Raw genomic sequence first — 57671 nt, 5'->3', positions numbered from 1 at the left:
ATACTAGAAGCTAGTACTCCACAACCTACATAAGGAATTCTTGCCATCTCAAGTAAGCCTTGAACTGTTCCATCTTCTCCATATAATCCATGCAATACTGGAAAAACCACGTCAATTGGAATAGCTTCAAATTTATTCTTATTTATTTTTATTAAACTTTTTTGGGTAGCATCAGGACTTATAAAAGCAGGGGATGCATGTTTTTCCCATTCCCTAGGCTTAATATTATCTATTGAACCATTATATAATAACCATTTCCCTTCTTTTGTAATCCCTACCATAAGAATAGAATATCTATCTGTATCAATATTACTAATAATATTTTTAGCAGATAATAAAGATATATCATGTTCTGAAGATTGTCCTCCAAATAATACTACAACTGTTTTTTTCTTATTCAATCAAACCCCTTCTTTCAAATTTATAACTATACAATATTCTATGATAAAATGTCTTTATTTTTGCTTATTAAATTTACTTACCATATCATTTTAATGTTTTGTCATAATTAATTCAAGTAATTTTAGTATATGGATAAATCATTATATAATAAAAGCCCAAAAATTTTGGGCTTTTATTGTGTTAATACGGAATTTTCATTTTGTATTACTTGTAATATTTTCTCCTCTTTACCACTTTCAACATTAATATAAACTATAAATGGATTATTTTCATATTCTCCCTTAAATTCATAACAAAACACTTCTCTTTTTGATTCTAAAGGTATAACTGCCATATTTACTTTTTTAATTTCAAAATCTGTTGTTATTTTGCTTCTTGCTTCTTCTTCACTTATTTTTATTTCTGGAAGATCTCTATCATGATGCATCATAATATAACCTAAAGATTCAAATCCTATTATTTCTCCATCATCCATGGATACTTTTACTTTTATTAAATCAGGATACATTATCACATTATTTTCCTTAGGAGCAAAATTAATGACTACAGTATTATCTACTTTTTCGTAGTAACTGGGCTGCATATTAGGATATTCTTTTTCTTCTAGGAATTCTTCGGCTTTTTTTCTTGCCTCTTCTAAACTGAGTTTTTTATCAGAAGACTCTTTTTCTGTATAATTTAACATCCAAAGAACATATCCTCCTTGTTTTGTTACATCTATAGCTATAGTTGGGTCTTCTTGATCTTTAAGAGTTACTTCATAACTATATACAGGAATTACATATTCTGCTTTTGTATCTGTTTCTCCCGTTTGTTTAATAGAACTTATTTTATCCTTTCCTATAAAATTTTCTACAATTTTTTCTCCCTCTTCTTTTGTGATGGTTTCTTTGTCTCTTGTCATTCTAGGTTCCATTCTTTCAATATGATCTGAAAAAGGTCCATCATATATTAAAGTGGGCATATCTTGAAACTGTTTACTTACTTCAGAAATTGAACCTATAATTTTTGTAGAATCATCCATTGCTAATTTTTCTCCTGCTTTTTCTATCTCTTCCCAATCTATTCTGTTCCCATCATTAATTTCACTGCTTATATTATTTAATTCGTTAGAAAGAGTTTGAGCATACATTTGAAGCCTTGATACTTTTTCCCAATCTTCTTCATCTAGCTTAAATCCATCTATAGCTTTATTAGTCATAGAAAATGAAAAATCACTAAGTTGAGATAAAAATTTTAATGCACTAGATACACTAGAATGGTGATATGGGAGTTCTCCTAAATTTTCTTGGGCTGATGAAGCTTCTTTCCAAATTTGAGCAAATATAGATGCACTTTGCTCAGGAGAATTAGTTAGTTTTGTTTTTGCCAGTAATTTATCTACATTATCCACATAAGCTATAGTTTCATAAAATGCCTGTTGAAAACGATTTTGTAAATATTGTCTATAATTTAATTTTTGTTTATACTGATATATTCCAAATCCTAAAGTAAGAGCAAAAATAATTATTATAATACTATACATATGAACACTAGATAATCTTTTTTTCCATTCATATAGTTTATTATTTTTTTCTTTCAAAATTATCACCTCTTATACTAGCTTATTTCTTACCAAAAACATGTTTTCCTATTGTTTTTGTAATTGGTACAGACCATATCCATTTACTTTTGGCAGTTGCAGGATTCCAGTAATATATAGCCCCTCCTGTTGGATCCCAGCCATTAAGGGCATCTCTTGCCGCTTTAAGTGCCGAATCTCCCGGTTGCAGATTAATTTGTCCATCTGATACTGCATCAAATGCTCCCGGCTGATATATCACTCCAGCTATTGAATTAGGAAATGAAGGATGTCTAACTCGATTTAATATAACTGCTCCTATAGCCACCTGTCCTATATAAGGCTCTCCCCTTCCTTCTCCATGAATTGCCGCTGCTATAAGATATACATCTTTACTATAAGATGAAGTATTACTTTTTTTATTTATAGAATCTTGTGGTATTTGAATCCCTATTTTACTTAAAGTTTGTTCTCCTGCTATTCCATCTGCTTTTAATCCATTTTTAGATTGAAAATCTTTAACTGCTTGCCATGTTTTATATCCATATTTCCCATCTACATTTCCTTTATAATATCCCCATTTTTTTAATTTCTCTTGTATTTCTTTAACTACATCCCCTTCTGAACCCCATGTATAGGATATAGTTTCTATATTTTTAGGAGTAACTTTATTAATCCATATTGCAAAACATAAATTTCCTATCATGATAACAGTTAGTATACCAAGAGTTATTTTTTTTAGCTTCATAAAAATATCCTCCTATTCTTTATTTTGCAAATACATGTTTTCCTATTTGTTTTATAATAGTTCTTGACCATATCCATTCACTAGTTGCTGTTGCAGGATTCCAGTAATATATAGCTCCCCCTGTTGGATCCCAGCCATTAATAGCATCTTTAGCAGCTTTATAAGCTGTTTCATCAGGTGTTAAATTAATTTGCCCATCAGATACTGCATCAAATGCTCCCGGCTGATATATCACTCCAGCTATCGAATTAGGAAATGAAGAATGTCTAACTCGATTTAATATAACTGCTCCTACTGCTACCTGCCCTATATAAGGTTCTCCTCTAGCTTCTCCGTGAATCGCCGCTGCTATAAGATATACATTTTGATCAACTGTTGTACTACTCTCTCCTGTTGGAATTCCTAAAGCATTAAGAGTGGCACTTCCTACTACTCCATCTACCTGTAATCCATTTTTACTTTGAAAACTTCTTACAGCAAGCCAAGTTTTATACCCATATATTCCATCTACATATCCATCATAATAACCCCAATTTTTTAATCTTCTTTGAATTTCTCTTACTGTTTCTCCTCTAGCTCCCCATGAATATATTTTAGATGTAGAACTTGTATTAACATTAATTCCCATTTTATTTAAAGTTACAGAACCCGCTATACCATCTACTTGTATTCCATTTTTTTCCTGAAATTCTCTTACTGCTTTCCATGTTTCATATCCATATTTTCCATCTATACTACCTTCATAATACCCCCACTGCTTTAATTTAGTTTGGATTTCTTTTACTACATCTCCTTCTGAACCCCATGTATATGTAACAGTTTCTATATTTTCAGGAATGATATATGAAGTAAAAATTGCCATAATACTACTTATCACCATCATAATAATAAGTGCACCCATTAGTATCTTTTTAATACTCATTATAAACCTCCAATACTTTTTCAAGTCTTATGCAATAGTAGTATTTGTTAAAAAATATTTTTTTATCCAAAGAAAAAATCCCTGCTTAAAAAGCAAGGATTTTTATATTAATTATAAATTTTTAAACTTTCGCCCATTTTGATTAGCTCTTTTAATTCTAATTTTCCTATTAAATTAAATCTATAATCTTTACCATACCATATTAAATCAATCCTTTGTTCATTTTTAGTAAAATAACCTTTGTTTCCCCCAACATTTACCTCGTTGATTTGTTTATCATGTTTCATAGGTTTAGGACCTAAATCATTATTTTGTATAAAATATAAATAATCATTTTCTTCATTTTTAAATTTTATTATTACAGACTTAGGGGTAGTTTCCATATTTTTTATAACATAACCAGAAGGAATATATTCCGGAATATAAAAATAGTCCCATTCTTCTGGAAGTTCATCTAGCATAATTTCATCACATTCTTGATTTTCTTTAAATATATAACTAAAAATTTTAGTTTTATAATATCGAGAATCTAACATAACAATAACAAGTATAGCAATAATACATATAATAAAATATATAGCTCTTTTAATTAATTTATAAATCTTTTTTTTCTTTTTTTTCTTTCTTTCTATATCAATCAAATTATTAATTTCTCTTTTAAAATTATCAGAAAAAAAAGGCTCTTCCATATCTTTAACTTTTTCTTTTAAACTTTTAATCTCCAGATCTATATAATCTTGAGCAGAATATTTTAATATTACTTCAACTATATCCTTATCTAGAGAATTAATATTCATTACACAGCCTTCTTTCTTTTATAAATTTATGCAAAATTTTCTTTGCCTTATGTCTTCTTATAATCACACTACTTGATGCAATTTCAAGAATTTCTGCAATTTCTTTATCAGAATATCCATAAATATAATATAATAAGAAAGGTGCCTGTAATTCATTTTTTAGATTCCCTATAGCTGAAATCAATTCTTTATATTTATATTGTGAAATAATCTTATTATTAATATCAACTGATATGTCATAATTTCCTTTTTTGTCTTTAAAAAATGAAAAGCTATCTTTTTTATTATTTAACATATCTATGCAAATATTTTTTGTTATGATTATTATAAATCCTATAGTTTTATTATAATCTTTAAAATTAATCTTGTTTAAATTATTATATATTTTTATAAAAACTTTTTTAGTTGCCTCTTCAGCTAAACTTGAATTTTTTAGTATTTCTAAAGAACATTTGTATACTAAACCTTTATATGTATTATATATATGTTCAAAACTTAGTTCCTCTTCTTCTATTTCAAAAGGAATTTCTAATGACACATCAATCCTCCTTTTAATATTTATATTATTTGTAAATGTAACTATTATTTTATAATACAACCTATTTTTTTTCAATATTTTTAAACAAAATTAGACAATAATATAAAAAAATTTAGCTTTATAACAAATGTTATAAAGCTAAATTTTTTATGTTTATTCTTTTACAAGTTGATGTTTTTTATTAATTTTTCTTTCTTGCCACCATTCTACAATTTTAAATTTAACTTTAACAGGAATATTATCTTCATAACTTACACCTGTTACTAATTTATATTCTTCTTCATTAAGAACTTTTTTTAAATCTTCCTTATTTTCTTGTGGAACTATTCCATGAGTTACATCTACAAAACACAAAGGTGGAAACATAACACACCACCAATTCTTTCCTTTAGCTTCTCCTATAGATACTTTAAGAGCTTCATATTCTCCTGTAGGAAATACTATGTCTCCATATTGTTTAGTAGGAAATACTGCAGGACCTAAACTAACTTCAACAGAATAATCTTTCCCTCTTTCTTTTATTACATTTTCGGCTATTTCTTTTATCTTGTCCATATTTTGAATAATAATATTTCTTGTAATATCTATTTTATTTGATGTTGAAAGAAGTGGAGTCATTTCTTGTAAAATAGCATCTCTGACTTCTTTTTTTATATCTTGATCCTCATCAGAATCACTATTAGCTATAACGTGAAATCGAATTACACTTTTTGATAAACTTGTTTGAATTGCATCAGAATATTGTTTAGAATAATTAATAAATATCCCTGTAATAATTATTCCTAAAATTATAGAAGATAATAATATAAACTTTTCTCTTTTAATCCAATTTAATATTTTCATTTTTATTCCCCCTTTTGATTTATTTTTATTATTTCCATCTCAGTTTTTTTTATACAAAAAAACTATTTTATTTGCCCTATACGTCTAATATTTATACTAACATTAATATCAAATTTCATTTTTTCAAATACTTCATCCCAATTATCCTTAACTAATTCCCATTGTTTAGGGTCTTGTCTTTCTAATTCTTTCCCAATATTAATTACATCTGTATTATATTGCTTCTGTAATATATGAATTGAATTTTCAATTTCTTCTTTTATGCTTTTTTCTATTGCATCTTCAACTTTTTCAATTTCTTTATTATCTAATATATTTTCATCTAATATATATTCTTCTAATCTCCCCTCTGCCTCTACTAATACCCTACAAACAATATCTTCCTCTTCTTTATAAAAAGTAATTTTTGATTTTGAATTGGATACATGATATGCTATATAAAAATGTTTATAAGGAATGCTCACTTCTAATCTTTGATTATTTTTTTTAATCCAGAGCATGCCCCTTACCTCATATTCATCTAACCATCCTTTAAGTTCATAATCTTTAACAAGTGCTGCTCCTGCAATCTTTATATCTTTTTCTCCTATACTTAATTTAGGTATAATCGCTCCTTTATCTTCTTTAAAATCTTTTAAAAGATCTCCTAAGGTTCTTTGTTCAAACCTAGTATTTACTCCTTCATTATTTTCAAATAATTCTGATATATATATTCCTATTAATGGCTGCATATCTGCATTGGCCATAAGAGCTTCTTTTGCAGTTCCATCAACAGATACTACTGGTATACTCCTACTAAATTGATTATTTCTTTGTAAAATATCTAAAGTTTCTTTTAATAAAGTCTTATCTTTTAAAAGTTCTTTCCCTAATAATATCGCTTTTGTATGCCCAAAATAAGCGTTTTTATTAATACGTCCTTCTAAATTTTTATAAGTATTAATAAATGTAGGTCCTACGCTAGTTTTTACAAATCTTGGTTCATCACTAAGCCCCTGTTCTCCTACTACTTTTTGAAGATTGGGAATAGCAAAAGTCATTTCATATCTATTAATTTGTTTATTTAAACTTGGTTCGTCCTCTAATTCATTAAATATAAATTTATCTATACCAACAGCCACTATAAAGGCTCTTCTATCAATACTCATACTATCCCAACATCCTGTAAGCATACATAAAATAAATATTATAATAAATACAAGTATTTTATTTTTTCTCAATAGTTTCACCTAACTTTCTTATCTTAGCAACTATTATAAGAATAAGTGGTATGGGGAATAAAAATGAAATTCTAAAATAATTTTTCATAATATTTATTGAATCTAAAGTTTCTGCAATATTATCAGGAATAAGAGCTATAAGATATATAATAGGTATCATAGGAAAAACTAAAAATTTATGTTCTTCTACTTCCATAATTCTTGTAATAATAAAACTTACAAAATATAATCCTGCACTTATTAAAGAAAATACAGAAGTAATCCAAAAAATCATCATTAATGCGTCTTGCCTTTCTAAAAAAGCTCCGGGAATTTCTATCACTTGCATTAATCCTATTACCGGCCATATTTGCTCTTTAGTTTCTATAGAGCCAAAAACTCCTAAAGTAACAATAACTAAAATAACATTTATAAAACCAACCATTCCAATTACTTTAAAGGCTGACTTTTTTAAACCTTTAGGATTTTTTACAAGAGGAGCAACCATTAAAAGAAATTCTATATATGAAAATGTAAATCCTAAATCATAACTTCCTTTTAATAATTTAGACAAGGGGGTTGTAAGAATCGGTTTGAGATTTCTAAAATCTGTAACTGGTAAAACAAACAATAAAATAGATATTATGGGTATAAATATAACAAAAAAAAGAATCTCTCCAAGTCTTCCTCTAGCTTCATATCCTTGTCTTACAAGATAAGCAGATACAAACAACATAGAAATCATGATAACTTCTATGGGGGTTCTTGGAAGAAGAATTTGTTTTACTAACTCTCCAAAAATCCTTAACTCCATAGCTGTATTAAAACATATTTTTATAAAAAGAAATAAACTAAGGATTATCCCTACGGGTTTTGATAAAATCTTTGAAGAAAATTCTACAAAGGTATCTTTAGGAAAACGACTAGCTAAATATGTAATAATCCAACTATAAAAAAGAGCTAAAAATGTTGATAATATTACTATTATCCACCCATCTTGATTAGCAAATTCTGCTGCTCTTCTAGGTAAAATAAGTACTGCTGTACTAAATAAATCCAAAAAGAGTAGAATTTCTAATTGTCTCATGGAAATTTTATTATTTTGAGAAAACATAATGTGATTCTACTCCCCTTTTTTATTTTTTATTTTTAATCTTATTTTTTCATTCGGTCTTGCAAAAATTGGTCTTTTATTTATCATAAATATTGGCAATCTAAATATAGAATCTTTTAAATCATAATAATTATTTATTACAGAAGATACGTAAGGAAACATATAAGGAATACCAAAACTTTTTAATGAAACAAGATGAATAAGTACAACAAGCCCTCCTAATAAAAATCCATATAACCCAAGAACTGCAGAAAAGGCAATAATAAGATATTTTATAAGTCTAAAGCCTACTGTTAAAGAATCATCTGGTATAGCAAAACTAGAAATAGCTGTAACTGATACAATAATAACCACTATAGGACTTACTATTTTAGCTTCAACTGCTGCTTGCCCTATAATAATACCTCCTACAATACCAATGGTATTACCTATAGGCCCTGGAAGCCTTATTCCAGCTTCTCTAAGAAGTTCAAAAGCTAATTCCATTAAAACTACTTCTACGACTGAGGGAAAAGGAACTGCTTCTCTTGAAGCAGCTATAGCCATAGTAAGAGGAGTAGGTATCATAGATGGGTGATAATCAGTTAAAGCTATATAAAACCCCGGTATTGCTGCTGAAAAAATTGCAGCTATATAGCGTATAAATCTTGTAAAACTCATAATACTCCATCTTTGATAATAATCTTCTGAAGATTTAAAAAAACTATTTATAGTAGTTGGTATTAAAAGTACAAAAGGACTATTATCAACAATAATAGCAATTCTTCCTTCTAATATTGCAGAAGAAGCTTTATCCGGTCTTTGAGTTCCTTGGATTTGAGGAAAAGGACTTTTCCAATTATCTTCTATTAATTGTTCTATATTTCCACTATCTAGTATTCCATCTATCTTAAAATTATTTAATCTCTTTTCCACTTCTTCTAATATATCTTTTCTAACAATATCTTCTATATACATAAGTGCAATATCTGTTCTACTTCTATTTCCTATTCGAAGTTGTTTAACTTTAAGTTTTGTATCTCTTATTCTTCTTCTAATTAAAACTGTATTCATCCTAAGTGCTTCGCTAAATGCTTCCTTAGGACCTCTTACAACAACTTCTGAATCTGGATTTTGAATTCCCCTATTAGGCCATCCTTTAGTTCCAATTACTATAACCTTTGCATATCCATCTATAAGTAATATAGTATCCCCTGATAAAACAGCAAGAACTGCTTCATCTAAGGTTTCTACTTCTTTTACATCCGCAGTTGCTATCCCTCCATCTCTAATAAATTCATATATAGATGATTTTATTTTATCCATACTAGGTGATACACTTCTAACTTGTAATATTAACTGTTCTAATAAGGATTCCTCTATAACCCTTCTATCAATCATTAAATCAATATATCCAATAAACATATTTAATTCTTTGTTAATTCCTATGGGAAATTTCCTTTTTACAAAATCTCCACAATCCTTAAAAAGTATTTCTAAATTCTTTATATTTTCGTCTAAATTCTTTGAAAGAGGAATAGTAACTTTATTATCTTCATCATGAAATTCATCTTCCCATTTTAATTTATTAAACCAATTTTTAATTTTTTTCATTTTTTGCCTCCTATTCAAAGTAATATCTTAATTAATATAAAAACTCCTATTCCTCCTATAATATATGTAATCCCAATTATTTTAGCTAATTTAGATTCTTTTAATTTTTTTTTTTGACTCTAGAACCTTTGAATCATTAAAAAAAGTAAATAATCCAATAATAATTATTAGTATCATTGTCCACAAGGAATAAATACTCATAATTTTTTTTAATATCCAATACATACTTTATCTCCTTATTTCTTTTAATTTCATTTTCTGTATTTTTTTTAATTTTATTCATAAAAAAACACCTACAGGAAAATTCCTGTAGGTGTTTAATTATTTGTTCCTGATCTTATAAACTTAATAACTGCTTGTTCTTGGTTTTTAATATGTTTTATAGCTACTTCTTCTGCTAATTTTTCATCTCTATTTTTAATAGATTTTAAAATTTCTTCATGTTCTTCTTGAATAATTCTAAAATTATCAAAACTTTTTAAATATGCTACCCTATATCTATGAATCTGTTCTCTTAAATTGTTTACTATTTGAATAAGTTTTTCATTTTTAGTAGATTTAAAAATAATATCATGGAATTCCACATCTTTTTCTATCATTCCATTAATATCTTCTTTGTCTGCTGCATCAGCAAAACCTTTCATAGCTTTTTCTAGTTCTTGTAAATTTTCTTTGCTCATCTTACTGCAAGCAAGTTTTACAGCTAAGGCTTCTAAAGCACCTCTAACTTCTAATACATCTTGTATATCCTTTTCGGTGATTTCTGCAACCTGGGCGCCTTTTCTTGGAATCATTACAACAAAACCTTCTAATTCTAGCTTTCTTATAGCTTCTCTAACAGGAGTTCTACTAACTCCCATTTTTTCTGCTAATTGCTTTTCCATAAGCCTTTCCCCAGGTTTTAAATCACCAGATAAAATAGCTTTTCTAAGTGTATTAAATACTACATCCCTAAGTGGAAGATATTCATTTAAATTAACGTTTAACATATCTTTATCCATGCTAACCTCTCCTGTTAAATATTGTTGTCACAAAAACATTTTTAAGATTATGATGAAGTTTAAATTCTTTGGCTAAATTTTGAGCTTCCTTTTTAGTCTTAAAAAGCCCAAACACTGAAGGGCCACTACCACTCATTAATGCTCCCATAGCGCCATATTCTATCATAGTTTTTTTAATATCATTAATAATAGGATATTTTTTTATAGTTACACTTTCTAATACATTCCCAAGATTATTTGATATATTATATAAATCTTTATTTTTAATTGCTTGTATCATCTTTTTAGTATCTGGATGAGAGGATAATTTTTCTAAATTTAAATTTTTGTACACATAAGCTGTTGATACACTAATAGGTGGTTTTGCAATAACTACATAGCAAAAAGGCATGGGAGGAAGTTTTGTTAATTTTTCTCCTATCCCTTCAGCTAAAACTGTACCTCTTAGAATGCAATAGGGAATATCTGCTCCTAGTTTAACTCCTAAATCCATTAATTCTTTTTTTGAAAGTTTTAAATTAAATAGTTTATTAATTCCTACAAAAACTGCAGCTGCATCCGAACTACCTCCTGCAAGGCCTGCTGCAATTGGTATCCTTTTTTTTAGTTCAATTAAAATACCTTCTTTTATACCATAGGTTTTAACCATTTCTTTAGCTGCCTTATACGCAAGATTTCTTTCATCCTCTGGAAGCCATTTAAAATCTGTTTTTAAAATAATTCCTGGAGCTTTCATTTTTCTAATAGTAACATGATCACACAAATTTACAGTTTGCATAATCATTTCTACATCATGATATCCGTCTTCTCTTTTCCCTATTACATCAAGAGTTAAATTTATTTTTGCTCTAGCTTTTAATTCTATCTTATGCATAGCATCCATTTTATCATTCCACTCTATAATTTGTATACTTAATATTATATACAATAATTTAAATATAAGTCAAATAAAAAAGCTTGCAAAGCAAGCTTTAACCTGTTACTACTTTTTTAATTATAAGAAGTTTCTGCCCTGGATATATATTATCAGGGTCTTCTATATCATTAATAGATACCAATTCTTCTATAGTAGAATTATATTTTTTTGCAATTTTCCATAAAGTATCTCCATCTTGCACCATATAAATTATTAAACTAGGCATATTAATAAATGTATTAGGGTCTATATCTTCTTCTGTCATATCTGTAATAATATCTGTTTCTTGTTCATCTATAATTTCAAAATCTATTCCTAGAATTATTTTAATTTCTACATCCTTTTTAGAAATAAGATTACATAAAATATCATCTATATCAAATTGTATTTCTACTTTTTTATCTATATTACTTTTTTCAGCCTCTAAACTTTGATTAAACGGTATAATAGTTTCATAATTACATATTGGCTCTTCATTATCTTGTGTAATATATACTAATTCTATTTCAAAAACTCCTTCTAAGAATATTTTATTTTCCATTAATTTAATTTCTTCTATATTAGGCTTTACTTTAACATTATATATATAATCAATATCTAAAGCATCTGAATCTAGACTTATATTCTCATTTAACAAAATATTTTCTCTATTTTTATTAAGTATTTTTTTATATAAAAGTTTTTTCTTTTCTAACTTAATATTTTTCCCTGGACAATAAGCATCATCTATAATTTGAACTTCTTCCATAGAAATTGCCTTAGCATTAACAAGTAACACTACTTCTACATCTAGTATTCTTTCTTCTCCATCTAAATCTGGTCGTACTTGAATATATTCATTTATCATTTTTATATCAATATTACAAAACATTCCTTCTTTTGCTCCTGGACATTCTATAGTTCCATTAAAAGGTATTTGATGTTCCATATAATCCATTTGATTTTCCGTCATGGACCCTGCGTAAAGAGTTTTTATATTTAAGTCTCCTTTTAAACTAATTACTCCATTGCCTACTTTAAATTCCTTATTGCAAAGTTTTATATCTGTATTTAATATTTCATGTATATTAGGTTTACCTGTTGGAACCGATAATTCATCTTTTATTATCATTTTATCTTGATTCGCTGCTATTGTTCTATAAAAATCAAAAGATTTTTTTTGTATTTGAATAGGAAGTGAACTATTAACTCCTACTATAATTTCATTTTCTATTTTTTCTGCTACCTTAGCTTCAATTTCAACTAATGCCTTTATAGTTAATTTTCTGGAATTTATTAACATAAAATCTAAATGTTCTAGATTATGCTCTAGAGTATAAGTCATTTCTTTTTTTATCCCATCCATGTTAATAAAATCATCTAAGGGTAAACTTACCACCATACTATGTACTAATCTATCAGAGCCTTCTGCAGCATAAAGTATGCATACTTTAACTTCTCCTCTGTAATTTAGTCTATCTGTAAAAATTTCCACCTGTTCTAGATTTACCTTACCATCCAGTTGTAAAACTTTTACTATATCTGGCTTTACATCAGGAACTATAATATCTTCTTCCACAATCACCTGAACCTTTTCCTTGCATACTTGTTGGTCAAATTCTATACTGTCTTTTATAAATTCTAATGCCATAAATTTCCCTCCTTAAATTCCCTCCTCAGGACCTTTGTCTATATAAAATGTATGATAAATACTAAGTAATTTATGACAAAAAAATAAAAAAAAAGAACAAATCAAATTAATTGATTTGCCCTTAATCATTATCTTTATAAAACGAAAGCTCTACTGTTTTAGTAAGTATATCTGTATAGCTATAAGAAATCGTCCTAAAAGTGTCTTCAAAAGCATTTTTTACTTTAACCACAAATACACTAGGATAAGCGTCTTCTAGTATTCCTTCATTGATAATAATTTTTCGTCTTCCTTTATTAGTCTTAAGTTTTACCCTAGTACCTACGTACTCTTGAATATTTTTTCTAATTTTAGAAAGATCTTGACTTACCATCACTAATATCACCTCATCCTACGTCACTTTGCTCAGTATAACATAAATAAGATGAAATGTCAATAAATTTTAGATTATATCAAATTCTTTTAATGGATGTCAATATATATTTAAAAAAATTATAAACTTAAAACTTTCAAAAAACTACAAAAAATCTGGAGCTCCTTCTCTATATTTCCCCCTAGTTTGAAAACCTCCTATTCCTTTTATTCCTGTTATTGTATTTTCTATTGCTTCGTTTATAGAAAGAACATTTTCTACAGATGTATACGCTATTTTTTCACATATAAATACAGGATCTAAGGCATGAATCATTATTCTATTAGGAGAACTTGCAAAATTAGCTCCTGCTTCAATCAATGCTTCATAATTTGATTGGCAAGCTCCTGCAAAAATTACTAACTCATCCATATTCGATTTGTATTCCCTTGCTTTTTTCACAGCTTCCACAAAATATTTAGAATTCTTATAATTATCCATATTATTATAGTCTTTTGTTCCTTTAGATATAGCATCATGTCCTGTTATTACCAATATATCCGGTTTATATTTTTTAAGTAGAGATAAGACTTCTTTAGGATGTTCTTTTTCTTCTATGTTTTTACCAATAACATCAATCTCTAGTTTGCGATAATATTTTAAGCAAATTTTTAAATACTCTAAATCTCCATCTAAATGAAGAACCTTTCCAGGCCTTTTTAATACAGATTCTGCCATAGCACTCCTTTGTCTTTCTCCTTGTAATCTTTTTTTTAATATATTTTTTGTAGTTTTTTCCACTTTCATTAAATTTAATTTATCATAATAAAAAAATCCACCATAATCTATCTTTTGTAAATCTTCTAAAGGAGCATCAGCTAATACCCTATAATTTATTCCTACTAGTTTTGCCATACCATAAGGATTTATTTCAATTATACGAAAATATAAATCTCCTCTATAAGATTTTCGAACTACAATATCTCCTACATTTAACATATGGATTCTCCTTCCAAAACCTTCTAATCCATATTATGTAATAAATCCTTATTGTGATAAAAAAACAGGCAAATTAATATGCCTGTTTTTAATTATTGTATGCAGTTTTTAACCATATAGGAGTAATTAAAGTTGTTATAATAACCATAAGAATTACTGGAGCAAAAAAAGCCTTTGGCATAAGCCCTACCATAGAACCTTTATTAGCAACAATAAGGGCGACTTCTCCCCTTGATATCATTCCAACGCCTATTCTATAAGATTCTTTAGTTGTATATCCACATATCTTAGCTCCTATCCCACATCCGATAATCTTACTAATTATAGCAATTATAACTAGTAAAACTGTAAATAAAATAATTTCCCCATTCATACCCATAACAGAAGTCTTAATTCCTATGCTTGCAAAGAATATAGGGGATAAAAGCATATAAGACATTATCTCTACTCTTCTTTCTATATAATGAGCTTGAACAGTATTACAAAGAATTAATCCTGCTATGTATGCTCCCGTAATATCTGCTACTCCAAATTCTTCTGCTACAAAAGATAAAATTAAGCAAAATGCAAAACTAAATATAGGAATTCTTCTTTTCTTACCTTCTTGCTTACTAAGCCATTGAAAAAAGTAATAAAATAATATTCCTGCTATTACAGCTAAAGCAAAAAATGCGGCAATTTTAAGAAGTACAAAACCAATACTAGGAGCATTAGGACTTGCTGAACTAGTAACTAATGTTAAAATAATAACACCTAAAATATCATCTATAACCGCAGCTCCTAATATAGCTGTCCCTGACTTAGTTTTTAGTTTTCCCATCTCTTGTAATGTTTCAACAGTAATACTAACTGATGTAGCTGTTAAAACTACACCTATAAAAATATTTTCTAATAAATTTTTATTAAAAAACTCAGATACTAACATCCCACCAAGTAAAGGTACAAAAACCCCTATAACAGCAATAACTAAAGAAGCTTTTCCGCATTTTTTTAATTCTTTTAAATCAGTTTCAAGACCAGCTGAAAACATAAGAACTATAACCCCTAATTCAGCAACCAACTCTAAAAACTCTGTTTCTTGAATAATATTAATTCCTGCAGGTCCTAATAATAATCCGGCTATAAGAGCACCTAAAACTTGTGGCATACTAAATCTTTTTGTAATTAATCCAAATACTTTTGTAAAAATTAAAATAATGGCTATATCTAACATAAAATGAGTAGACATGATGTCACCTCGCAAATCAATAAAATATCTATTTTTACTACATATTATATGTAGTTATTTTTATATAAATTTCTTAACTTAATTAGTTTAACACACTATTTAATTTTTTCAAGATACTTAAATAAAATAGAGGAACGATATTTATAAATCGTTCCACTTATTTTATATATTATTTATTTTTTCCATTACTTCTTTGGTTAAATTTGATAATTTTTCATTAGCATCTACTTCATCTTTTCCTTTAACTCCAAAATAAAATTTAACTTTAGGTTCTGTCCCTGAAGGTCTTACACAAACCCAAGAATTATTTTCTAAAACAAAATATAATACATTTGATTTTGGGAATCCACTTAATCCTTTTTCATAATCTCTTACTTCTAATACTTTATTTCCTGCAAATTCTTTTGGAGGATTATTTCTTAAATATGACATTATTTCTTTAATTTTTTCTAATCCCTCTATTCCTTTTAAAGTAATAAATTCTAAGGTTTCTTTATAATAACCATATTTTTTATATAATTCTTGTAAACCTTCATATAAGGTCATTCCCTTATTTTTATAAACAGCGGCTAATTCACATATTAACATTGAAGCAACTACTCCGTCTTTATCTCTAGTATACGTTCCTGCTAAATATCCATAACTTTCTTCAAATCCAAAAAGATACTCATATTTCCCATTTTGTTTAAATTGTTTAATTTTTTCTCCTATAAATTTAAATCCTGTTAAAACTTCTATTAATTCTATATTGTATTCCTTAGTAATGGCTCTTGCCATTTCAGTAGTAACTATTGTTTTTACTAAAGCACCATTTTTAGGTAAAACTCCCTTTTCTTTTTTAGCTGATAATATGTATTCTGATAGAAGTACCCCTGTCATATTTCCTGTTAAAACAACATATTCTCCTTTTTCATTTTTTACTAATACTCCTACTCTATCTGCATCGGGATCTGTTCCTATTATTATATCTGCATTCTTTTCTTTTGCTAATTTAATTGCTAATTCAAAAGCTTTAGGGTCTTCTGGGTTGGGATAAGATACGGTACTAAAATTGGGGTCTGGATTTTCTTGTTCTGGAACAACTATTACATTTTTAAATCCTATTTCTTTTAAAACTCTTCTAACCGGTTTATTTCCTGTACCATGTAAGGGAGTATATACAATAGTAAAATTATCAGCTACTTTTTTAATTATATCTCCATTTATACTTTGTTTTTTTACTTCTTGTATATATGCATCATTGACCTCTTTTCCTATTATATTAAAAAGACCTTCTTTTATTGCCTTATCTTTATTAGCTATTTTCACTTGTTTAAAATCTTCTATTTTATTAACTTCAGTAATAATTTCTTTATCTAGTGGTGGTGAAACTTGAGCACCATCAGACCAGTATACCTTATATCCATTATACTCTGGTGGATTATGACTTGCTGTAATAACAATTCCTGCTATGCAATTTAAATATCTAACTGCAAAAGAAAGTTCTGGAGTAGGTGTTAACTCTTCAAATACATAAGCTTTTATGCCATTACCATTTAAAACTAAAGCAGCTTCATGGGCAAATTCTTTAGAACGATTTCTTGAATCATACGCTATAACCACACTTTTTTCTCTTTCTTCACTTTTATTTTTTAAAATATAATTTGCAAGCCCTTGAGTTGCTTTTCTAACAGTATATTTATTTATGCGATTTGTCCCAGCACCTATTATTCCTCTTAATCCTCCAGTTCCAAATTCTAAGTCTTTATAAAATCTTTCTTGTATTTCTTTTTCTTCTATACCTTTTAATTCTTCTTTAGTTTCTTCATCAAAATAATCATCTTCTAACCACTGATTGTATCTTTTTATAAAATCCATTATACTCCCTCCTATAATACTTTTTAATAATATAATTTAATTTATTAAGACATTTTTGTCAATTTTAATTTTTTTAAAATTATTCTAAATTTTGCATCTCTGATATTTTCTGTAATGTAAATATAAAGTTTCTTTTTTTCTGATTTTCTTCTATATTAATTGATATACTTAAGGGATTATATTCTTCTTTTTTTATGGTAATTTTATGTTCTCCATAAGATAAATCTATTTCTATAGGAGAAATACCCATAAACATGTCATCTATATAAACATCTGCCCCTTCTGGATTAGTATTAATTGATACCTCAGCTGTCTTAGGGATATCCTCTTTTTCAAGTTCCACATTAATTACTATGCTATCTTGATCTAATGTTATATCTTTATTCCAATCCTTATATCCTTCTTTTTGCACTACAACATGATATTGCCCATATTCTAATAAAATTGACTGTTCTCCAGGATATTCTACATCATCAATAAATACCTTATAATCTGATACATTATTTGCTTTTACTATAAGATTTCCAACTTTCTTTTTCATATTGTCTAAACTAATTTCTAAAGTTTGCATATAATCTAATTGTATATTTTCTACTAAAGGCTCATAATTATCTTTTTTTATAACTATTTTATGGGAACCTTCAGTAATAGGAATATCTTTTACTTCTTTTATAGCCATATAAATATTATTATCTATTTCTACTGTCCCTTCATCTGTATCAGAAGAAATAACACTAATATATCCATGAGATTTATCAACATTTAAAAACCATACTTTATCTTTATATCCCCTTAAAGTAATTTCATCTACAGGTAATATTTTATCTAATGAAATATTTTCACCTCTATATATTGAAATTAAATTATCAGTATATTCATATAAGTCATTTCCTATTTGTATAGTATTATTTTCTAAATTTATTTTTACATCTGTAACTGTTTTTTTCTCCCAAGCTTCTCCACTAATTCTGAGAAACTCTGCTTCCATATTTGTCTTGTTATATTTAGTTTTTATAATATCGCCTACTTGAAATTCTTTTAAACTCATGGCATTTCCATAGACATCTTTCATTTCTGTTCCTATTTCTATTTTAAGAATTATTTCTTGTTCATCTTCTACATTAAGAACTGTAATAGAATTATCTTCTGGCGGCTTTATCACTAACCCTATTATTTCTTCTTTTTCTTCTTTTAATTCTTCTAATTCTTCCTTTGTCTCATCTTCTAAAGAAGTTTTATCTTCTAAAATAGTATCTTCATTTTTAACATTATTATCTTCTTTTGTAATAGCAGAAAAAAGTATAACGAACATAAGAATTAATATTAATATTCCTCCTAAACCTGTCAAAAAGATGAATCGAACAAAATTTGACTGGCTTTTTGCACTATTTCTTTTACTCATTTTACCCCTCTTCCCAATATATTTTTAAGAAACATATTTATTATACACTAATAAATATATAAAAAAAAGAAACCTTTATTATAGGCTTCCTTCTTATAAGTTCTCTATATAATCTACAAAATTTAATACATTTCTTTTTTGTTTTATAATAAGCTCTAATTTTTTAATAAAAATTTGAGGTACCCAACTTTTTTTAAAATTATAATATCCACTACATATTTTAAAAAAATCATGGGGAAAAATCAAAAGACTAATTAAAAGATTTTTTTCTTCTTCTATGTCTATTTTTTTATTATATAATAAAAGTAATTCATGAGCTAATTTTATATCCCATTCATGCCTTTTCATAATTTTTTTTAAAATATAAACTAAATCATAAATAGGAAATCCATATTTGCAATTTTCAAAATGAGTTACATATAAATTTTCATCAGAAGATATAATTAAATTATGGTATGTATAATGATTATGATAAAAATACTTACCCTTATCTATCTTTTTTACTAAATTATTATAATTAGATTTATTAAACCATTCTAATGCTCTATATGAAAGTTCTTCATACTCTTTATAATTTTTTAAAAATAATATATCAAAATCGCTTAAATGACTTTGTCTATTAATCTTTTTTTTAATTTTAGAAATTTCTCCTATTCTTTTTTCAAAAACTGATCTTAAATTTTTATTATAATATTTAATGCTACTACCTTCTATAGGCTCTAAACCTTTTGATACTTTATGCATTTCTCCTAAAGTTAAAAAAGCTTTTTTTATATCATACAAGTTATTAAAATCACATTCTCTACCATCTATCCATTCCGTCATAGTATATACTATTCCTTTATAAATATAATATGGAGTATTTTTATCAGAAACATGATATCTATCAATATATTTAAACCCATTTTTATATAAATGCTCTTTTATACTGTATTCAAAAAGAAGCTTAGAAATTTCTTTATCTATTGGTTTAATAAGTTTTACTCCTTTATCTGTTTCGCATATAAAAGAGCTGCGAAAAGGTACATATTTTTTTAACTTACATCCAAATCCTTTTAAAATTTCTGGATTTAATTCTTTCAAATTATCACCTCCACTTCATTTTGAATTTAACTTTTAAGAAATTCTATATATATATTTATGAAAACATCAAAAGAAATATGAGGACATGAATTTAAGATTTTTATCTTATTTACAATTTGTTCATAAATTATTCATAACTACAAATTATACTAAATATAATTATGAATCCCTAAAGGAGTGTGCTTATGATAGAGGTTTTAAACCTTTCAAAATCCTATGGGCCCATAGATGCCGTTAAAGATATTAGTTTTTCCCTTAAAAAAGGAGAAATTTTGGGCTTTTTAGGACCTAATGGAGCGGGAAAATCAACTACAATGAATATGTTATGTGGTCTTTTAGTTCCTGATAAAGGTAAAATAAAAATTAATGACATAGATTTACTAGAGTATCCTAAAAAAGCAAAAAGACATATAGGTTATCTTCCAGAAATTCCACCTTTATATCCTGAAATGACTGTAATAGAATATCTTTTATTTTGTTGTGAATTAAAAAAGATATCTAAGAATAAACAAGATGAAGTTATAAGGGTTATGAAATTATCTGGAACTTATGATGTAAAAAATAGACTTATTAAAAATCTTTCAAAAGGATATAAACAAAGATTAGGAATTGCTAGTGCCTTAATAGGAGATCCTGACGTTCTTATATTTGATGAACCAACGGTAGGTCTTGACCCTAACCAAATAAGAGAAATTAGAAATATGATAAAATCTTTATCTAAAAATCATTCAATTATATTAAGCTCTCATATTTTGCCAGAAGTTAATGCCCTTTGTGATAGAATTATTATTATGAATAAAGGAGAAATTTCTGCTATAGACACTCCTAAAAATTTATCCCTATCCCTTCAAAATGTTTCTCAACTTTTAGTTGAAATTGAAGGACCTAAAGAAGATGTACTATATACTCTTTCTTCTATTAAGGGAGTTTTATCAGTAGAAATAGTCGAAACTATAAATGATAAATTATATACATATAAAATTGAAGGAAAAAAAGATATTGATGTTCGTCGTCCTATTTTTTATGCCTTAGCTGATGCAAAAATGCCTATTTTAAAAATGGAAGTTAAAAATATGAGTTTAGAAGATGTATTTCTTAAAATTACTTTAAATGAAAATAATAAAGGAGGGCATACTTTTGTGGATAATATGTAAACGAGAATTAAAAGGATATTTTTATTCTCCTCAAGCTTATATATTAATGGGATTTTTCCTTGTTTTAACTGGTTTTTTATTTAGTGATTTTATTATAAGATCCAATGACCCTAGTATTCAATATGCCATGTCTAGTTGGCCTATTATTCTTTTATTTATAGCCCCTATTTTAACTATGAAACTTTTTACAGAAGAAAGAAAATATGGAACTGAAAAATTAATATTTTCATCCCCCATTTCTGTTTATGAAATAGTTTTAGGAAAATTTCTAAGTGTATGTTTAGTTTATTTATCTACATTAATTTTTACCTTTGTTAATGTAATAATTGTTTTTATAATAGGAAAACCAGACATGGGAATAATCTTTTCTTCTTATGTAGGAAATATTCTGCTTGGTTTTAGTTTTCTATCCGTTGGGGTATTTGCTTCTTCTCTAACAGAAAATCAAATTATTGCTGGAGTTATAAGTTTTGGATTACTGCTGTTTTTTTGGCTTTCTGATCTTTTACAAGGAATGTTTAGTGGTATTTCCCAAAACCTTATTAAAATTCTTAGCCTTTTTACTCCTTATTCTGCTTTTCAAAAGGGAATTATTTCTTTATCAGGAGTTATTTATTATCTAAGTTTTACAGGAATATTTTTATTTTTAACTATTAGAGTAATTAAAAGCCGTTGGCTTCAATAGGAGGCTGTTATGAATAAAAATAAATTAAAGAAAAATATAAAATATGGAACTAATTCCATTATATTTACTTCAGCTGTAATAGGAGTTGTAATTCTTATTAATTTAATGCTTAGTTCTCTTCCTTTTAAATTGGACTTAACTCATGGGAAATTGTATACTCTTTCAGATGAAGGAAAAGATGCTCTTAAACATATAGATGAAGAAATTGAAATATTATTTTTTGCTGACCCTTCTGATAATATTTCTTTAGATATACAAGAACTTTACAAAAATATGAAAGAAATAAATAATAAAATTTCCCTGGAAATAATCAATCCTATGAAAAATCCAAGCCTTGTAAATGAATATCAAATAAATTCTATGTATACTTCTGTAGTATCTTCTAGTAAAAGATCTATACAAGTTCCTTCTTATGACCTTATAAGAATTAATTATGAAACTGGTGAACAATATTTTGATGGCGAAGCTGCTCTTATACAAGCTATATTAGATGTAAGTGATGAAGATCAAAATAAAATTTATATTATAGAAGGACATGGAGAATTTCAAAAAGATGTTGAGTTATCCCTTCTTAGTTCTTTTTTAGAACAAAAAGGAGTTTTAGTAGATACTTATTCTTTACCTAGTCAAAATGAAATTCCTGAAGATGCTGATATTATTTATATTTTAGGTCCTCAATTTGACTATACTAAAGAAGAAATAAATACAATAAAAAATTATCTTGATAATGGTGGTAAAGTATTTCTAGCTTTTGATAGTTTCGGAGAAAATAATCTTCCTAACCTTAAAGAACTATCTAGCAGCTATGGTATTAATGTAAAAGATAATATTTTAACAGATGATAAAAGTAACTATTCTGGAGATGAACAAACCTTAATTCCTCTATATTCTTCTCACAGTATTGTAGAAAGGCTAAATGAAGATAATATTGCAACAATTATCCCTAGGGCTTTAGAACTTTCTATAGAAGAAAAAGAGGGTATAACCAATGAAGTGGTTCTTAAAACCTCTGATGATCTGCCAATAGCTGTTACTGCTGAAAAAGATTTAGATAATAATAAAAAAATGCAACTTTTAGTAATTGGTAATGTATTTTTTGCTCATAACGAAGTTATTAGCTTAGCTGGAAACAGTGAAATATTTTTAGGAAGTCTTAAATGGTTTGATAATGATGCTTATATACTAAATATTCCTCCAAAAACTTATACACCAGAACCGATTGTTTTAGTAGGCAATCAAGGTATTTTAATATTTATAGTATCAGTTATATTAATTCCTCTTTCTGTATTTTTATTAGGTGGACTAATATACTTTAGGAGGAGAACTTTATGAAAAAGATTCTGCCGACTATTTTAGCTATTATTATGTTTATAGGAGTTTTTATTTATTATAAAAATTTTCAACAAAAAATGGCTTCTAATAATACCGATATTTTACTTTGGGAAGAAGACCAAAATAAAATAGTTTCTATTGATATACTAAATGAAGATGAAAAAATAAGTATAAAAAGAAATGGAGCTAACTGGGATATAGTATATCCTATTAATTATCCTGCCAATGATTTTTTAATAACTAATATAATATCTACATTTTCTTTCCCTACAGCTAATGAATTAGTAGAAGAAAATCCTAAGGATCTATCTATTTATGGATTAGACTCTCCAATTAAAAGTATTACTTTAACTAATGATGAAAATATATCTAATACTTTAAGTTTTGGTAATATTGCCCCTTTTTCTAAAGGATATTATATACTTTATGATAATAAAGTTTATACGGCTTCTTCTTCCCTTTTAGATAATATTCCTTTTGATGTTAATTCATTAAGAGATAAAAAACTGTTTTCTTTTAATGAAGAATATGTAAAAAAAGTTGTAATACAATCTAAAGATTCTACTTTAACCTTAAGTGAAGAAGAAAATCTAACTCCTTTTATATCTTCTTTAAGTAGTAAAATCATAAAAGAATTTATAAGTGATAATGCCAATGATGAAATTTTAGAACAATATGGATTAAAAGAACCAAATGAAATTATAACTATATATTTAGATGATCAAGATGATTCTATATTAACTCTTTATGTTGGAAATGTAGAAGAAGATATAGCTTATGTTACTAAAGATAAAAAATTTATTTATAAAATAGATTCAACCTCCCTTTTTATTGAAGATAAATCTGAATAAAATATTAAAGTCGAAACTTAAAGTTTCGACTTTAATATTGATAAAAGAATGTCTTTTTTATTCAATTTAGGATTTTCTATAACTAATTTCAAAAGGTAATCTAAGGTTTTACCTATTTTCTTACCCTCTTTTATTCCTATTTTAATTAAGTCTCCTCCATTTACTGCTAAGTCCTTTAAATTAAAACACTCATTATTTTCTTTTATCTCTTTATATATCCTTTGTATATTTTTTATCCTTTCTTCTTTTTCTTTATAAAACTTCGGATTTTGGGCTTTAGCATCTGCTAATTGTACTTTTAATAAATCTAAAAATACTTCTTCCCCTATCTTATATAAAAATTCTTTTACAGATTTTTTATCTTCTTCTATTTTTTCATCATGATATTCTACTAACTTTAATATATGATTCATACTTTTTTTATCAAATCTTAATCTTCTCATAATTTCTCTAGATATTTTCACACTTTTATCTACATGTCCATAAAAATGATCTATACCATTTTCATCTGTAGTTTTACTTTCAGGTTTTCCTATATCATGAAAAAACATAGCCCATTTAAGTTTTAGATCTTTATCCACAGCTTTTATAGCTTTTAAAGTATGAATTCCCACATTATCCACATGATGAGGATGATTTTGCTCTGTTTTAAAACATTGATCCATTTCTTTAAGTATATAATTTGAAATTTTTGTATTATATAGCATAATAAATTTTTCAACATAATCAGATAAAAGTATTTTATCTAATTCCTCTTTTATTCTTTCAGCACTAATATAAGATATAAGATGGGCATTTTTCTTTATAGCTTCTAGGGTCTTATCTTCTATCTTAAAGTTAAGTTGAGATGAAAATCTAATTCCTCTAAGCATCCTTAAAGCATCTTCTTCAAATCTTTTATCAGGATTTCCTACACATCTAATTATTCCTCTTTTAATATCCTCTATCCCTCCCATAGGGTCTATAAATCCATCTTTAGGATGATAGACTATGGCATTCATAGTGAAATCTCTTCTAGATAAATCTGCTTCTAAATGATTAGTAAATATAACTTCTTTAGGTCTTCTATAATCTTCATATATTCCTTCTATGCGATAAGTTGTTATTTCAAAATGTTTTTTATTTAAAATAACTGTCACTGTTCCATGAGCAATGCCTGTATCATAAGTTCTATTAAATATATTTTTAACTTCATCAGGTTTTGCTGATGTAGTTATATCCCAATCATGTGGCGTCCTTCCCATTAAAATATCCCTAACGCAGCCACCCACTATATATCCTTCATAGCCATTCTCATTTAATTTTTCTATTATTTCTTCAACTTCCTTTGGAATACTTATTTTTTCTAACATTTTTTCCCTCCATAAATCTTGTTTAAGATTATATTATCTTAGTTTGTCACATTTTAAAAGAACCATGAATAAATTTATAAAATTAATTTAAACTATTAAAGAAAGGAGGTTTTTATATGGATAAAACTGTAGTAGCTCTATTTAATAATCGACTTGATGCAGAAAATGCGGCTTACGAATTAAGAAATCAAAATCTTCGTATGGATGATATATCTATAGCTGCTAAACAAGATTTTAAAGAAGAATCTGACGAATTAGTAAATGATAATATATCTGATGGAATTACTACGGGAAGTGTACTTGGTGGACTGGCTGGACTTTTAATTGGAGCTGGAACTTTTGCTATTCCTGGCCTTGGAGTTTTAGTAGCTGCAGGACCCCTAGCAGGGCTTTTATCTGGAGCTATAACTGGTGGAATTGTAGGAGGACTTATTGATCTTGGTATTCCTGAAAGCTCTAGTACAAAATATGAAGAAAAAATAAAGGAAGGTAAAGTTTTACTTACTACTAAAGCTAGGGAAGAAACTGTTGATGCAGTAGTTGATACCCTTAAAAATTTTGGTGGTGAGGATATAGAAGTACATTAAAACAACCACCTTTTGGTGGTTGTTTACTACTTACTTTAATATGCCCTGCCCCAATAAAGCATTTTCTTAGCAGGTTTACCACAACATACACAGGTATCTGATATTTCTTCTTGTTCAAATGGAATACATCTTGATGTTGCTCCTGTTTCTTCTTTTATTTTATTTTCGCATTCTTCATCTCCACACCACATAGCTTTAATAAAGCCTGGAGTAGTAGATATTATTTGTTTAAATTCATCTAAATTTTTAGCTGTATAAGTTTTTTCATCTCGCATTTTTCTTGCTTTTTCTAATAAATCCCTTTGAAGTGTATCCATAAGTTCTGGTATTTTAGTTTCTAACTCATCTATAGAAACTATTATTTTTTCTCTAGTATCCCTTCTAACTAATACTACTTGATTTTTTTCTATATCCTTAGGTCCTATTTCTAATCTATAAGGAATTCCTTTCATTTCATATTCACTGAATTTCCAACCTGGCATTTTATCACTATCATCTAATTCTACCCTAACTATAGAAGAAAGTTTTTCTTTTATTTCTCTGGCCTTTTCTAAAACTCCTTCTTTATGAGCAGCAATAGGAATAATTACCAACTGAACAGGAGCTACTTTAGGTGGAAGTACTAATCCACTATTATCTCCATGAACCATAATAATTGCTCCTATTAATCTTGTGGTAACTCCCCAAGAAGTTTGATGAACGTATTTTAACTGATTATCTTTATCTGTATATTGAATTCCAAAAGCCCTAGCAAAACCATCTCCAAAATTATGACTTGTTCCTGATTGAAGAGCTTTTCCATCATGCATTAAACTCTCTATAGTATAAGTAGCCTTAGCTCCTGCAAATTTTTCTTTATCAGTTTTTTGTCCCTTTATAACCGGAATAGCAAGAACATTCTCACAAAAATCAGCATATACATTTAACATTTTTATAGTTTCTTCTTCTGCTTCCTTAGCTGTTGCATGAGCTGTATGTCCTTCTTGCCATAAAAATTCTAAAGTCCTTAAGAAAGGTCTTGTAGTTTTTTCCCATCTAACAACGGAACACCATTGATTATACAGCTTTGGTAGATCCCTATATGATTGAATTACATTAGCATAATGTTCACAAAATAAAGTTTCAGAAGTTGGTCTAACACAAAGTCGCTCTGTTAATTTTTCATTACCTCCATGAGTAACCCAAGCAACCTCTGGTGCAAAACCTTCTACATGGTCTTTTTCTTTTTGAAGCAAACTTTCTGGAATAAACATTGGCATATATACATTTTTATGCCCTGTTTCTTTAAAACGTTTATCTAACTGTTTTTGAATAAGCTCCCATATGGCATATCCATAAGGTTGTAATATCATACATCCTCTTACACTAGAATAGTCTATAAGTTCTGCTTTTTTTACTACATCCGTATACCACTGTGCAAAATCTTTTTCCATATCGGTTATTTCTTGTACAAACTTTTTATTTTTCCCCATATTACCTTTCCTTTCTTTCCAAAATAAAAAACCTCTATCCCAAAAAGGGACCGAGGTCATCGGCGGTACCACCCTAATAATGCATAAGCATCTCTCTTTATTGGTAACGATGAGTTTCTCACCGCTGCATTCATCATGCAGAACTCCAAGGCGGGACATAAATAGACTTTTTAGAAATCTTCCACCAATGATTCCCTCTCTATGAAAAAGCCTTATTTATGATTCCTTTTCATTGTTTTTAACATTATTGAGTTTATGATAAACAAGATACGCTTATATGTCAAGGGATATCTTTTTATATATTTTATAATTTGTACAAAATAGTAAATTATAAATTAAATTGATTGACTATAAAAGAAAGATTTTTTGATAAATCATTTAATTTTTCTATTGATTTTTCTATAATCCGAATACTTTCTAATTGCTCTTGTGTTAATGCTGATACTTCTTCTGATCTAGCACAAGTTTCTTCAGAATTATTAGATATATCTTCTACTATTTTTACTGTGCTTTTTGTATTTTTTGTTATTTCAAGAATTTGTTCCAAAATTATTGTTATATGATTTTCCATATCTTTTATTTTAATTTTTATTTCAGATAAAGCTCTATTTGTTTTCTTTACAGTTTCATCCTGTTCTTTTACTGTATTTTTCCCATTTTCCATATATTTTACTATATCTTCAATTTGCACAAATATATTATTTATCACATTATTAATGATCTTTGTTTGCTCTTCTGATTGCATAGATAATTTTCTAATTTCATCTGCTACTACTGCAAAACCTTTTCCTAATTTCCCTACTTTTGCAGATTCTATAGTTGCATTTAGTGATAGTAAATTAGTTTGTTCTGAAATAGAATTAATAATTTTTGTAATAGTATAAATTTCTTTCGATTTATTTTTAAGAAAGTTTATTTGCTTATCAATATAATAAAAAGTTTCCATAGTTTTATCAGATTTTATTGTTAAATCTTTAATTGCAATATTCCCTTTTTCTACTGCTATTTTAACTTCATCTATAATTTTATTTATATTACTTGTTGCTTTATTGGTATGAGTTATTGATTTAAATATATCTTGTATTGCAATATTACCTTTTTCAATATTTTCTGCAAGATTTTGATTAGACAAAGCTATTTCATTAATAGCTTTTGTCACTTCCTGTGAACTTTGTATCGTTTGGTCCATCCCTTCTTTTGTATCACAGATAGTATTATAAAGTATTTTAGTACTATTTTTTATATTAATTATTAATTTCTTTAAAGTATTAGTCATTTCATTAAAGCCTTTAGAAAGTATCCCTATTTCATCTCTGTTTTTAACAGTAATTGGAGTTATATTTATATTCCCTTTCTCTATTTCTTTCATTGCCATAGATAACAATCCTATAGGCTTAATCATCTTAGTCATAACAATGTATATTATAGAAATTGATATAAATAATACTAATACCCCAACTATACATAAATTCCTTAAAGCTGTTTTCTGAGCCGCAAGAAATTCATCATAAACACCGGATAAGGCAATAAATACATCCCAATCATAATGATAAGTATAATAAGCAAATCTTTCTTTCCCTTCCCAATTATAAGATACCTTTAAAACTCTAGCACGACCATATCCATTATTATTTACATCTTCTTTATGGGATAAAATCTCTTGAACAAAATCATATTTTGTTCCATCTTTTCCTAATAAATTATTATCAGGATGCATCATAAATTCTCCGTTTCCTGTAAGCATAAAACCATATCCAGTTTTTCCTATAACTCTATTTGAAAGATATTCTATGAATCTTTCTTGAGCTTGTTCTTCTGTCTGTGATAAATCTCTATACCCTTCAATTACCCCTATAAGACTTGCTGTACGTTGATCCATTTGAGTAGATAATATCATATTACTTTGCATAACAGTAGTATAATATCCTGGAATACCAATACTTATTACAGTAATTATAATTATAATTACTGTAATAAGAACCATTTTATTTCTAATTTTCCCCATAACTATCCCCCTATCTGTTTTAATAACAGATACAGGTTATTGTAGAAGCATAAAACATATTGATTACTTCTTCTTATTTCTAGTAGCAACATCAAATATTACCGCTGATACAAGTACAATTCCTTTTATCATATATTGATAAGAAATCCCTACTCCCATAAGATTCATTCCACTAGTTAAAGCACTCATAACTAATGCTCCAACAATAGAACCTGTTACTTTACCTACTCCTCCTGCTGCAGATACTCCTCCTACATAAGCTGCAGCAATAGCATCAAGTTCAAATGCTGTTCCTGCTGTTGTTGTCGCAGACTGCAATCTAGAAGTATAGAGAATACCAGATAAAGCTGCAAGCATACTCATTGACCCAAATACCATATAAGTTATTTTATTTACATCTATGCCACTTAATTTAGCTGCCTCTGGATTTCCACCTACAGCATAAATATGTCTTCCTATTACAGTCTTGGTAGTAATAAAATGATATATACCTACAATTAAAATTACTACTATAACAGTCCAAGATAATCCATTATAATTTGCAAGCGTCCATGTAATATATCCAATAACAGCTGATACCAGAATAATCTTAATTAAAAGCATGCTTGAAGGAATTACACTAAAATTATATTTTAATTTATTTTTTCTTACTTTTAATTCATTCCAAATAAAAAATCCAATAGCCACTAACCCCAATATTATTGTAAGAATATGAACATCTTCAAAATTTACAATATCAGGGATAAAACCATTTCCTATAGCATTAAAAGCTTCATTATCTACAATAATTGTCCCTGTACCTTCTGTAACTTGAAGCAGAGCTCCTCTAAATAAAAGCATTCCTGCAAGGGATACAACAAAAGAAGGAATAGTAAATTTAGCAACTAAAAGTCCGTTAAATAATCCAATCATTAATCCTAATAAAAGAATAACAGGAATAGTAATAATTACAGGTAAACCCAATTTAGTAAGCATAATAGCTGCAATAGCTCCTAAAAACCCTGCTACAAATCCTACTGATAAATCAATATGTCTAATTACAATGACCAAAGTCATACCAACTGCTAATACGGCTATATAACCCGTTTGATTAATTAAATTACTAATATTTCTTGAAGACATAAATAATCCATCGGTAGTAATAGAGAATATAATCATAATAATTACTAAAGAGATGTACATACCATATTCACGAATATTTTCTTTAAATAATAAATAAGCATCCTTAAAAAATTGCACTGCTACTCCCTCCTGATGATTGACTGTATTAGTTTGTGACTTATTTATATCAATTGACTTCATAATCAATCCTCCTTGGTTGCCATCTCCATAATTCTTTCTTGAGTGGCTTCTTCTATTTTTAATTCCCCTTTAATACTCCCTTCCGACATTACATATACTCTATCACTCATTCCTAATACTTCTGGTAACTCAGAAGATATCATAATTATACTCATTCCTTTTTTTACAAGTTCATTCATAAAAGTATATATTTCATATTTAGCTCCTACATCAATACCTCTTGTCGGTTCATCTAAAATAAGAATATTAGGTTTTGCAAATAACCACTTAGCCAAAGAAACTTTTTGCTGGTTACCTCCACTTAAATTACCTACAATTTGCTCAATATTAGGAGCTTTGATATTTAAAGTTCTCTTATAATCATTAGCACTTTTTATTTCTTCATTTTCATTTATTACTCCTCTAGCAGATATAGAATTTAAATTGGAAATAGAAATATTTTGTTTAATATTTTGAATAAGTATTAATCCATCTCCTTTTCTGTCCTCTGTTACATATGCAATACCTGTTTTAATAGCATCTCTAGGCTGCTTTAAAACTTTTTCTTTCCCATTAACAATTAATGTCCCTTTTATAATATAATTTTTTGCATTTCCAAAAATACTTTGAGCTAATTCTGTACGACCGGCTCCCATTAATCCTGCTATACCCACAATTTCTCCTTTTTTAAGTTTTATATTTATATCCTTTAAAATTTGTCTTCCTAATTTTGGGTCATAGGCACTCCAATTCTTAACTTCTAACACAACTTCTTCCCCATGATTAAAATCTCGTTTAGGGTAGATATTATTTATTTCACGCCCTACCATATTTTTTATAATTATATTTTCAGATATTTCATCTTTTCCTTTTTCCATAGAACAAATAGTTTTGCCATCTCTAAGAACAGTAATAGTATCTGCTATAGCTAAAACTTCTTTTAATTTATGTGAAATCATAATAGAAGTAATTCCTTGTTTTTGTAATTGCTTTAATAACAAAAGAAGATTTTCACTATCATCTTCATTTAATGCTGCTGTAGGTTCATCTAAAATTAATAACTTAACATTTTTACTTAATGCTTTTGCTATTTCTACTAATTGTTGCTTTCCTACTCCTAAATCTTTTATTTTTGTTTCTGGATTAATATCTAATCCAACCTTTTTTAACATTTTATTTGCACTTGCTATTGTTGCATTCCAATCAATCACAGACCCATTTTTTATTTCATGACCTATATATATATTTTCATAAACACTTAGTTCCGGGATAAGAGCAAGTTCTTGATATATAATAGCAATACCTACTTTTTCACTATCTTTAACACTATTAAATTTTTGTATATTGCCATTAAATACAATATCTCCACTATATTCTCCATATTTATATACACCACTTAAAATTTTCATTAATGTTGATTTCCCTGCTCCATTTTCTCCTACAAGACAATGTATTTCTCCTTTTTTTACCTTAAAATTAACATTATCCAAAGCTTTAACTCCTGGAAATTCTTTTGTAATATTGTTCATTTCTAGAATATAAGAAGTTTCCACCATAATACTTATCCCTCCTTTATTGCAATTTTATAATAGTCAGGACTAAGTCCTGACTATTTTTATTATTTTCTTATTCTATTCCTGTGAATTCTGATGCATCATAGTATCCTGAATCAATTAATACAGATTTTACATTTTCTTTATCCACTACTATAACTTCGGTTTGTTTTGCTTTTACATCGATTTCACCATTGTTATAACTACCAGTTGTTTCTGGTGTCTTATCTTGTAATACATTAATTGCCATATCAATTGCATCTTTAACAAGAGTACGTACATCTTTAAATACTGTCATAGATTGTTTTCCATCAATAATGTATTGTATAGAAGCCTTTTCAGCGTCTTGCCCTGTTATTACATAACTTGTTACATCTTTATCCATTGCAAATACATCGGCAATTGAACGAGCAGTTCCATCATTTGGAGCAAGAATAAATACATCACCTTTATCTTCTTTTTTAGCAGCTGTTAAATGAGCTTCTGCTTTACTTTTAGCTTCATTGAAATCCCAATTTGTTGTTACTTGAGAAATAATTTTACTCATTTCTTCACGAGTTAATTCTTCTTTATCTTGTAAAGCCACTGCTTCAGAAGAATTTTTTATAACAAATGTTCCATCTGCAATCTTAGGTTGTAATACTTTCCAAGCCCCCTCGAAAAATAAGAATGCATTATTATCTGAAGCTGCTCCTGCATATAAATAAAGAGGATTTCCGCTACCACTAGCTTTATCTACAAGATATTGTGCTTGTGCCATACCAACTGCAACACTATCAAATGTTACATAATAATCAATTGCATCTGTATCTGTTATAAGTCTATCATAAGAAATTACTGTTACTCCTTCTTTTTTAGCTGCTTCTGCTGCTGCAGCTGCTGCACTACCATCATGAGGACAAATAATTAAAACTTTAATTCCTTTAGCAAGTAATGCCTCTACATTTTCTTTTTCTTTAGCTGGAGACCCCTGACTAAATAAAATTTCTACATAATAATCTGTATCTTTTAAAGCTTCTTTAAATCTTGTTTCATCCTGAACCCATCTTGGTTCATCTTTAGTTGGAAGTACCACTCCTATATCTACTCTACTACTAGAACTTTGAGAATCGTCACTTTTTTCTAATGCATTTTCTGTTTGAGCTGAAGAATCTCCATTTCCATCTGTATCTTTAGAACCACATCCTACTAATGTTCCTAGTAACATCACTCCTACTGTTACAAAAGCTATCAATTTAAATAATGTCTTTTTCATTTAATTTCCTCCCCCTATTTAATTTTTACAAGCTAAGTATAACATGACTCTATCTAGACTTAGTTAATGACATTCTTCATATTTTATAACTGATTACATATTTTTCAAAAAAATATAGGACATTTTTATCATTAAAAAAAGTAAGCTATTAATTAATAGCTTACTTTTCCTTATTAGGCCACAGAAATTTTGGGACATTCATATATACATCTTCTAAGGAATGAAAATTATCTGCGATTACCGTATCCATCATATTTTCTTTTGTTACTAATACTGGCTCTATTTTATAATACGGAACTTCATATTTACCATCATAAATTGTTTCATCTGTTTGAATTTCTTTTCCCTTTGCCATATCAATAGCATATTGTACAGCTGTTTTAACAAGTATATCAATAGGCTTATAAACAGTCGCTAATTGCGTTCCCTCAACAACTCTTTGACATGCGTCAAGGTCCGCATCTTGAGCTACAACTGCAACTTTCCCAGCTAATCTTTTTTCTGATAATGCGTTTACTGCTGCCGCCGCTAAAGTATCATTAGCCGCTATAATTCCGTCTACTTGTATATTTTCAGCTAGAATATCATTTGTAAACTGAAATGCATTTTCATAAAGCCAATCCTTAACCCAAGTCTCTCCTATAATATTTATTTTTTTATTATTTATCATAGGTTCTAATACTTTATAATATCCTTCATTAAGCAAAAAAGAATTATTATCTGATTTAGAACCATTAAGTAAAATATAATTTCCCTCTGGTTTAGCTTCTATTATAGCCTTCCCCATTAATTCTCCTACTTTTACATTATCAAAAGATATATATAAATCTACATTTGCATTTTTTACCAATCTATCATAGGCTATCACCTTTACTCCTCTACTTTTTGCTTCCCTTACCATTCTCTCAGCATATTCTGCGTCATGAGGAACTAAAACAAGAATATCTATGTCATTATCTAAAAGATATTTTACCTGTTTTTCTTGCTCTTTGCTATCGCTATTAGCAGTTTGTATAATTACTTCTGCTCCTAATTCTTTTGCCACCGCCGTAAATATATCCCTATCTCTTAACCATCTTTCATGTACTAGAGTATCCATTGCAAAACCTATTACTATTTTATCTCCTTCTTTATTAGCCATTTTTTCTTCTTTATTTTTCATATATATAACTATTAAAAAACAAAATAAAACTACAAATAGAAATATAATTGTTTTTTTTAAATAATTCATGTTACACCCCCTTATTTATTTTCCCCCATATTTATTACCTATACTCCGTTGGTGTTACCCCTACTATTTTTTTAAATATTCTACTAAAATAATTAGGGTCATTATATCCTATTTTATAGCAAATCTCTTTTATACTTAAATTACCTTCTAATAAAAGCTTTTTAGCCGCTGAAATTCTAACATTAGTCAAATAATCAATAAAATTTTCACCCGTTTCTTCTTTAAATAATTTACTAAAATATTGAGGGCTAACATTTACTTTCCTTGAAATATCTTCTAAAGTAATAGGTTTTGAATAATTTTTATTAATATAGTCCTTTGCTATATTAGTAATTTCCCCTACCCTATTTTCTTTATTATCTTTAATACTATTTGTTACTCTTTTTATTATCTTTTTACACCATAACCTTAATTCATTCATATCTTCCATAGATAATATTTTTTCAAGAATAAAAAACTCTTTATTATTTCCTTCATTAATATTTTTTTCCCATTCTATACGATGAATAGAAAAAATAATTTCTAATAATTTATTTTTAATTTTCAAAGGTTGGTGGCTATATTCTCTTATAAGCCAATCGAATATATAATTAAAAGCCTCTAAACTTTCCTTAATATTACCATTAGATATTTTTTGAAATAAATATTTTTCCTTATTATTTGGATAACCAGATGTATTTAAAGAACCACTAGGCATATCCATATAATGCATAATCCCATCACTATTTAAACTTCTTAAAGCTTCTAAAGATTCTTCATAAGAAGAACTAAGATATTCAAAACTACTGTATATTCTTCCTATACCTATTTTTAAAGCACAATCTAATTTTTCAGAAAGTTTTTGATATATCTGTTCTGCAAAAGATAAAGCCTGTATTCTAACAGTGAATTCATCTATATTATATTCATATGGGACGACTATAACTATTCTATTTAACATAACAGGACCTACTATACATCTTTTAAATCCATTAATAACATCTCTAAAAAAAGGATAAAAACGTTGACTTCGTATACTATAACCTATTCTATTTTCTAACTCTCCATTTTTTTCTTCTCCAAATTCTATAGTTATAACATAACCTCCATTTTCTTTTATATCAAAAAGTTCTTTATAATTTATTAACTCTTTACGATTTTCTTCAAATAATATCATAGAATAAATAAATCCATGTTCTAATATAGGAAGTACAATTTCTAATTTTTCTTTTAATTCTAATTCTGTCTTTCTTTTCTCTCTTTCTTCCTTTATTAATTGTGACGCCTTTTTTACAACTTCTACAACTTTTCTGCGATTTACAGGTTTTAAAAGATATTCAAATACTCCTAAATTCACAGCTTCTTTAGCAAAATCAAATTTATCAAAAGCTGTTAATAAAATAAAAATTGTATTTTGATGTCGTTTTTTTATTTCTTTTACAGCTTCTATTCCATTAATCCCTGGCATCCTTATGTCCATAAATATAATATCTGGGAAAAAAATATCTGCTTTTTCAATGGCCTCCCTACCTGACCTTGCTGTTCCAACAATTTTTATATCACTATCAAAATTTTTCTCAAGAATAAATTTTAGAGAATCTATTACTATTTTTTCATCATCTACAAGCATTATTTTAATCATCAATATTTCCCCCAATATTAATAGGTATTCTTAATAAAACTTCTGTTCCCTCTCCTAATTCACTTTTTATACTTATAATATCTTCTCTACTATAAAAAATTTTCAATCTACTTAAAATATTGTTAATAGCTATACCATTAGAAAATCTTTTATCTTTATTCTTTTTTATTTTTTCATTTAAAATTTCTTTAATTTTTTCCTGGGTCATTCCTTTTCCATTATCTTTTATAGAAATTTCTACAAATGAATCGACTTTATAAGCTTTAATCCATATTACCCCTGTATATTCTACATCTCCTAGCCCATGCACTACCGCATTTTCCACAATTGGTTGCAATATCATACTTGGAATTTTTACATCTAATATATTATCTTCTTTTTCTAAAACAAACTCTATTTTATCTGCAAATCTTTCTTTTAATAAATGCATATAATTTTCTATATTTTTTATCTCATCTCCAATAGTAACAGGAGTATCTAAACTTCTTATATTATATCTAAATAGTTCCGCTGCATGTTCTATAAAACTACATGCTCTATCAGCACCTTCTAACATGGCAAGTTGAGCTCCTGTATTTAAAGTATTAAATAAAAAGTGAGGATTAATTTGTGCTTGAAGAGCATGAAGTTCTGCTTCTCTAAGGTCACTTTTTATTTTTAAATTCTCCATTTCCTTTTCTTTTAATTTACTTTCTAATTTTGCTTTTTCTTTAATTTCATTTATATATTCTCTAATACTTTTTGTCATTCTATTGAATGCTTTTGCCATAATTCCTAGTTCATCATCATAATCCACTTTTATAGGTGAAACGTAATAATTTCCTCTAGTTATTTCATCAGCTGCATTAGAAAGATCTGATATAGGTTTTGTAATATTATAAATAAACCATAATATTAATGTAATATTTAATAAAGCTATGGCTATTATCATTCCTATATTTAAAGTTTCTAATAAATAAACTCTATCTCTTACAGATAAATATCTATCTGTATTTTGTAAAAAAAGAATGTTATTTAGTTTTGTAATATATTCATTAATATATTCAAAAACTTTACTGCTCTCTTCATAATATAAATGATATTCTTCTACATTTCTCCCTCTTCTTGCCATAACTGCTCTATCTGTATATTCTAAATATGTAGATATCATATTTTTAATATCTTTCATCATAAGCATATTTTTAATATTGGTATAATCCATTTTTATAGAATCTGCTTCTTTTTTTAATTCACTATAATATTTATAATATCCATCAAGGCTTCTAGAATGTTTTAAAGTTAAATAATCTTTATATACTTCATGTAATGTTTCAAGAGTATCGTAAAGAGAATTAAGCTTTACATTTATTTCAAAAGTTGTACTCATCTGTTCCATAAGTTTCCCAATAGTGTATAATGGAAAAATACTTGTTATACTCATTGTTAAAATAACAGCTAAAAAATATATACTTAATCTTTTTTTAAATTTATTTTTATTCCAAAAATTTTTTAAATCTTTTAAAGAAATCATATTATTCTTCCCCAATATTTAAATATTTAGATATATTTTCTTGTGTAATTACAAATGTATCAACATTAAAATAAGCAGAAGTTCTCCCCTTTTCCTTTAAATCGACTAAAGCTTTTATTGTATCATATCCCATTTGTTCTAAATCTGGGGTAACTGTTCCAAAAACAACTCCTCTTTCAATATATCCTAAAAGATCTGCGGAAATTCCATATCCAATAATGTTATAATCTACTTTGTTTAAATCAATTAATCTCTCTGCTAAAATAACGGTATCTTTTGTTGATGTGCATATAATTGTACTAATCTTTAAATCTTGATCTAACAAAGATGTAATTGCATCTTCTATTTCAAAAAGACTCAAACCATCATATTCTATAATATTAATATTGATATCTGAATATTGTTCTAATACATCATGAATTCCTAATATCATTAAATTTTGTAATATTGCCTCACTACCTTTTTTATTTCCATTTAAAATAACTACTTCTCCTTTTCCTTCCGTAGATAAAAATGCTAATTCCCCTAATTGCGCACCTATATCATATGTATTTCCACCTACAAATGAGGCTCTATTACTTTTTTCTGCGTCTGTACCTATTGTTATAACAGGTATCTCTTTTTCTACAGCTTTATTTATTAACTCGCCAGTTTTATCCACATTCCAAACATATGTAACTATTCCATCCACCTTTGAAGCAATGGCAATATCCATATATCTTTCTAATTCCTGTTCATCATATGTATATGAACCATTAAATTCTACGGCAACATTAAAATCTTTAGAAGCTCTTTCTACTCCTTTTTTTATAAAAAACCAATTAGAGTCCTCCATATCTTTATATATAATTGCAAAATGATAACTAGGAATATTTTCTGGAACAATCATTCCTATATTTTGTTCTCCCTTATTAATAGTATTATTGATTCTATAAAATATAAATCCAATAATTATTAATATTAAGATTATTAAGAATAAAAAAAATGTATAATATTTATTTTTCATATTACTACCTTTCTTAATTCTTTTATTTAATAATTTTTAATAGTGATATATTATTATTTTACATTTTTAAAAAAAATCATTCAAGATTTGTACTAAAAAACTCCATTAGTCATCTTTAATATTAATAATTATTAAAATAATCATTAATAAAACTAAGATGACAATGGAGTTTTATTTTTATATCTGATCAATTTCACTAGCTTTTATAAGTTCCATCTCATTAGATGTTATTAGATCTATTGATTTTTTTATATCATCTGTTTTAATTATTACTAATGCCTGTTCTCCCACTTCAAAGGCATACATATATTCAACGCTAATTCCTTTTTTTGAAAGAATCTCTAAAGCTTTAGCTAAAGCTCCTGGAACATGAGGAACTTTAAGACACAAAACATCTGTTAAACTTACAGAAAATCCTTTTTCTGATAAAGCCTTGTAAGCTTTATCTGTATCTGTTAGTATCATTCTAAGGATTCCATATTCTGCTGTATCTGCAATACTAAGAGCAGAAATATTGATACCTAAGTCTCCTAAAATCTTTGTTACTTCTGTTAATCTCCCTGATTTGTTTTCTAAAAAAACTGATAATTGTTTAATAATCACATTACCCCTCCTTAAATTTTTCTTTTATCAATTACTCTTTTAGCCTTACCTTCAGTTCTTTCAATAGTCTTTGGTTCTACTAATTTCACTTTAACACTTATTCCAAGAGTGCTTTCTATTTGATGTTTTATCCTTGCTGTTAAAGATTCTAGCTTTCTAATTTCATCGGAGAAAAAGCTTCCTTCTACTTCTACCCATACTTCTAATACATCTAGATTATTTATTCTATCTACTATAAGAAGATAATGAGGATTTGTTTCTCCCATATTAAGAAGTACACTTTCTATTTGAGAAGGAAATACATTAACTCCTCTAATAATTAACATGTCATCACTTCGTCCTGTACATTTTTCCATACGAACTAAAGTTCTCCCACATTCACATTTTTCATAATTAAGAGTTGTTAAATCCCTTGTTCTATATCTAAGAAGAGGTAATGCTTCTTTAGTTACGGTAGTAAATACTAATTCTCCTACTTGTCCATTAGACACCGGTTCTAGGGTATTAGGATCAATAGTTTCTGGAATAAAATGATCTTCTTGAATATGTAATCCTTTTTGCATTTCACATTCACAGGATACTCCAGGTCCTATTACCTCACTTAAACCATATATATCAATGGCTTTAATATTCAATTTTTTTTCTATTTCCTTTCTCATTTCTTCAGTCCAAGGTTCTGCTCCAAATATTCCTACTCTTAATTTTAAATCCTTAGGGTTTATTCCCATTTCCTCCATAGACTCTGCTAAATATAAGGCATAAGATGGAGTACAAGCAAGTACTGTGCTCCCAAAATCTTTCATAAGCTGAATTTGTTTTTTCGTATTACCACCGGATATAGGAATAACCGTAGCTCCTACTTTTTCACTTCCATAATGAAGACCAAGTCCTCCAGTAAATAATCCATACCCATAAGCAATCTGTATAATATCATTTTTCTTAACTCCCGAAGAAATAAGACATCTTGCTACTACTTCTGACCAAGTAGATATATCTTTTCTAGTATATCCAACTACTGTTGGTCTGCCAGTTGTTCCAGATGAAGCATGAACTCTTACAACTTCACTCATGGGTACTGCAAATAAGTTATAAGGATAATTATCTCTTAAATCTTGTTTTGTAGTAAAGGGAAGCTTAGGTAAATCATCAATGCCCTTAATATCCCCAGGTTCTAATCCTAACTCTTGCATCTTCTTCCTATAAAAAGGTACATTATGATATACCCTTTCAACCATTTCACAAAGTCTTTTCCCTTGAAGAATTCTTAGTTCTTCTCTGCTCATACATTCTTTATGTTCGTTCCAAATCATATTTCCCCCGCCTTTTATTTTTGATTTAATAATTCTTTATATCTTTCCTTTTGAGTATCATATAAATTATTACCTTCACAATCAATAGTAACTATTACAGGAAAATCTTCTACTTCCAATTTATAAATAGCTTCTGCTCCTAAGTCATTATAAGCAACTACCTCTGCAGCCTTTACTCTATCAGCTAAAAGAGCTCCTGCCCCCCCAATAGCTGTAAAATATATTGCTTTATTCTTTTTCATAGATTCTATAACAGACTTACTTCTTTCGCCTTTTCCAATCATACCTTTTAATCCCTGCTCTAATATAGCTGGAGTATAGACATCCATTCTTCCACTAGTTGTAGGGCCGCAACTTCCAATCACTTCATTTTCCTTGGCTGGACAAGGCCCTACATAATATATTACTTGCCCATTAATATCTATTGGCAAATCTTCACCTTTATTTAATGCCTCTATCATTCTTTTATGAGCTGCATCTCTTCCTGTATATATAGTTCCTGATAAAAGTACTTTATCTCCTGCTTTTAAATCTAATATAACATCTTCTTTTAGTGGTAATGATATTCTTTTTTCCATGATTGCCCCCTATAAAACTATGGTTTTATGTCTTGTAACATGACAACTTATATTAACAGCTACTGGTAAACTAGCTATATGAGTTGGAAAGACTTCAATATTTACTCCTAGAGCTGTAATTTTCCCCCCTAGCCCTTGTGGACCAATTCCTAAGGTATTTATTTTATTTAAAAGCCTTTCTTCCATTTCTTTTATATGCTTTTTAGGATTACTTTTATCTATAGGCCTTATCAAAGCTTTTTTAGCAAGAAAAGCCGCCATCTCAAAATTGCCGCCAATTCCTACTCCCACAACTAAAGGTGGACAGGCATTAGGACCTGCTTTATCCACCGTTTCTAAAACAAATTTTTCTACTCCTTCTACTCCATCAGCAGGTTTTAGCATCTTAAGGGCACTCATATTTTCACTGCCCCCACCCTTAGGTGCTAAAGTAATCTTTATTTTATCTCCTTTAACTATCAAATAATGAATAATTCCAGGAGTATTATCCTTTGTATTAACTCTTATTAATGGATCTTCTACTATAGATTTTCGAAGAAAACCTTCACTATATCCTTTTCTTATACCATTTTGAATAGCTTCTTCTAAATCTCCTCCTATTATATGTACATCTTGACCTATTTCAATAAATACAACAGCAGTTCCTGTGTCTTGACATATGGGAATCTCTTTTTTACTAGCTATATTAGCATTTTCTATTATATCTTCTAATATATTTTCCCCTAGAGGACTTATTTCTTCCTCTCTTGATTTTTCTAAACTTTCTTTTATATCTTTTGATAAATGAAAATTAGCCTCCATACAAAGCTTTGATACCGCTTGTTCGATCTCTTTTACATGTACTTCTCTCACCATGACACCTCATTTGTTTTTTTTTAATTATAAATTAAGTATGAATATTATACAAGTTTTATATTATTTCCACTGATGAATGATACCTAACTTTTGCATCGTTTTTAAGAAAATTATGAAAATAGGTCCTATAATAATACCTATAAATCCAAATATTTTAATTCCTATGTACATTCCCATTAAAGTTACTAAGGGATATACTCCTATTTGACTTCCTAAAACCTTAGGTTCTAGCATTTGTCTAAATAAAACAACTATTCCATATATAATTAATAACCCTAAAGCTTCATATATATTTCTATTAATTCCATGATAAATTGCCCAAGGAATTAAAATCGTTCCACTACCAAGTATAGGAAAAGCATCTACAATACCTATTATTATTCCTATTAAAAGTGCATATTTAAATCCAAGAATTATAAGGCCTATAATGGAAATAGTAGAAACAAATATCATTAAAATAAATTGAGTTCTTACATATCCAAGTAAAGCTCCAAACAAATCTCTTCTTATCATATCTATTTTTCTTATCCAAGATTTTGGCATCTGTCTTTCAATAAAAGCATATATTTTTTCCCTATCTTTACTCATAAAAAATGTGGCAATTATTGTTACTATACTAACAAATAGAGCATTAGGAAGAGCAATAACAAAATTTATAGAACCTTTTCCAACTCCAGGCCCTAAAACCGTTGGGAAAATATTTAATATACTATCCAATCCATTTTTCAATATTCCTTGAACTTGAATAGGTAGTCCAAAAATTAATCCTTCTGCTTTATCTCTTATATTTTCAATAGTATTTATAAAATTATAATAATATTTAGGAAAATCTCTTAAAAAGCCTTGAGCTTCTTGAATTATCTTTATTATTATCATTACTAGTCCACTTCCAATAAAAATTAAGACTATAAGAATAGATAATATACTAGAGATTCCTCTAGACAGCTTACATTTTTTATTAAACCATCTTACTAAAGGTTCTATTAAAGAAGAAAGAATCCATGCAAAAACAAAAGGAGCAACATAAGAAAATACATACTTAAAAAATAAATATAATCCTAGTATTATTAATATTAAAACAATTAATTTATTTATGGTTTGTCTATTTTTCTTATAAAACTCTCTCATAACATTCTCCTTTTAATTTATATTTACTTATATAATACAAAATTTGGCATATTTGTTCAATAAATTATGTTATTTATAAATACGATTTTAGTATATACTAAGTTTATTTTAAGTAATAAAAATATTTTTAACATTAAATATATTTTATGGTATAATATATCATTATCTTGTTATTCATTTTTTCTTTTACGAAATAAGAATTAAATGTATTAACTTATATTTAACATGCTTAGGATGAGATTAAGATGAATATAAAAATTAATAATAATAGATTTATACAGTTTTTGTCTTTGCATATAAATCAATTTAATAATTTTGATATAAGTATAAAAAAATATATGATAATGCATTGGATGGGTGGCTTTTTATTAATATATACAATTATCTTACCTATTTATATGAATAGATTAGGAATAGAGATTAATAATGAATGAAATATATACCAAAAAAAGAGGACATACCTAAAATAGGTATATCCTCTTTGACTTTTTCTGCAAAATAAATTAAGGATACCTAGCTACTCCAGCTAAATACCCCTAATTATTTACTTTATAAAATGCGATTGGGGGGACTCGAACCCCCAAGTCCGTAAGTGGACACTAGATCCTTAGTCTAGCGCGTATGCCAATTCCGCCACAATCGCAAAGTACACCATCAGGGGCTCGAACCCTGGACACCCTGATTAAGAGTCAGGTGCTCTACCAACTGAGCTAATGGTGCAGATTTTCTACGCAATGGGTATTATAACACTTAAAATTATTTTTTGCAATACCCAATTTTAAAATTTAAACCCATTGACCACGATTTTATACTATGATACTGTATAGTTATTACAGTTACAATAGGAGGAATATCATGAAAAAAGTACCCTGGGACACAAATTATTTTAAAATATCTTTTTATGCTTTTTTAGTTTTAGCTATGACTGTTTTATTTGAAAAAATTATAGGTAATATAGATATAATTTCTAATTATATTTCTTTATTTTTTAAAGAAGTTTTTAGTATATTGTCTCCTTTTATATATGGATTTTTTATTGCTTATATTTTAAGTCCCGCCATTAATAAAGTAGAAAAATGGCTTCAAATATTAGATAAACGCAAAGGTTATTCTAGACTTAGACGTATTCTTTCTATTCTAATTGTATATGTAACTGTATTTGGATTTTTAAGTCTTACATTTATTTATGTTATTCCTCAAATTTCTCAAAGTATTATAGATCTATTTCAAAAACTTCCAGAAAATCTTATAATATTAGAAAATGAACTTGAAAATTTCTTATCTAATTCTGGATATCTGGAATATTATGACTTTAAATCTATATTTGATAATAATATAAATTCCTTAATACAACAATCTAGTTTGGTATTTAATCGAATCTTTACATATATTATTAATAGTGCCTTAGGAATTACATCTAGTCTTTTAAATCTTTTATTAGGACTTATGATAGGCTTTTATTTATTAAATGAAAAGGAAAAATTTATTGAAAAACTTAAAAATTTTATATATGCTTTATTTAAAGTTAAAACTGCTGACAAAATAATTGAGATTGCTAAAGAAAGTCACTATATGTTTAACCGCTTCTTTGTTGGAAAATTTATTGATTCTTTTATAATGGGAGTTTTATGTTTTATCGGCATGCTATTTTTAAAAAATCCCTATGCCTTGCTTATCTCAGTAATTGTTGGTATTACAAATATGATTCCTTATTTTGGCCCTTTTATAGGAGCAATTCCTGCGGTATTAATTACTCTTTTTATAAGTCCTATAAAAGCCCTTTGGGTTAGCTTATTTATATTTGCCCTACAACAATTTGATGGCATTATTTTAGGGCCTAAAATATTAGGAGATTCTACAGGTCTTAGTCCCTTTTGGGTTATATTTGCTATTATAGTAGGTGGAGCATTATTTGGAGTGTTAGGAATGCTAATAGGAGTACCTGCATTTGCTGTCTTTAGGTCATTATTTAATAAATGGATAGAAAAAAGACTAAATAAAAAAGGGATTAATTAATCCCTTTTACATCCATTTACTTAAACGATTTTCTAATTCTTGTTTTGGTAGAGCTCCTACTACTTTATCTACTACTTTTCCATCCTTAAATATCATTATAGTAGGAATACTCATTATTCCGTATTTAGCCGCTGTACTTGGTTCTTCATCGACATTTAATTTTCCTATTTTAACTTTACCTTCATATTTAGTAGAAAGTTCATCTATTATAGGACTCATCATTTTACAAGGTCCACACCATACTGCAAAAAAATCAACTAAAACTGTACCTTTATATTCAAGAACTTCTTTTTCAAAATTTGAATCTGTAAATTGCATTGCCATACTAAATCCCTCCTTACTATTCTTTAATATTATTATATTATAATATATTGATTTTTGCAACCTTTTATCTGGATGATTATTTATTTATTTGTTATCATGTCATAAAAATATTATTTGAGGTGAAATAATGAATAAAGTTCTTAAAGCCAATATATTTGTATTTATTTTAATTCTTCTTGGAAGTTTAGGTAGCATATGTTTATCCATTTTAAGTTATTTTTTATTTCCATGGTTTAGTAATTTACCATATCCCCTTTTGCTTGTTATAAATCAAATTTTATTTTTAATAATTCCTTCTATAATATATTTTATAATTACAAAAGAATCTATTAAAAAAACTCTAAGACTTAATTGGCCTGGTTTTACTACTATTTTATTATCCGTATCTATTTCTATATTTATCCAACCATTTATGATGTTTCTATCATCTATCACGGGATTATTTTTTAATAATGACATCGCAGAAGTAATAAATAAACTAAATAATTATCCTACTATTTTAATGTTTTTAGTAATTGCCCTAACTCCTGCTATTTGTGAAGAAATAACTATGAGAGGTATTTTTTTATCTGGCTATGATAATATTGACATAAAAAAAGCTATACTCTTAAATGGATTATTTTTTGCAATGTTGCACCTTAATTTTCAACAATTTTTATATACCTTTGCCCTTGGAGCTTTATTTGCTTATATAGTTAGATTAACTAACTCTATAATACCTTCTATGGTAGCACATTTTACTATTAATGGTTCTCAATTTTTAATGCAAAAATTTATTACTTATATCAGCCAAAATACAAACCAAAATACAGCGAATTTAATTGAAAATGTTACATTTATGGATAAATTAATGGGAGTAGTCTTCATTTTTGTTATTGCACTATTTATAACCCCCATAGCTATTGGACTAATATATACCTTAAGAAATATTTATAAAAATAAAAATTTAGTTAACAATAATATAACTTCTTTAAATATGCCTTCTAATGAAAAGGTATTTAATTGGCCTGTTTGGGCATCTATTGCTTTGTATATCTCTTTTATGACCTTTATATTAAATTTAGAAAATATAACTAAATTTTTAAAATCATTAATTGATTAATTATAAAATCAACCCTTTGGTTGATTTTATTTTTTTCTTCTTTTTTTATGATTTATCACATCATCTAAATACTTATCCATTTCCCCTATTTTTTTTGCAATTTCTCTAGAATGAGATTTTATATTTTTATAACCATATCCATATTGACGAATTTTAAATTTAATTTTTGTATGTATTTTCATAAAAACCCCCCTTTATATATTTTATGCATTAAATATAATAAAAGTTAAATACTTATTATCTATTGCAAAAGTATTAAAACAAGGTTTACAAATTAATTATTTTATAATAAAATAAATTTGTAAACATATTATGTAATCTAACTAGCAGGAGGAAGCCCATGAATATTATTAAAAAATGGTTTACAATTTTTCTAGTTTTATCTTTTTTTATAATTCCTCAAAATGTTTCTGCCTTACTTATAAAAAGGGGTATGAGTGGAACAGAAGTAAAAAAAATTCAAACTGAATTAAAAAAACTTGGATACTTTAACTATCCTACTGCTACAGGATATTTTGGATATATTACTGATAATGCAGTGAGAGCTTTTCAAAAAGACAAAGGACTTGTAGTAGACGGAATTGTAGGAGAAAATACATATAGTGCTTTATTTGTCGATGATAATGATACTTCTTCTTTAAATGGAGCTATAGATTGGTTTAATCAAGTTCAATATATTTTCCCTAGGGGTATGAATGCTAAAGTTACTGATATAAAAACTGGTAAATCTTTTATGATTAAAAGAACTTTTGGTACAAATCATGCTGATGTAGAAACTTTAACTAAAGAAGATACAGAAATTATGAAGGAAATATGGGGAGAATATAGCTGGGAAAGACGAGCTGTTGTAGTTGAAGTAGATGGACATTTAATAGCTGGGTCTATGACTGCTATGCCCCATGCTGGAGTTGATAATAAACCAGCTATAGTTATAGTTGATGAAAGAAGTGGTGGATATGGCACAGGACAAAATTTAGATTCTGTAAAAAATAATGGAATGGATGGTCATGTAGATATACACTTTTTAAATAGTAGAACCCACGGTACTAATGTGGTTCAAAAAATTCATCAAGATAAAGTAATGGAAGCAGCAGAATATATTGAAAAATTAAACTAATAACTAAAAGGGTGTTTATTCACCCTTTTTATCATTTTTATAATTTTCCATAAATAAAAAAGAATGTGTTAAAACACATTCAAATTTTTACTTTAAATTAAATAGGTAAATTTATAATCCAATATCCATATTCTCCTGGAGCAGGTTTTATATCTCTACAACACAAAAAGGTATTACATCCAAATCTTTTTGCCCCTTCTTTTGTTTTAGGAAAATAAATATCTGGTATCCCCAAACAATAAGTATTTAACTCTTTATTTTTCCCTAATAAAAGATGATTATATTTTTTAGCTCCTACTAAAAGATAAGGATTAGAATACCATCTCCAAGGATAATCTACAATAAGGGGCAACTCTTCATAAGATATTCTATACCATTCCATATCTTCATTAACTTTTTCAAAAGGATTCATTCTTATACTTTTATTTATGATATCTTTTAAAAAATCCTCTTTTTTAGGTTTCTCCCTTTGAAAATTATATAATCTCTTATTAGGAGTAAAATATTCCTCTATAATACTATCTTTCTTATTTTCTGCTATTTCTTTATCTACTAAAATTTCTTTTTTTACTTCTTCTTTTGTTTTTTCTATTTCTTGATTTTTATTTATTTCTATTTCTTCTTTTTCTATTTCAACATTATTTCTATTATCTGTTTCCTTTTTTACTTCTATTTTTATATCATTTTTTTCTTGTGCTTCTTTTTTATCTGTAAAAGGATTTATCTCTATTTTTTCTTCCCTTTTTTCTAACTTATCGGATTCTTTATTTTTTGTTTCCTTTTTTACATTGTTCTTTGCAACCTTCCACATAAATGGCTCTTTTTTAAATCCTATTAAAGGAGATAAAATATATCCATCCTTTTCTACTAATATTCCTACACCTTCAAATTCCTCTATGGATAGGTTAGTTCCTTCTACATTATATCTATTCATATCAAATTTTAGATCCCTTTTTCCTTTTTCATCAACATAAAAAGATTTTAATAAAACTTGTCTAACTCCATCCCTGCAATTTGCTAATAAATAAATATTATATCCTCTATCCTCTGAAATAGGTTTTAAATTTTGTACACTCACTTGTACTTTAGCCTTATTCCCATAAGCATCAATTTTACAAAATCCTGACGGTTCCTTATTATCTAAAGCATATCCCCTTGTATCAGGCTTTAAGATTATAAAAGTTTTATAATACTCTTTTCTATTTATCAAATAATCTCCCCCTTTTTATACCTTGTCTTTATAATATATTGGAGGAGAATTAAAAATATGCTTTTTTATATTAATTTTTACTTAGTGCATCAGATATTTTAGCAAAATCATAAATAGAAAGCATTTCTGCTCTGATATTTTCGTTTATTCCTATTGTTTTAAATAAATTTGCCATTTCTTCTTTAGATAATGAAACTATTTTTTGTTTATATAAAGTATTTATAAGAGTTTTTCTTCTTTGTATGAATCCAGCTTTTATGATATTAAAAAATAATTGTTTATCTTTAACTTTTACTAGAGGTTCATCTAAAACTTCTAGTTTTATTACTGCAGAATCTACATTAGGTCTTGGAATAAAACAATTATGTGGGACATTAGCTATTAACTTCGGTTTAGCATAATAATTTACAGCTAAAGAAATAGCTCCATAATCTTTATTACCTGGAGATGCTGTTAATCTTTTAGCTACTTCTTTTTGAACCATTATAGTAATACTAGTAATTGGAAGTTTATTTTCTAGTAGCCCCATAATAATAGGCGTTGTAATATAATATGGAAGATTTGCTACTACTTTTATAGGTTCATTATTATTTTTATCTTCTATTAATTTTTTAAGATCTACCTTTAATATATCTTGATGAATTATTTCTATATTCTCATACTCTCCTAAAGTTTCTTTTAATATAGGAATTAACTGGTCATCTATTTCTACTGCTATTACTTTTTTTGCCCTTAGAGCTAAACTTTGAGTTAAACTTCCTATTCCCGGGCCTATTTCTAACACACAATCATCTTCTTTTATATCTGCACCTTTTATAATTTTATTTAAAACATGAGTATCTATTAAAAAATTTTGTCCATATTTTTTTCTAAATACAAAAGGATATTTACTTAATATCTCTTTTGTTTTATTCGGAGTTGCTATTATCTCCATATTATTCCTCCCTTAGTTAAATAAGGTCGGATATTACCGACCTTATTGATCTTCTAATATATATACTTTTCTTGTTTGTCTTCCAAAATTATCAGCTTCTTCTTGAGTATCAAAATATAAATCTATTTTATTTCCTTTAATAGCTCCCCCTATATCTTCTGCAACAGCATATCCATACCCTTCAACAAATAATTTAGTTCCAAGAGGGATTACATTTGGGTCTACTGCTACAGTACCAACTTTTGCCCTTGTTCCTGTATAGGTAATACCAAAAGCCGGATGATCTGGGGTCTTTCCTGTATCTTTAAAACTAGCAGTATATGCTGTAGCACTCATAGTCAGCACTTCTTTATATTTATATTTTTTACCATTCGCATCTTCTACTACATTTTCAGCACCAATTTTTATTAATTCATTTCTTGGCTCTTTTATAACTTCACTAGATATAATTTCTGTATTTTGTGCTACACCACCAATATATTCTATTTTAGTAGTTACTACTTTTACACCTCTTTCTCCTGCAATAGTTATCTGTTTTTCTCCTGGTTCTAAATTAAGAGTTTCTTTTATTTCAGTTTCAAAAGGGATATATTCCTTATGAGTAACAACTTCCACCTTATAGGTTTTAATCTCTAATTCCATTTCAGGAACTATTTCCTTATCTAAAGAAACATTTATACTTCCCTTCTCTCCTAATGCAATATTTTGCTCTTTTAAGAAGTCTTCTACAGTTTTAGCCTTAGTATAAACTATTTTTTCTTCTCCATCTAATTCCATTTTAACTGGAACAGACCTAATTATTTCTATGGTCATTCCCTCTTCTATAGGATCATCTATTTCCACATTAATTTCGTCTTCTATATCTAAAGTAATACCTTGCTTTTCTAAAAATTCTTCTACTGTAGATGCTGGAGTTTTATATGTAGCAACTTTTTCATCATCAATAACTGTTACTTCTTTTAACATTAATTGATACGCTGTTGCGCTACTTGACCCCAATAAAAACATGACCATAATAAACACTAAGGTTCTAGTTTTTTTATTCATCATAGTACCTCCTTGTACTTAAACTAATACCTTTGGTATTATAGTTATAAAATTATCTGTTGTCAAATTTTAAAACTTTTTAATATAAAAAATTACCAAATATATTGTTATTACTATATTATACACATTTTTAATATCTTATTCATAAGTATTTATAATTTTGTAAACTAAAATTTATATTTTCTTAACATATATAAAAAAACCAGAATATATAAAGCATTTAAGCACTTTACATATTCTGGTATAATTAATTTCCTATTATTTTTTTGTAATTAAAATTTAATTGTTCTTAAATTTCAAATAATTTTAATCCATTTTCTTTTGTTACCTTAGCTACTTCTTCTGGTAATATCCCTTTTAATTGAGCAATTCTTTCCACTATATACTTTAATTTAGTAGAATCATTCCTTTTTCCCCTAAAAGGAGTAGGAGCTAAATAAGGGGAATCTGTTTCTATTAATATAGAAGATAGGGGTATCTCTTTAACTACTTCTACAATTCTTTTGGCGTTTTTAAAAGTAGATGTGCCTCCTACTCCAATATAAAAACCTCTCTTTATATATTCCTTAGCCATTTCTACACTACCTGAATAACAGTGAATTACTCCTTTTGTAATTTTTGATTCTTCCATTATATCAAAAGTATCCTGACTTGCTTCCCTACTATGAATAATAACAGGCAAATCTACTTCTTTTGCCCATTCTAATTGTTTTTTAAACCAATATTTTTGCAAATCTTTTGGTGAATTTTCATAATGATAGTCAAGTCCTATTTCTCCTATTGCAACTACTTTTTTTTCTTTTGTAAGACTTTTTAAATCATTAAATTTAACTTCATCTAATTCTTCAACTTCATGGGGATGTACCCCTAAACTACAATATATAAAGTCATATTTATTAGCTAATTCTAAACTTTTTTTAGATGATAAAATATCACCAGCTACTTGAATAATATAATCAATACCTTCTTTTTTAAAACTTTCTATAAGACTTTCTCTATCTTCATCAAAAGCTTCATCATCATAATGTGCATGAGATTCGAAATACATTATTTAACCTTTGCCCCACTTTCTATATCTTTATCTGTAGACGCTAAAACTAAATTACCATTTTCATCAGAAGCTGCTAATATCATTCCTTCTGATAATACTCCTCTTAATTTTACAGGTTTTAAATTACACACTACTATAACTTTTTTCCCTACCATTTCTTCTGGAGTATAGTGTTTTGCAATTCCAGATACGATTTGTCTTACTTCATCACCTATTTTTATTTGAGATTTTAAAAGTTTATCTGCTTTTTCTATTTTTTCGCATTTAATTACTTCTCCTATTCTAAGGTCTACTTTAGCAAAATCATCTATAGATATATAATTATCTTTTTCTTTTTCTTCTGTTTTTACAACTGATTCTTTTTGACTTTTCTTTTGAGCTTCTTCTAATTTTTCTAATTCAACTTTTAAATCTATTCTTGGGAATAAAACTTTTCCTTTTTTAACAGTAAAGTTTTTAGGAAGAGTTCCCCATACTTTTGTGCTATCCCAAGTTGTAGCATTTCCTTCTTTAATTCCTAATTGTTCCCATACTTTTTTTGGAGTAGCAGGCATAAAAGGATAAATTAAAATGGAAACAATACGAATAACTTCTCCTAAGTTATATAAAATATTAGCTAATTGTGCTTTCTTAGATTCATCCTTAGCTATAATCCAAGGAGTTGTTTCATCAATATATTTATTAGCTCTTCTAATGAGATTCCAAATTTCTGCTAATGCATCGCTAAACAAAAGTTTTTCCATATATCCTTCTACTTTATCAACAGTTGCAATGGCCATATTTTTTAAATCTTCATCAAATTCTGTAGCTTCTCTTTCCTCTATTAAAGTATTATTAAAATATTTACCTATCATAGCCACTGTTCTTGATAGTAAATTTCCAAAATCATTAGCAAGGTCTGAATTAATTCTTTGAATTAAAGCTTCATTGCTAAAGTTTCCATCTTGTCCAAAGGCAACTTCTCTAAGTAAAAAGTATCTAATAGCATCTGAACCATATCTGTCTACTAATACTTTAGGGTCTACTACATTTCCCTTGGATTTTGACATTTTACCTCCATCTATTATAAGCCAACCATGCCCAAAAACTTGCTTTGGCAAAGGTTCTCCTAAAGCCATTAAAATAGCTGGCCATATAATAGTATGAAAACGTACAATTTCTTTCCCTACTAAATGAACATCTGCTGGCCAATATTTTTTATATTCTTCATCATTTTCAGATAAGTAGCCTAAAGCTGTAATATAATTAGATAGGGCATCAACCCATACATATACCACATGTCCAGGGTCAAACTCTACAGGAATTCCCCATTTAAAAGATGTTCTAGATACACAAAGATCTTCAAGTCCTGGTTTTAAGAAATTATTAATCATTTCATTTTGTCTTGTTTGAGGTTGTATAAATTCTGGATGATTTTCTATATATTCAATTAACTTATCTTGATATTTTGATAATTTAAAAAAGTAGCTTTCTTCTTTAACCTTTTCTACTTCTCTACCACAATCAGGACATTTCCCATCATTTAATTGTCTTTCTGTAAAAAAGGTTTCACAAGGAGTACAGTACCATCCTTCATAAGAACTTTTATATATATCTCCCTTTTCATAAAGTTTCTTAAATATTTTCTGAACAGTTTTTTCATGATAATCATCCGTTGTCCTAATAAATTTATCATAACTTATGTTCATTATTTTCCATAAATCTTTTATCCATTCTACAATAGAATCGACATAAGCTTTTGGGGTAACTCCTTTTTTATTTGCTATTCTTTCAATTTTTTGGCCATGTTCATCAGTTCCTGTTAAAAACTTTACGTCATATCCTCTAAGTCTTTTATATCTTGCCATAGCATCAGCAGCAACAGTAGTATAAGAATGTCCTATATGAAGTTTATCACTAGGATAATAAATAGGTGTTGTAATGTAATAGGTTTTTTTACTCATATTAGCCCTCCAAATTATTTTATTATATGTATAGTTTCATTAAATTTATTAAAAATTATTATATATGCTTTTTAAAAAAAAAGCAAAAATTAAACATTTAAACTTTGTTAATTTTTTTACTACTTTCTTGACACTTTTAGAATATATCATGTATTATTATGTTGGGGAAAATTTTAATTTTATTTATTTTCTCTATTCAATGATAATAATTATAAGGAGGATTAAGCTATGTCAACACAATCAAGATTTTCAAGAGACAAAATTGGATCTAATAATCCTATTTTCTCTCAAATCAGAACAACTATTGAAACGCCTTTTTATGGTAATAACGTAGTTAAAGTTAATTCTTTAAAAGAAGCATATAAATTAGCTGCTGCTTCTCCTGGAACTATTGTAACTGATATGCCTGTATATAAACCAGAAGAAATTGGTCTTGATGAAGATGCAAAAGTTCTTCTATTTAATGATGGAGCCGTAAAAGGAAGATGTGCTGCCGCTAGAAGAATCCTTGGAGAACCTGGTGTTGATCAAGAAGAATATGCTGCAAAAATTAGGGAAGCTATTTACGGTACAAGATATAGAAAATTATATCATGCAGAAGCATTTGTAGGACTTGACCCTGACTTTATGGTAAGAGCTCACCTCTTAATTCCAGAAGGTCATGAAAATATTATGTATTCTTGGCTTTTAAATTTCCAATATATTAATGATAAATATGCAAAAATGTATAGTGAATCAAAAGTAATTGAAGGAGAAGGAGACATCTATATTTTCTCTGATCCTGATTGGTCTCATAGTGAACATCCACTAGGATTAACTTTCTTTGATCCAGCTCATAACTGTGCTGCTCTTCTTGGAATGAGATATTTTGGAGAACATAAAAAAGGTACTCTTACATTAGCATGGGCTATTGCAAACCGTAATGGATATGCATCCTGCCATGGTGGACAAAAACGTTATAATTTACCTAATGGTAAAAAATTCGTAGCTGGAGTATTTGGATTATCTGGATCCGGTAAATCTACTATTACTCATGCTCGTCATAACAATAAATATGATATTACAGTTTTACATGATGATGCATTTATTATCTCTACAGAAAATGGTTCTTCTGTTGCTTTAGAACCTGCTTATTTTGATAAAACTCAAGATTATCCTTTAACATCTGAAGATAATAAATTCTTATTAACAGTACAAAATAATGGTGCTACTTTTGATGAAGATGGTAAAGTAGTTCTTGTTACAGAAGATATCCGTAATGGAAACGGACGTGCTGTTAAATCTAAATTATGGTCACCTAATAGAGTTGATAAATTTGACGAACCTGTTAATGCTATTTTCTGGTTAATGAAAGACCCAACTCTTCCTCCAGTTGTAAAATTAAGAGGAGCTGAACTTGCTTCTGTTATGGGAGCTACATTAGCTACAAAAAGAACATCAGCTGAAAGACTTGCTCCAGGAGTAGACCCTAATGCATTAGTTGTAGAACCTTATGCTAACCCATTTAGAACATACCCATTAGCTGATGACTATAATAAATTTAAATCATTATTTGCTGAAAGAAATGTTGATTGCTACATTCTAAATACTGGATTCTTCATGGATAAAAAAGTAACTCCTGCTGTTACTTTAGGAGTATTAGAATCTATTATAGAAGGAACTGCTAAGTTTAAACCTTGGGGTAACTTCTCTGATATTGAAATCTTAGAAGTTGAAGGATATGTTCCTGATTTAAATGATCCTGAATATGTAGACCAATTAAGAAAGAGAATGGAAGATAGAATCAAATTCGTTGAATCTAGAGAAACAGAAAAAGGTGGATTTGATAAACTTCCTAAAGAAGCTTTAGAAGCTCTTAAAAAAGTTGTAAGTGAATTAAAATAAAAAGGAAGCTAATAGCTTCCTTTTTATTTTCCAAAAACCCATAATGTAATATAAAAAGAAGCAATAATTCCCGCTAGATTAGCAAGAATAGCTCCTGTAAGGGTATATCTTGTTTTTTTAATTCCAACGGACATAAAATATACTGACATAGTATAAAAAATAGTTTCAGTGCATCCCATCATGACAGAAACTAATCTACCAATAAATGAATCGGGACCGTATTGTTTAAATAAATCCAATACTAAACCTAAACTAGCTGAAGAAGATATAGTTCTAAGAATACTTAAAGGGATAAGCTGCAACGGAAAAGATGTAAATGAAAAAATAGGTTTTAATCCTCTCTCTATTAAATCTAAAGCTCCTGAAGCCCTAATTATTCCTACAGCTACCATAAGACCAATTAAAGTTGGCATTATGGTCATAATAACATTTACACTTTCTTTAGCCCCCTCTATAAAAGTATCAAATATATTTACTTTTTCTAATAAACCATAAATTAATATTATCATTAATATTCCTGGGAGCATAAAATCAGAAATATATAAAATCAATTTCATACTTTTCTCCTCCTTTGCATAATAAGTGCAAATATAACTCCTACTATGGTTGATACTAGAGTAGATAATAAAGATGGACCAATAATTTCTGATGGATTAGTAGAACCATATTGTGCTCTATAAGCAATAATATTTACAGAAATAAGCTGAACAGAAGATATATTTATAATTAGAAACATACACATGGCATTACTGGCTTCATCTTTTTTAAGATTAAGTTTTTGTAATTCTTTCATAGCCATTAATCCAGGAGGAGTTGCTGCCCATCCAAGGCCTAAAACATTGGCAATTAAATTAGTAGCTATATATTTTTGTGCATTATGGCCATCTGGTATATCTGGAAATAAAAATTTAAGAATAGGTCTTAATTTAACAGTTAAAACATTAATAAGCCCTGACTTTTGAGCTATTTTCATAATTCCCATCCAAAAACTTAAAACTCCTAATAAAGTAATACATATTTGTACTCCTTCCTTTGAAGAAGTTATAGCCATTTGAGTTACTTCTCCCACTTTTCCTGTAAAAGCAGCAAATATAATACCAATCAAAATCATAAATCCCCATAAATAATTAAGCATATATTAATATGTCCTCCTTTTTTCTTACTTTTTATAATATATATTCAATTCTACTAAAAATATGAAACAAGCTATATTCATACTTTTTATATAACTTTAATTGGCTTTTTGTCGAATTGTCGAAATTTAATCATGCCTTAATTACCAATAAACTAATTTGTTAAATTGTAAAAAAATATTAATATATATATTTTTTGGATTAATATTTTAAATAAAAATTAATATTTCCCCATATATCGACGATATTTTATCTATTAATTTGTATTTTTTGGTTCGTTGTAAAATTAAATGCAACAGATAAAAAAATATAAAAAAAATAATTGACAACCATAGTGAGAAATCATGTATGATTTA

54 protein-coding genes, 2 tRNA genes and 1 pseudogene (1 of these 57 running past the window's edge) are annotated in these 57671 nt (G+C 27.6%); 10 read left to right on the top strand and 47 right to left on the bottom strand.

The genetic code is table 11. The annotated features are described in order from the left end of the window. From OM90_RS05350 to OM90_RS05260, 21 genes and pseudogenes are all read right to left on the bottom strand, one after another. Positions 1-401: the 5' end (the start) of a D-alanine--D-alanine ligase family protein gene (locus OM90_RS05350; RefSeq protein ID WP_058485870.1), read on the bottom strand. The gene continues 667 nt to the left of window position 1, outside the view; only the first 401 of its 1068 coding nucleotides appear in the window; its start codon is at positions 399-401; its stop codon lies beyond the left edge, outside the window. A 173-nt stretch (positions 402-574) separates the two neighbouring features. Beyond that, complete coding sequence (ypeB, locus tag OM90_RS05345) at positions 575-1984, bottom strand: germination protein YpeB (RefSeq protein WP_058485869.1); 1410 nt, start codon at positions 1982-1984, stop codon at positions 575-577. Positions 1985-2006: 22 nt separating this feature from the next. Further along, positions 2007-2711 carry a spore cortex-lytic enzyme gene (gene sleB / locus OM90_RS05340; protein WP_058485868.1) on the bottom strand — a complete coding sequence of 235 codons (705 nt, stop codon included), beginning with the start codon at positions 2709-2711 and terminating at the stop codon, positions 2007-2009. A gap of 19 nt (positions 2712-2730) precedes the next feature. Further along, complete coding sequence (sleB, locus tag OM90_RS05335) at positions 2731-3633, bottom strand: spore cortex-lytic enzyme (protein WP_058485867.1); 903 nt, start codon at positions 3631-3633, stop codon at positions 2731-2733. 107 nt (positions 3634-3740) lie between these two features. Next, positions 3741-4430, bottom strand: coding sequence for a DUF4367 domain-containing protein (locus OM90_RS05330; protein WP_058485866.1), 690 nt, complete (start codon positions 4428-4430; stop codon positions 3741-3743). Beyond that, a complete protein-coding gene (locus tag OM90_RS05325; protein ID WP_058485865.1) occupies positions 4420-4968 on the bottom strand; it encodes an RNA polymerase sigma factor in 549 nt (182 codons plus the stop codon). The genes OM90_RS05330 and OM90_RS05325 overlap by 11 nt, the downstream gene beginning before the upstream one ends. 153 nt (positions 4969-5121) lie before the next feature. Beyond that, positions 5122-5811: a stage II sporulation protein R gene (gene spoIIR, locus OM90_RS05320; RefSeq protein ID WP_058485864.1), complete on the bottom strand. Its 690-nt coding sequence runs from the start codon at positions 5809-5811 to the stop codon at positions 5122-5124. 62 nt (positions 5812-5873) lie between these two features. Then, on the bottom strand, positions 5874-7031 hold the full coding sequence (locus OM90_RS05315) for a Ger(x)C family spore germination protein (protein WP_058485863.1): 1158 nt from the start codon (positions 7029-7031) through the stop codon (positions 5874-5876). Then, on the bottom strand, positions 7018-8124 hold the full coding sequence (locus OM90_RS05310; RefSeq protein WP_058485862.1) for a GerAB/ArcD/ProY family transporter: 1107 nt from the start codon (positions 8122-8124) through the stop codon (positions 7018-7020). Before OM90_RS05310 ends, OM90_RS05315 begins: the two co-directional genes overlap by 14 nt. A gap of 9 nt (positions 8125-8133) precedes the next feature. Beyond that, positions 8134-9717: a spore germination protein gene (locus OM90_RS05305; RefSeq protein WP_058485861.1), complete on the bottom strand. Its 1584-nt coding sequence runs from the start codon at positions 9715-9717 to the stop codon at positions 8134-8136. Positions 9718-9731: 14 nt separating this feature from the next. Then, a pseudogene (locus OM90_RS13505) lies at positions 9732-9821 on the bottom strand (hypothetical protein); the annotation flags it as partial. A 32-nt stretch (positions 9822-9853) separates the two neighbouring features. After that, positions 9854-10000 carry a hypothetical protein gene (locus OM90_RS12755; RefSeq protein WP_160323640.1) on the bottom strand — a complete coding sequence of 49 codons (147 nt, stop codon included), beginning with the start codon at positions 9998-10000 and terminating at the stop codon, positions 9854-9856. 34 nt (positions 10001-10034) lie between these two features. Continuing rightward, positions 10035-10718 carry a GntR family transcriptional regulator gene (locus OM90_RS05300; protein ID WP_058485860.1) on the bottom strand — a complete coding sequence of 228 codons (684 nt, stop codon included), beginning with the start codon at positions 10716-10718 and terminating at the stop codon, positions 10035-10037. A 1-nt stretch (position 10719) separates the two neighbouring features. Next, the gene (gene ispE / locus OM90_RS05295) at positions 10720-11601 is read right to left on the bottom strand and encodes a 4-(cytidine 5'-diphospho)-2-C-methyl-D-erythritol kinase (protein WP_058485859.1); all 882 of its coding nucleotides are present in this window, start codon (positions 11599-11601) and stop codon (positions 10720-10722) included. An 88-nt stretch (positions 11602-11689) separates the two neighbouring features. Further along, on the bottom strand, positions 11690-13264 hold the full coding sequence (locus tag OM90_RS05290) for a DUF3794 and LysM peptidoglycan-binding domain-containing protein (RefSeq protein ID WP_058485858.1): 1575 nt from the start codon (positions 13262-13264) through the stop codon (positions 11690-11692). A 121-nt stretch (positions 13265-13385) separates the two neighbouring features. Continuing rightward, positions 13386-13637 carry a Veg family protein gene (locus tag OM90_RS05285; protein WP_058485857.1) on the bottom strand — a complete coding sequence of 84 codons (252 nt, stop codon included), beginning with the start codon at positions 13635-13637 and terminating at the stop codon, positions 13386-13388. A gap of 144 nt (positions 13638-13781) precedes the next feature. Continuing rightward, on the bottom strand, positions 13782-14615 hold the full coding sequence (gene yabG / locus OM90_RS05280; protein WP_058485856.1) for a sporulation peptidase YabG: 834 nt from the start codon (positions 14613-14615) through the stop codon (positions 13782-13784). Positions 14616-14703: 88 nt separating this feature from the next. Then, a complete protein-coding gene (locus OM90_RS05275; RefSeq protein WP_084757971.1) occupies positions 14704-15843 on the bottom strand; it encodes a cation:proton antiporter in 1140 nt (379 codons plus the stop codon). 162 nt (positions 15844-16005) lie between these two features. Next, complete coding sequence (locus tag OM90_RS05270) at positions 16006-17700, bottom strand: phospho-sugar mutase (RefSeq protein WP_058485855.1); 1695 nt, start codon at positions 17698-17700, stop codon at positions 16006-16008. A 79-nt stretch (positions 17701-17779) separates the two neighbouring features. Next, positions 17780-19102: a PEGA domain-containing protein gene (locus OM90_RS05265; RefSeq protein ID WP_058485854.1), complete on the bottom strand. Its 1323-nt coding sequence runs from the start codon at positions 19100-19102 to the stop codon at positions 17780-17782. A gap of 93 nt (positions 19103-19195) precedes the next feature. Further along, positions 19196-20185, bottom strand: coding sequence for a CotS family spore coat protein (locus OM90_RS05260; RefSeq protein WP_058485853.1), 990 nt, complete (start codon positions 20183-20185; stop codon positions 19196-19198). A 185-nt stretch (positions 20186-20370) separates the two neighbouring features. Between OM90_RS05260 and OM90_RS05255 the strand changes: the two genes are divergently transcribed. The 4 genes from OM90_RS05255 to OM90_RS05240 are packed head-to-tail and all read left to right on the top strand — an operon-like array spanning position 20371 to position 24207. Continuing rightward, positions 20371-21339 (top strand): ABC transporter ATP-binding protein, encoded by a 969-nt coding sequence (locus OM90_RS05255; RefSeq protein ID WP_058485852.1) that lies wholly within the window; start codon positions 20371-20373, stop codon positions 21337-21339. Beyond that, complete coding sequence (locus OM90_RS05250) at positions 21323-22024, top strand: ABC transporter permease (RefSeq protein ID WP_058485851.1); 702 nt, start codon at positions 21323-21325, stop codon at positions 22022-22024. The genes OM90_RS05255 and OM90_RS05250 overlap by 17 nt, the downstream gene beginning before the upstream one ends. A gap of 9 nt (positions 22025-22033) precedes the next feature. Then, complete coding sequence (locus OM90_RS05245) at positions 22034-23356, top strand: GldG family protein (RefSeq protein ID WP_058485850.1); 1323 nt, start codon at positions 22034-22036, stop codon at positions 23354-23356. Further along, entirely contained in the window at positions 23353-24207 is an 855-nt protein-coding gene (locus OM90_RS05240) for a DUF4340 domain-containing protein (RefSeq protein WP_058485849.1), read from the top strand. The genes OM90_RS05245 and OM90_RS05240 overlap by 4 nt, the downstream gene beginning before the upstream one ends. A 17-nt stretch (positions 24208-24224) precedes the next feature. Here the strand turns inward: OM90_RS05240 and OM90_RS05235 are convergent, their stop codons facing one another. Continuing rightward, positions 24225-25559 (bottom strand): CCA tRNA nucleotidyltransferase, encoded by a 1335-nt coding sequence (locus tag OM90_RS05235; protein WP_058485848.1) that lies wholly within the window; start codon positions 25557-25559, stop codon positions 24225-24227. A gap of 116 nt (positions 25560-25675) precedes the next feature. On the opposite strand from OM90_RS05235, the gene OM90_RS05230 reads away from it, so the two are divergent. After that, positions 25676-26146, top strand: a complete 471-nt coding sequence (locus OM90_RS05230; RefSeq protein WP_058485847.1) for a DUF1269 domain-containing protein — start codon at positions 25676-25678, stop codon at positions 26144-26146. A 35-nt stretch (positions 26147-26181) separates the two neighbouring features. On the opposite strand, the gene proS is transcribed toward OM90_RS05230, so the two are convergent. The 14 genes from proS to ytvI form a co-directional block, all read right to left on the bottom strand. Continuing rightward, positions 26182-27618, bottom strand: a complete 1437-nt coding sequence (gene proS, locus OM90_RS05225; protein ID WP_058485929.1) for a proline--tRNA ligase — start codon at positions 27616-27618, stop codon at positions 26182-26184. 328 nt (positions 27619-27946) lie between these two features. Continuing rightward, entirely contained in the window at positions 27947-29623 is a 1677-nt protein-coding gene (locus OM90_RS05220) for a methyl-accepting chemotaxis protein (RefSeq protein ID WP_058485846.1), read from the bottom strand. Between the two features lie 63 nt (positions 29624-29686). Continuing rightward, on the bottom strand, positions 29687-30925 hold the full coding sequence (locus OM90_RS05215; RefSeq protein WP_202813788.1) for a sugar ABC transporter permease: 1239 nt from the start codon (positions 30923-30925) through the stop codon (positions 29687-29689). Positions 30926-30927: 2 nt separating this feature from the next. Beyond that, positions 30928-32460 (bottom strand): ATP-binding cassette domain-containing protein, encoded by a 1533-nt coding sequence (locus OM90_RS05210; RefSeq protein ID WP_058485845.1) that lies wholly within the window; start codon positions 32458-32460, stop codon positions 30928-30930. Positions 32461-32530: 70 nt separating this feature from the next. Continuing rightward, positions 32531-33712 (bottom strand): sugar ABC transporter substrate-binding protein, encoded by a 1182-nt coding sequence (locus OM90_RS05205; protein WP_058485844.1) that lies wholly within the window; start codon positions 33710-33712, stop codon positions 32531-32533. Positions 33713-33872: 160 nt separating this feature from the next. Continuing rightward, a complete protein-coding gene (locus OM90_RS05200; protein ID WP_058485843.1) occupies positions 33873-34943 on the bottom strand; it encodes a substrate-binding domain-containing protein in 1071 nt (356 codons plus the stop codon). Between the two features lie 34 nt (positions 34944-34977). Next, the gene (locus OM90_RS05195; protein ID WP_058485842.1) at positions 34978-36564 is read right to left on the bottom strand and encodes a response regulator; all 1587 of its coding nucleotides are present in this window, start codon (positions 36562-36564) and stop codon (positions 34978-34980) included. Further along, the gene (locus tag OM90_RS05190; RefSeq protein ID WP_058485841.1) at positions 36557-38074 is read right to left on the bottom strand and encodes a sensor histidine kinase; all 1518 of its coding nucleotides are present in this window, start codon (positions 38072-38074) and stop codon (positions 36557-36559) included. Before OM90_RS05190 ends, OM90_RS05195 begins: the two co-directional genes overlap by 8 nt. Position 38075: 1 nt before the next feature. Further along, positions 38076-39080, bottom strand: coding sequence for a sugar ABC transporter substrate-binding protein (locus OM90_RS05185; protein WP_058485840.1), 1005 nt, complete (start codon positions 39078-39080; stop codon positions 38076-38078). A 177-nt stretch (positions 39081-39257) separates the two neighbouring features. Further along, the gene (locus OM90_RS05180) at positions 39258-39683 is read right to left on the bottom strand and encodes an ACT domain-containing protein (RefSeq protein ID WP_058485839.1); all 426 of its coding nucleotides are present in this window, start codon (positions 39681-39683) and stop codon (positions 39258-39260) included. Positions 39684-39694: 11 nt separating this feature from the next. Beyond that, positions 39695-40993 (bottom strand): phenylacetate--CoA ligase family protein, encoded by a 1299-nt coding sequence (locus OM90_RS05175; RefSeq protein ID WP_058485838.1) that lies wholly within the window; start codon positions 40991-40993, stop codon positions 39695-39697. A 14-nt stretch (positions 40994-41007) separates the two neighbouring features. After that, entirely contained in the window at positions 41008-41571 is a 564-nt protein-coding gene (locus OM90_RS05170) for a Fe-S-containing hydro-lyase (RefSeq protein WP_058485837.1), read from the bottom strand. Positions 41572-41580: 9 nt separating this feature from the next. Continuing rightward, a complete protein-coding gene (locus OM90_RS05165) occupies positions 41581-42426 on the bottom strand; it encodes a fumarate hydratase (protein WP_334292080.1) in 846 nt (281 codons plus the stop codon). 60 nt (positions 42427-42486) lie between these two features. Beyond that, complete coding sequence (gene ytvI, locus OM90_RS05160; protein ID WP_058485835.1) at positions 42487-43554, bottom strand: sporulation integral membrane protein YtvI; 1068 nt, start codon at positions 43552-43554, stop codon at positions 42487-42489. A gap of 245 nt (positions 43555-43799) precedes the next feature. On the opposite strand from ytvI, the gene OM90_RS05155 reads away from it, so the two are divergent. Continuing rightward, on the top strand, positions 43800-43988 hold the full coding sequence (locus tag OM90_RS05155) for a hypothetical protein (protein WP_058485834.1): 189 nt from the start codon (positions 43800-43802) through the stop codon (positions 43986-43988). Between the two features lie 123 nt (positions 43989-44111). Here OM90_RS05155 and OM90_RS05150 read toward each other — a convergent pair. Together OM90_RS05150 and OM90_RS05145 are read right to left on the bottom strand one after the other, a co-directional pair. Beyond that, positions 44112-44197, bottom strand: a tRNA-Leu gene (locus OM90_RS05150). 4 nt (positions 44198-44201) lie between these two features. Continuing rightward, positions 44202-44274, bottom strand: a tRNA-Lys gene (locus OM90_RS05145). Between the two features lie 135 nt (positions 44275-44409). Between OM90_RS05145 and OM90_RS05140 the strand changes: the two genes are divergently transcribed. Continuing rightward, positions 44410-45570, top strand: a complete 1161-nt coding sequence (locus OM90_RS05140; RefSeq protein WP_058485833.1) for an AI-2E family transporter — start codon at positions 44410-44412, stop codon at positions 45568-45570. Positions 45571-45576: 6 nt separating this feature from the next. On the opposite strand, the gene trxA is transcribed toward OM90_RS05140, so the two are convergent. Then, positions 45577-45894 (bottom strand): thioredoxin, encoded by a 318-nt coding sequence (gene trxA / locus OM90_RS05135; RefSeq protein WP_058485832.1) that lies wholly within the window; start codon positions 45892-45894, stop codon positions 45577-45579. Between the two features lie 127 nt (positions 45895-46021). Here trxA and OM90_RS05130 point away from each other — a divergent pair, with 127 nt between their 5' ends. Beyond that, complete coding sequence (locus tag OM90_RS05130; RefSeq protein WP_058485831.1) at positions 46022-46996, top strand: CPBP family intramembrane glutamic endopeptidase; 975 nt, start codon at positions 46022-46024, stop codon at positions 46994-46996. Between the two features lie 26 nt (positions 46997-47022). Here the strand turns inward: OM90_RS05130 and OM90_RS12750 are convergent, their stop codons facing one another. After that, on the bottom strand, positions 47023-47178 hold the full coding sequence (locus tag OM90_RS12750) for a hypothetical protein (protein WP_160323639.1): 156 nt from the start codon (positions 47176-47178) through the stop codon (positions 47023-47025). 158 nt (positions 47179-47336) lie between these two features. Here OM90_RS12750 and OM90_RS13045 point away from each other — a divergent pair, with 158 nt between their 5' ends. After that, positions 47337-48113: a peptidoglycan-binding domain-containing protein gene (locus OM90_RS13045; protein ID WP_058485830.1), complete on the top strand. Its 777-nt coding sequence runs from the start codon at positions 47337-47339 to the stop codon at positions 48111-48113. 97 nt (positions 48114-48210) lie between these two features. Here the strand turns inward: OM90_RS13045 and OM90_RS05120 are convergent, their stop codons facing one another. The 5 genes from OM90_RS05120 to metG form a co-directional block, all read right to left on the bottom strand. Further along, positions 48211-49323, bottom strand: a complete 1113-nt coding sequence (locus tag OM90_RS05120; protein ID WP_058485829.1) for a DUF7922 domain-containing protein — start codon at positions 49321-49323, stop codon at positions 48211-48213. Positions 49324-49393: 70 nt separating this feature from the next. Next, a complete protein-coding gene (rsmA, locus tag OM90_RS05115) occupies positions 49394-50257 on the bottom strand; it encodes a 16S rRNA (adenine(1518)-N(6)/adenine(1519)-N(6))-dimethyltransferase RsmA (protein ID WP_058485828.1) in 864 nt (287 codons plus the stop codon). A gap of 42 nt (positions 50258-50299) precedes the next feature. Then, positions 50300-51304: a 3D domain-containing protein gene (locus OM90_RS13315; RefSeq protein ID WP_058485827.1), complete on the bottom strand. Its 1005-nt coding sequence runs from the start codon at positions 51302-51304 to the stop codon at positions 50300-50302. A gap of 289 nt (positions 51305-51593) precedes the next feature. Continuing rightward, the gene (locus tag OM90_RS05105; RefSeq protein ID WP_058485826.1) at positions 51594-52352 is read right to left on the bottom strand and encodes a TatD family hydrolase; all 759 of its coding nucleotides are present in this window, start codon (positions 52350-52352) and stop codon (positions 51594-51596) included. After that, positions 52352-54298, bottom strand: coding sequence for a methionine--tRNA ligase (gene metG, locus OM90_RS05100; protein ID WP_058485825.1), 1947 nt, complete (start codon positions 54296-54298; stop codon positions 52352-52354). The genes OM90_RS05105 and metG overlap by 1 nt, the downstream gene beginning before the upstream one ends. Positions 54299-54526: 228 nt before the next feature. Between metG and OM90_RS05095 the strand changes: the two genes are divergently transcribed. Next, complete coding sequence (locus OM90_RS05095) at positions 54527-56182, top strand: phosphoenolpyruvate carboxykinase (ATP) (protein ID WP_058485824.1); 1656 nt, start codon at positions 54527-54529, stop codon at positions 56180-56182. A gap of 23 nt (positions 56183-56205) precedes the next feature. Here OM90_RS05095 and OM90_RS05090 read toward each other — a convergent pair whose 3' ends face one another. Together OM90_RS05090 and OM90_RS05085 are read right to left on the bottom strand one after the other, a co-directional pair. Then, on the bottom strand, positions 56206-56739 hold the full coding sequence (locus tag OM90_RS05090; RefSeq protein WP_058485823.1) for a spore maturation protein: 534 nt from the start codon (positions 56737-56739) through the stop codon (positions 56206-56208). Next, positions 56736-57317: a nucleoside recognition domain-containing protein gene (locus OM90_RS05085; RefSeq protein WP_058485822.1), complete on the bottom strand. Its 582-nt coding sequence runs from the start codon at positions 57315-57317 to the stop codon at positions 56736-56738. Before OM90_RS05085 ends, OM90_RS05090 begins: the two co-directional genes overlap by 4 nt. Between the last annotated feature and the right edge of the window lie 354 nt (positions 57318-57671).

The sequence above is a fragment of the Defluviitalea phaphyphila genome, from assembly GCF_001466305.1.
Classification (GTDB): domain Bacteria; phylum Bacillota; class Clostridia; order Lachnospirales; family Defluviitaleaceae; genus Defluviitalea_A; species Defluviitalea_A phaphyphila.
This window is presented reverse-complemented; position numbering and strand designations above follow the sequence as displayed.

Coding starts and splice junctions, on each gene's coding strand:
- OM90_RS05105 (WP_058485826.1), bottom strand. CDS start 52,352: ATGTATTTCGAATCTCATGCACATTATGATGATGAAGCTTTTGATGAA.
- OM90_RS05090 (WP_058485823.1), bottom strand. CDS start 56,739: ATGAAATTGATTTTATATATTTCTGATTTTATGCTCCCAGGAATATTA.
- spoIIR (WP_058485864.1), bottom strand. CDS start 5,811: ATGAAAATATTAAATTGGATTAAAAGAGAAAAGTTTATATTATTATCT.
- OM90_RS05290 (WP_058485858.1), bottom strand. CDS start 13,264: ATGGCATTAGAATTTATAAAAGACAGTATAGAATTTGACCAACAAGTA.
- OM90_RS05190 (WP_058485841.1), bottom strand. CDS start 38,074: ATGATTTCTTTAAAAGATTTAAAAAATTTTTGGAATAAAAATAAATTT.
- proS (WP_058485929.1), bottom strand. CDS start 27,618: ATGGGGAAAAATAAAAAGTTTGTACAAGAAATAACCGATATGGAAAAA.
- OM90_RS05095 (WP_058485824.1), top strand. CDS start 54,527: ATGTCAACACAATCAAGATTTTCAAGAGACAAAATTGGATCTAATAAT.
- OM90_RS12755 (WP_160323640.1), bottom strand. CDS start 10,000: ATGAATAAAATTAAAAAAAATACAGAAAATGAAATTAAAAGAAATAAG.
- OM90_RS05220 (WP_058485846.1), bottom strand. CDS start 29,623: ATGGGGAAAATTAGAAATAAAATGGTTCTTATTACAGTAATTATAATT.
- OM90_RS05265 (WP_058485854.1), bottom strand. CDS start 19,102: ATGAGTAAAAGAAATAGTGCAAAAAGCCAGTCAAATTTTGTTCGATTC.
- OM90_RS05210 (WP_058485845.1), bottom strand. CDS start 32,460: ATGGTGGAAACTTCTTATATTCTAGAAATGAACAATATTACAAAAGAA.
- OM90_RS12750 (WP_160323639.1), bottom strand. CDS start 47,178: ATGAAAATACATACAAAAATTAAATTTAAAATTCGTCAATATGGATAT.
- sleB (WP_058485868.1), bottom strand. CDS start 2,711: ATGAAGCTAAAAAAAATAACTCTTGGTATACTAACTGTTATCATGATA.
- OM90_RS05245 (WP_058485850.1), top strand. CDS start 22,034: ATGAATAAAAATAAATTAAAGAAAAATATAAAATATGGAACTAATTCC.
- OM90_RS05310 (WP_058485862.1), bottom strand. CDS start 8,124: ATGTTTTCTCAAAATAATAAAATTTCCATGAGACAATTAGAAATTCTA.
- OM90_RS13045 (WP_058485830.1), top strand. CDS start 47,337: ATGAATATTATTAAAAAATGGTTTACAATTTTTCTAGTTTTATCTTTT.
- metG (WP_058485825.1), bottom strand. CDS start 54,298: ATGAGTAAAAAAACCTATTACATTACAACACCTATTTATTATCCTAGT.
- ispE (WP_058485859.1), bottom strand. CDS start 11,601: ATGGATGCTATGCATAAGATAGAATTAAAAGCTAGAGCAAAAATAAAT.
- OM90_RS05300 (WP_058485860.1), bottom strand. CDS start 10,718: ATGGATAAAGATATGTTAAACGTTAATTTAAATGAATATCTTCCACTT.
- OM90_RS05085 (WP_058485822.1), bottom strand. CDS start 57,317: ATGCTTAATTATTTATGGGGATTTATGATTTTGATTGGTATTATATTT.
- ytvI (WP_058485835.1), bottom strand. CDS start 43,554: ATGAGAGAGTTTTATAAGAAAAATAGACAAACCATAAATAAATTAATT.
- OM90_RS05230 (WP_058485847.1), top strand. CDS start 25,676: ATGGATAAAACTGTAGTAGCTCTATTTAATAATCGACTTGATGCAGAA.
- OM90_RS05175 (WP_058485838.1), bottom strand. CDS start 40,993: ATGATTTGGAACGAACATAAAGAATGTATGAGCAGAGAAGAACTAAGA.
- OM90_RS13315 (WP_058485827.1), bottom strand. CDS start 51,304: ATGAATAAAAAAACTAGAACCTTAGTGTTTATTATGGTCATGTTTTTA.
- OM90_RS05330 (WP_058485866.1), bottom strand. CDS start 4,430: ATGAATATTAATTCTCTAGATAAGGATATAGTTGAAGTAATATTAAAA.
- OM90_RS05285 (WP_058485857.1), bottom strand. CDS start 13,637: ATGGTAAGTCAAGATCTTTCTAAAATTAGAAAAAATATTCAAGAGTAC.
- OM90_RS05275 (WP_084757971.1), bottom strand. CDS start 15,843: ATGTCTACTCATTTTATGTTAGATATAGCCATTATTTTAATTTTTACA.
- OM90_RS05200 (WP_058485843.1), bottom strand. CDS start 34,943: ATGAATTATTTAAAAAAAACAATTATATTTCTATTTGTAGTTTTATTT.
- yabG (WP_058485856.1), bottom strand. CDS start 14,615: ATGTTAAATGTAGGAGATATTGTAGTTCGAAAATCTTATAGAGGAGAT.
- OM90_RS05270 (WP_058485855.1), bottom strand. CDS start 17,700: ATGGATTTTATAAAAAGATACAATCAGTGGTTAGAAGATGATTATTTT.
- trxA (WP_058485832.1), bottom strand. CDS start 45,894: ATGGCAATGCAATTTACAGATTCAAATTTTGAAAAAGAAGTTCTTGAA.
- OM90_RS05240 (WP_058485849.1), top strand. CDS start 23,353: ATGAAAAAGATTCTGCCGACTATTTTAGCTATTATTATGTTTATAGGA.
- OM90_RS05165 (WP_334292080.1), bottom strand. CDS start 42,426: ATGGTGAGAGAAGTACATGTAAAAGAGATCGAACAAGCGGTATCAAAG.
- OM90_RS05305 (WP_058485861.1), bottom strand. CDS start 9,717: ATGAAAAAAATTAAAAATTGGTTTAATAAATTAAAATGGGAAGATGAA.
- sleB (WP_058485867.1), bottom strand. CDS start 3,633: ATGAGTATTAAAAAGATACTAATGGGTGCACTTATTATTATGATGGTG.
- OM90_RS05170 (WP_058485837.1), bottom strand. CDS start 41,571: ATGGAAAAAAGAATATCATTACCACTAAAAGAAGATGTTATATTAGAT.
- OM90_RS05235 (WP_058485848.1), bottom strand. CDS start 25,559: ATGTTAGAAAAAATAAGTATTCCAAAGGAAGTTGAAGAAATAATAGAA.
- OM90_RS05155 (WP_058485834.1), top strand. CDS start 43,800: ATGAATATAAAAATTAATAATAATAGATTTATACAGTTTTTGTCTTTG.
- OM90_RS05140 (WP_058485833.1), top strand. CDS start 44,410: ATGAAAAAAGTACCCTGGGACACAAATTATTTTAAAATATCTTTTTAT.
- OM90_RS05255 (WP_058485852.1), top strand. CDS start 20,371: ATGATAGAGGTTTTAAACCTTTCAAAATCCTATGGGCCCATAGATGCC.
- OM90_RS05130 (WP_058485831.1), top strand. CDS start 46,022: ATGAATAAAGTTCTTAAAGCCAATATATTTGTATTTATTTTAATTCTT.
- rsmA (WP_058485828.1), bottom strand. CDS start 50,257: ATGGAGATAATAGCAACTCCGAATAAAACAAAAGAGATATTAAGTAAA.
- OM90_RS05185 (WP_058485840.1), bottom strand. CDS start 39,080: ATGAAAAATAAATATTATACATTTTTTTTATTCTTAATAATCTTAATA.
- OM90_RS05215 (WP_202813788.1), bottom strand. CDS start 30,925: ATGAAGTCAATTGATATAAATAAGTCACAAACTAATACAGTCAATCAT.
- OM90_RS05205 (WP_058485844.1), bottom strand. CDS start 33,712: ATGAAAAAGACATTATTTAAATTGATAGCTTTTGTAACAGTAGGAGTG.
- OM90_RS05195 (WP_058485842.1), bottom strand. CDS start 36,564: ATGATTAAAATAATGCTTGTAGATGATGAAAAAATAGTAATAGATTCT.